The sequence below is a fragment of the Pseudoalteromonas shioyasakiensis genome, assembly GCF_001550135.1.
Classification (GTDB): domain Bacteria; phylum Pseudomonadota; class Gammaproteobacteria; order Enterobacterales; family Alteromonadaceae; genus Pseudoalteromonas; species Pseudoalteromonas shioyasakiensis.
Genome location: NZ_LRUE01000008.1, coordinates 1 through 57671 on the forward strand (window position 1 = coordinate 1; position 57671 = coordinate 57671).

The window sequence follows — 57671 nt, forward strand, 5'->3', positions numbered from 1 at the left end:
GAGGCTTAACCATACAACGCCAAACGCGTTTTATGACAGCGTAACGACAGAAGTTAAGAAACTAAAGTAGATTTTACGAAGCTGAAAGCTATAAGCTTTAAGCTGTAAGAAAATATCAGATTTCCAGATTTATGTAGGGTGAACCGCAACGCTTAACGCGAAATCAGTTCACCTTGCGCAAAGGACTCGTAAGCGCTACGCGCTTTGTCGAGAATCCTTTCCACGCCTTTTGCTTGGTGACAATAGCGTTTTGGACCCACCTGACCCCATGCCGAACTCAGTAGTGAAACGAAACAGCGCCGATGATAGTGTAGCAGCTGCTATGTGAAAGTAGGTCATCGCCAGGCTCCAAATAAGAGAAAGCCCGATTCGAAAGAGTCGGGCTTTTTTGCGTCTAGAGCTATCCATACAACGTGCCCTATTCATTCTTCAGGTAGGTTGGGTAGAGCGCAGCGAAACCCAACGAGTTAGCGAGTTGCTAGTTAGCAAGGGTAAAGTTGAACTGTGGTGTTGTTTAGTACAGAGTCACCCTCAGCAACAAACCCCGTAGGAGGCACTTCAGTGCCGAATCAGACCATAACAAACACATTCACGGCTAAATAGTTAGCGAGTTGTTAGTTAGCAAGGGTAAAGTTGAACTGTTGGTTTGTTTAGTACAGAGTCACCCTCAGCAACAAACTCCGTAGGGGGACTTCAGTGCCAAATAGACAAGAGACGTCAGATAATAGATGTTAGTTGATCTTCCGGGTTGTTATGTAACTGAGTCACCCTCAGCAACAACCCCCGTAGGAGGCACTTCAGTGCCGAATCTAGACCAAAAAATATATTCATGGCTAAAGCCATTCCTACAAGTACACTTTGCCTAGAACCTAGAACCTTCGTTAGAGGAAGACGCAGCACCAAACACCCACACCTCGCGGCTGATCGCTGACGGCTGAAAGCTGATAGCTCTGCCTTGGGTTTCGCTGCGCTCTACCCAACCTACGCCAGACCTTTCAACTTTCCCCTCACTAACTTTACTCTTTCTAACTCGCTAACTAGGGACTAAAAAAGCCCATACTCTTCGGTTTCTTCTGCTTCGTGGCGCATGAGGTGCTCTGGGCGGAAGATGGCACTTGGGTCTAATAATAAGCTGTGTTTATGCTTCATTTTGATTAGTCCGCGCATCATGTTTTTAGTTTGCGGATCAACATCAAAACCAACCGAGGTAAGTTGGTCTAACGGTTTGATGTCTTCTTTTTTTACGTTGATATTGTCTTCTACTTTGTCGACTAGAAGGCCTATATGAGGTGTTACGCCGTCTTTTGTGGTGAAGATGATGATTGGCTTGTAATCAAGAATGATCTGCTCACGTGCCGATTCAAACAATCTAATAAGCTGGTTGAATGTTTGGCGCTTTTTCTCTGCAAATAGGCTAATCACCTTGTCGTGAGGTTGGCTTTTTTGCAATTCTAATAACTCACCGGCCATAGCATGTAATTCACGGTGTGGCTTATCAAACTTGGCTAAGATACTTTGTAAGTCTTCGTTATCGGTTTCAAAGTTGTTATACCAACGACCGAATGCACATTTGTCTGGATCTGTGGCTTTTGTAAAAGGTGCACCTGTCACTAAGCTATTTTCTAAGGCATCTAGCCAATCTAAATGGTCTTTTTCTCTTTCGACTAAAAGGTCGGATAATTCGGCATTGGTCTCTTTGGTTGAGTGATTGTTTAATACAATTCCTAAATCAAAGATAGGCGTTGGGGTTTCCATATAATCTTTAACCCCAATGAAGCTTTTATTTTCATTTGGCAACGACGTTAAATTTCCTTCGTAACGCTCAGTTAGAAGAATATCGAGAATTTTTAGTGAAATGGTCTTTTGGCCAACTCGAAAATTAATCAGATCCATATTTCCCTCAAAGCCTTGTTAAGTCTCTATAGCATAGAACATTATTGTAATTTAGTCGTAGTTTAACCTAATTACTTTTAAAATATGAGCGGTAGATTTTTTTGTTATTTCCAGAAGTGTGAGTGTTAAATAGATCAGCGAAATCTGATGTGTCGGTAAAGAGGCGATTTAGCTCAGTCAGCAGACATTGATTGTTTAGAGGCGTTGGACATTTTTGGGCAGCGCTAACCAATGCAACGGCATTCAAATAACCTTCAAATATAATTCTATTCGCACTCGTGTGATAAGGCTCGATATCTTCAATAAACTGCTTACACCAAGGATTTTTACAGTTATTAGGGTCGGGAACCACTTCAGTGACCATAATGCTGGCTGGCTGTTTAACTCGCTGATATAAGTCATGACTCGATACGAAAGATACTGAAGTATAGTCTGGGTTGAAGCTTTGTTTGTTCGCTGCATTAACAAATTCAGCGAGAGGCTCGTAGGTGCCGACTAAACAAATTGCGGTTGCCTTACTTTCTTTTAGAAGCGCTAAAGCTTTTGAAATATCATCACTATTGCGCTTAAATCGCGTGACTTCTACAGGTTTAATACCATGTATTTTTAGGGCGTTAACGAGATTGCTCTCTACCATATAACCAAACTCATCGGCTTGGATCATTAAGCCAATTTTTTCATGCTTACGCTCCTTAACTAGGTAGTTAATTTGCTCTATGGCTTCATCTTGGTAGCTCGCACGAAGATTAAATACATTCGGCATTGAGCTGTTATGTAAAAAGTCAGCGCCTGTAAATGGCATGAGAAATGGAATACGGTGTCTATCTAGCAGGGGCTTAATTGCATGGGCTGTTGGTGTGCCCATAGAGCCAAAAATCGCATGGATCTTTTGATCAAATAAAAACTCGCGTGTATTCACTACGGTATTTTTTGGCTCGTAGCCATCATCAGCTAATATCAGATCGATATTTTGCCCATTAATACCGTTTTCTTTGTTGATTTTATTAAAGTAAATATTACTGCCAAGCGCCAGTTGTTCGCCTATTTGCTTAGCAGGTCCGGTGAGCGCAGTGGACATCCCGAGTTTAATGGTAGGCTGTGCGTGTTCAGCTAAAGCTATCTGAGGTAGCAGCAAGGTACAAATACATAAACACTTAATGGCTGTTATTTTGAAGTGATTTATAGTGAGCATACCAACCTTGCACTGCGGTTTTGAACTGTGAGTCTAAGTCTTTTTTACCTGTAAAACCGGCTTCTTCGATTAAGCTATTTACAGAGGTTTGCTGTAATACTAGTCGAATAAGGATGAATTTTGTATGTTCATCTAATAAATTTAGACTAATTGGTGTGCTCCAAATCATTTTCCATAGCAATGGCTGTACTTGGAAGAGGCTAATGTCACCGGTTAACAGTCGCTCAGCTCTTGTATTTAAGGCAGTAGAATAGTCAGTTTTTGGTAAGCCTTTGAATAGTTCTGCAATAAGCTGCCAAGGAAGTGAGCTAAAGTGACCAAGGAGTTGCAAAGACAGGTCTTGTTTAAATTCCTCTATTAAGAGTGCTGTGCTATCTGTGCTTTGCTTATCTAACGCTTTAATCACTAAAGCAGCATGTTCGGCCGTTGCTTTGTCATGACTAAATCCAAGCTTAACAATATTAAAGCCATTACTTTGCCAAAACTTAACTAACGCTGCATTTGCGCCAAAGCTGGCACCAAAATAACTGCAATTATTTATTTGGCTTTCGCAGTAGTTTAACAGGGCTGAGCCAATACCTTGTTGATGACATTCAGGTGCAACAGCTATTCTCACAACTCTCGCTGAGCGTTTACACAAGTCTTCTGTATTTCGGCTCAATTGAGTCAGAGTTTGCGCCATTAAATGACCATGAGGCCTGCGCTTTCCTTTTATTACTTGCTCTGCGATTTCTGGTGCTAAGCCACCCTCAATAGCGATTAAGCAAACGGCTTTTAATGCATTTTCTTGTTTGCAGATCGATAGCTGTAACTCTGGGGCATCAAGCAATTGGCGTAAGTCGTTTACCGTGGTTTGGTAATGAGCCAGCGCCAGTATCGCCATAATTTGGCTAAGTAGCTGCTCATCTTCAACGAGTTGATCCTTGCTTATGTTTTCAAATTGGTAAGACTTACCACTCTGCGTATCTAGGTACTTTGCATCGAGTAGTAATAGTTCGCGTAGGCTATTTTCGAGAGGGTCATGTTTAGCAAAACGAATTGGCTCATCCAAAGTAATAGTCTTTAGAGATTTATATTGGCTACGTAAGTAATGTAAAAAACGTAACGTGTAACCACGCCCATTCCCTTCATAACCAACCATAGTGCTCGCAAATACGATTCGTGGATAACTTTTTAGTATCTCTAATAGCATAGGAACCGGAATCGCCGCAGCTTCGTCGACAAATAACAGATCGCAATCAGGCTTTTCATGTAGCAGTATATCTGGCGCAATATAGCTAAGGTTAGCTAGTTCTTTACAGTTTTGCTCTTTGCTAACACCAAGCTCAGCGGCTAAATGTTTAAAGCTTGTTTGTACGGCTTTGGCTTGGGTGGCACAAATAAGGATTTTTTTATCTTGAAGACTTGCTGCTGCAAGTCCTAAAGCAGCTGACTTACCACGACCTCGGTCTGCACTGATCACAAAAGGGCGATTAGCGCGCCCTGTTGCGGTTTTAATAATTTGCTCAACACATGCTTGTTGTTGCTGATAATTTATCTCTGCAGTTGCTGACGATACTGATTGGTAAATAGGAAGCGAGTGCTCAGAAAAATAATGTGGCTGCAATTTTAGCTTGGCGAAAAAACGCTGATTAAAAAAGCTGTGTTTAATTTCTTCGCCATAAGAGGTAATACTTGTGAGTGCTGGGTCTTGCCACTTATCGTCATCGGGCAGCAATAATATCAGTACACCGCCTGCTTTTACGGTACCTGCAAGCGCGGCTAGTTTATCGGCATATAAGCCGCTAAAACCATCAAAAATTGCGTGATGAAACTCTTGGCCAAGAATTTGGTGAGCATGTTTTGGAAACTCACTATTTGCTAATAATGAGCTGCTACTGAAAACATAGCTATTTTTAAGCGCTAATTGGTTTGCAAACTGGTAGCACCAAGTTTGGCTGCCTTGCACAATGACAAGCTGGCGATGCTTTGCAATCACCAGATCATTACACAGTGCTGTTAAATACTCATTATAAGGCTTGAAGTCTTGCATACTGTGTTACAAGCCATTTGTTGCCTAGGTCGTCAAAGTTCACTTGAATACGTGACTGTGCGCCGCTGCCTTCGTAATTGAGTACGGTTCCTGCGCCGAACTTGGCGTGTAATACGCGTTGTCCTAAGTTAAAGCCGCTATCTTCAAATGCGGCATGTGTTACTGATGGACTAAAACGACCTGCCGCAGGCGGTCTTGAAACCTGTGTTTTAATACGGATTTCTTCGATACAGTCTTCAGGCATTTCACGTAAAAAGCGTGATGGGCTATGGTATTTTTCTTGTCCGTATAAACGGCGACTTTCTGCGTGGCTAATATATAGTTTTTCCATCGCGCGAGTCATACCAACATAGCAGAGGCGGCGTTCTTCTTCTAAACGACCAGACTCTTCATTACTTTGTTGTGATGGGAACATGCCTTCTTCAACACCAACCATAAATACCAGTGGGAATTCTAGGCCTTTTGCTGAGTGCAGAGTCATCATTTGTACCGCGTCTTCGTGCTCGTCAGCTTGACCTTCGCCAGACTCTAGTGAGGTATATGCCAAAAAGCCCTGTAGTGGTGAGCTGAACTCTTCATCTTCAGGGAGTTCATATTGACCACAGGCACTAATAAGCTCTTCTAAGTTTTCTACGCGGGCACGGCCTTTTTCACCTTTTTCAGCTTGATACATTGCCATTAACCCCGAGCTTTGAATGGCGTATTTCGCTTGCTCTTCTAAGGTGAGATCGCTGATTTTATCTTCGATATGCTCAACAAGTTCTAAGAATTTAGTGACGGCACTTGCTGCACGGCCAGATAGATGCTGCTGCTCTACAATAGCCTTTGCGGCATACCAAAGTGGCAATGATTCATTGCGCGCGCAATCACGGATATGGCTTAGCGTTTTATCACCAATGCCGCGGGCTGGGGTGTTAATAACGCGCTCGAAAGCAGCATCATCTTGACGGTTACCCACTAAACGTAAATACGACAGTGCATCTTTGATCTCTTGACGTTCGAAGAAGCGCATACCGCCGTAAATACGGTATTTTAAGCCTTCTTGTAGCATTGCTTCCTCGAGTACACGAGATTGCGCATTGTTACGGTATAAAATGGCGGCGTCTTGTAATGCATTACCTGCATTTAGCCAGCTACGTAATTTGCTGCTAACAAAGCGCGCTTCGTCTAATTCATTAAACGCAGCGTAAACAGAAATAGGCTCACCATCATTGCCGTCAGTCCACAGGCTTTTGCCCATGCGTTCAGCATTGTTTTTGATCAGCGCATTTGACGCTTTTAATATTGTTGCCGTTGAACGGTAGTTTTGTTCAAGGCGAATGGTTTCGGCTTCGAAGTCAGTTAAAAAGCGTTTGATATTCTCAATTTTTGCGCCACGCCAGCCATAGATACTTTGGTCATCATCGCCTACGATCATAATACTGTTGGTGTTACCTGCGAGTAATTTTAACCAAGCGTACTGGATTGTATTGGTATCCTGGAACTCGTCTACCAGCATGTGGGCAAAACGCTGTTGATAGTGACGTAAAAGAGTAGGGTGATTCTTAAGTACTTCGTAGCAGCGCAGCAGTATTTCTGCAAAGTCGACTAAACCTGCACGGTCACAAGCCTCTTGATATGCAGCATAGACTTTCAGCATCATTTGCTCATTAATATCGTAGGCTTGAATGTCTTTAGGACGTAGACCTTCATCTTTTTTCGCGCTGATATACCAACCAAATTGTTTTGCTGGCCACTTTTTATCATCGATGTTCATCGCTTTAAGTAAGCGTTTGATCATACGTTGTTGATCGTCAGAATCTAAGATTTGAAAGCTTTCAGGCAAGTTTGCTTCACGGTGATGGGCGCGTAAAATTCGGTGAGACAAGCCATGGAAAGTGCCAATCCACATACCACCAACAGGTGCTTTTAACGTTTCTTCTACACGAGTGCGCATTTCTTTCGCGGCTTTGTTAGTAAAGGTTACCGCAAAGATGCTGTATGCAGAAGCTTGCTCAACTTGCATGAGCCATGCGATGCGATGAACAAGTACTCGAGTTTTACCAGAACCTGCACCTGCAAGTACCAGCATATTTTGCAATGGGGCTGCGACTGCATCCCGTTGTTTGTCATTTAAGCCATCGAGTAATTCAGAAACGTCCATCGTTACGCCTTTTCAATCTATAATGGGTGGAGTATAACAGGTGTTTATGCAAGGCTAAATAAAATACTGTTTTTATAAACAGCTATTTTGGCAAGTTATTAAAATTGCAGTATAAAAATTGTGAATTTGACCGATTTTTAGCTAAAAGAACTAAAATCAAAATAACGCTACTTTTTAACACTTTGATTTGTAAGTCATAATAAGTTGGCATAAAGTGTGATTATAAAAAGTATAATCATTAAAAACTACAGAGGTTAGTATGGCAGAGCAAGGTTCTGGCGGTAATGTAATCGCAGCAATATGTAATATCTTTTTTCCCGGTTTAGGGCAATTGGTACAAGGTCGTTTAATGGCGGCTATTGCATTCTTTTTAGCATGGGTTATTAGTGGTGCACTAATTTATGTGGCAGTTGGTTTTATTTTACTGCCAATCGTATACCTATGGGCGATTATTGATGCTGCGCGCTTCAAATCGCGACTCTAGCTATTTTAAATAGCACAAATTCGAGCGCCACTTAGGCGCTCGAGTTGTTTTAAGGCGACTAAACTCGCCACGTTTAGCTGCAAACGGTATAATTAGTAGATAACGTATTAAGAGTACCCTCCATGGAATATCAATTTATCCGCGACCCTATTAGCGGTTTACGCATTAAAATTTCCTCTGAACACGCCATTGTAGGCCGTTGGCTAAACGAAGAAGTCGGAAAAGAAAAAATCGCGATGGTGCAAGCGTTGATCTCTGCTGTTAAGAGCAGTCATGAGTCTTTAACCTTACAAGGTCAAGAAATTGATTTGATCTTAAATAAAGACGAAGCGCTATTCGAAGCGCATGCATTACATCAAGACAACGAAGACTTAGTTGCCTACCAAGATGATGATTTAATGCTTGAAGAAGAAGGCTTATGCAGTGGCTGTGGCTTTGAAGATTTTGTTGATTTAATTGAATCTTGGCAAGAATTTACACAAAGCCGATAAGCAGAAGCATATCCTGCTTATCGGTAGCTAATTTATTGCTCGCTCACTGATTTAACAGCGGCTAGTAATAAATCTTCTGTTAAGCGTACTTTGTAATTTGGGTTGGCGTATTGAAAATGAACTAACCCATTTGTATCTATCACAAATACTGCGGGTACTGGCAGTGCTACTTTTGGCTCACCTTCTAACGAGACAAAGTTAACCCCAAGCTTATTACGGTAAATCTTTGCTGTTTTGTCATCTAAATAAAATGCTAAACCTAACGTTTGCGCCAAAGTAAGGCTGTCGTCAGAAAGCAATTGATAGCTAGGAGCTGTAATTTTTGTTTCAGCGAGTTTTTCAGGGCTATCTGGTGAAACGGCAATTAGTTGCGCGTCTAAGCTTGCTAATTCTTTCTCTATTTTTTGCACGCTGGCCAATTGTTTTGAACAATATGGGCACCAGCCACCACGATAAACAATCAGCACGGTAGTTTTTTCTTTAAAGCGCTCAGCTAGCGAGACGGTTTTACCGTATTGGTCTTTCAATTCAACATTTGGCACCGTTAAGCCAGGTAATAACGGACTAACTTGCTCTGCTGACTCCGCAATATTGGTCGCAGTTGCAGCGATAACTTGGCTTGATAGTACAAACAGTGCACTAATGAGTAGAGATTTAAACATGGGCTTCCTCGGTTATTTTTATCAACTGCAAAGATGACCTGATTGTTGCGGGATTTATTTCATCTTTACCTACATCAAACTCAAATTTAACTGTAGTATATAGGCAAATAAAAAATGCAAGTTGGGATAAAGAATGTCTGCTAATTTACAAAAACTCGTTGTTATGCTCGAGATGCAAAATGCGATGAATACCAAAGTTCATGAGCAATGGTTTAGCCAAGGTTTTGAATGGTATCGTGCAATTTGGGTTGAGTGTGCTGAAATGCTTGACCACTACGGTTGGAAGTGGTGGAAGAAACAAACCCCAGATACAGAACAAGTTATTTTAGAGTTAGTTGATATTTTCCATTTTGGTTTATCTTTACGCATTGATGGTGAAACCAGCTATGAGCAGTTAGCTGCGCAACTTGAAACTGAGTTAAGTGCACCAGTTCAAGCCGATGATTTTAAACAAACACTCGAATTATTAGCCGCATCAGCTGTTGCTGAAAAGAGTTTTAATGCAGCTGCATTTGCAGGTTGTATGGCGCAAATCGGTATGGATATCGATGATTTATACCGTGGCTACGTTGGTAAAAACACCTTGAACTTCTTCCGCCAAGATCATGGCTACAAAGACGGTAGCTATATCAAGGTGTGGAATGGCCAAGAAGATAACGAGCACTTAGTTGAAGTGGTAAAAAGCCTCGATACAGAGCATGCAGATTTTGCAAAACTTGTATACCAAGGCTTAGAGCAGCGTTACCCGAAGTAATCATTCAACGTGTATAAGCTCGCGAAAGTCGATGGTTGATAAAAAGCCATCGAACTGCTTATGCGGTTGCTGACTATCAGGGTTGGCAACCGCAAGTATATGACCAATACCAAACTCTTTTGCCGCATCTAGCACGGCAGGGCTGTCATCCACAAATAAAGTCCGTTCCTTATCAAACTGCCATTCTTGATGTACTTGTTGCCATAATGGTTGATGCTCTTTACTCACGCCATATTGATGAGTTGAGATCACACCATCTAAATAATTATCGATAGCAGTATGTTCAAACTTTAACATGGCACAATCTGGGTGCGCGTTAGTAAGCATGATCAATTGTTTGCCTGCTTTTCTCAGTTCAGTTAAGAATGGCGGAACATCTTCACGAATTCTGATTAAATGTTGAATGTCACGTTTCAGCGCCATAATTGGTAAATCAAGTTGTTGTTGCCAATAATCTAAGCAGTACCAATTAATTTGTCCGTGAACTTGTTGATAACGATGTAAAATGTCAGCTTTTGCTTCGTCTAAGCTGATTTTATGTTTACGCGCATATTGCTCGGGAATAACAGTTAGCCAAAAGTAATTATCGTAATGCAAATCGAGTAGGGTGCCATCCATATCTAACAACACAGTATCGATTTTTGACCAATTTAACATAGGCAATTCACTTTAAAAGATTTATGATGAGCATAACTGCCATGATAGCAAATTAATGCCAATGACACAGAAAAAGCATCCTACACCACCGCAAATTTTGTCTAATGAAGTTGTCGCTAAAAGTCGACTATTTACTGTTGAATCTCTCGAATTGAAGTTCTCAAATGATGAGCAAAGGCAATACGAAAGAATTCGTGGCGGTGGCAGAGGGGCAGTTATGATTGTGCCAGTAACGGCCGATAACGAACTGTTATTAGTGCGAGAATATTGTGCAGGCACCAATGATTATCAGTTGGGTTTTCCAAAGGGCTTAATTGACCCAGGCGAAACACCACAACAAGCTGCAGACCGTGAGCTTAAAGAAGAAGTTGGTTTTGGTGCTAAGCATTTCGCTGAACTTAAAAAAGTCAGCATGGCGCCGAGTTACTTTAATGCCACTATGCATATTTTATATGCTGAAGATCTCTACCCTGAAACCTTACCTGGTGATGAGCCTGAACCGCTTGTCGTTGTAAAATGGCCAATAACTGATTGGCAATCATTATTGCAACAAGAAGACTTTACTGAAGCACGAAGTGTCGCAGCTTTGCTATTATTAACAAAGTACTTAGAGTCGGGAGCGGGCAATGAATGATTTTTTAGAACCGTGTATTCGGTTAGCTGAGCAAGCAGGCGATGCCATTATGGCCATTTATCAGCAGGATGATATTGGTGCTGAGCAAAAGTCAGATCATACTCCGGTCACCAAGGCTGACTTAGCATCGAACGATGTATTAATGGCTGGTTTGAAGACCCTAGCCCCTGATATTCCAATTATGTCAGAAGAAACACCTATTCCGGCGCTGGCAGACAGAAAAGATTGGCACCGTTATTGGCTGCTTGATCCTATGGATGGTACCGGGGAGTTTATTCTCGAAAGCGGTGATTTTGCAGTTAATATCGCTTTAGTTGAAAATAATCGCCCAGTACTGGGTGTTATCCATTGGCCAGCGAAACAAGTGACTTATTTTGCTAGTTATCAAAATGGCGCATTTAAACGTGAAAATGGCCAAGATCAGCAAATTTCGGTAGCAACACCCGATAATTTAACCTTAGCTGTAAGCCGCAGACAAAAAATTGAAGCGGTCAGCCAGTATTTAAATACTCAGTTTGCGACGGTGGCATTAGGCTCATGTTCATTAAAGGCTTGTATCATCGCAGAGGGTAAAGCTGATTGTTTTTTACGTATCGGGCCAACGGGTGAGTGGGATACTGGGGCGTCACAAGTGATTGTAGAAGAAGCTGGTGGCTGTATTACCGATGCCGAATTCAACCCGTTAACTTACAATCAACGAGAAAGCACAGAAAACCCTGACTTTATTGTGATGGGTCACCCTGATTGGGAGTGGCAAAAAATGATTAGTCCCCATCAGCGTGCTTTTTAGCTTTGTTTTGGGTGCTTTTTGTTCGTTTGAGTTAAATTTGTCACTATAACCCTTGATTTCTAATCTTATTGCTATATGATAGCGCTCTCTCTGAAACAGGGCAGCAATAACATGCTTATGTTACTTAGAGATTACAGGCGCGGGATGGAGCAGCCTGGTAGCTCGTCGGGCTCATAACCCGAAGGTCGTCGGTTCAAATCCGGCTCCCGCAACCAACTTCTTAAATTAAGTGAGAAGTAAAATAAACTTAATAATTTCAGGCGCGGGATGGAGCAGCCTGGTAGCTCGTCGGGCTCATAACCCGAAGGTCGTCGGTTCAAATCCGGCTCCCGCAACCAATTTTTATAAAAATTGGTGCAATGTTGGAACTATAAAGGTCGTCGTCACGGCGTGAGGCATTCACTCTTCACCTTCACAGCTCCCGCAACCAATTCTCTGAATTGGCTGACTTCTTAAATTAAGCAAGAAGTAAAATAAACTTAATAATTTCAGGCGCGGGATGGAGCAGCCTGGTAGCTCGTCGGGCTCATAACCCGAAGGTCGTCGGTTCAAATCCGGCTCCCGCAACCAACTGAAATTATATAATAGGCACGCGAAAGCGTGTTTTTTTATGCCTGAAATTCAGGTTCAGAGCCCGAAGGTCGTCGGTTCGCCCTCAAAATTCACCCGTTAATTCTACGGGTAGGTTGGTTTGAGCGCAGCGAAACCCAACACAATCCATGCAAGCCTTTTCTTTAGTAAACCCAAACCACCATAAAGCACTCCCACGATTAGGCTTGACCTAGCACCTAGAACCTTTACCCTCGCTAACTCGCTAACTCGCTAACTCGCTAACTCGCTAACTCGCTAACTCGCTAACTCGCTAACTCGCTAACTCGCTAACTCGCACCTAAATCCAACCCCTTGATATCTATCTTGGTTATTCATCCCCAAATTGGGAAATGATTATGAATGTTAGCTGAACTGAACTACGCTTGATTAATAACTAATAATAAATGTGTAGATTTAGGGATGATCCGTTTTTTAATAGTGCTGTTAGCACTTCTGTTCTTACCTTCAGCTTTGTGTGCATTTCAAAACTACGATATTGATGATGGTCTATCGCAAAGTGTTGTGTTTGATATTGTTCAAGACCAGCAAGGTTTTATCTGGATTTCAACACAGGCAGGTTTAAACCGTTTTGATGGTAATGAGTTTACTGTATTCACTGCCTCTGATGAGACGAATAGTCTAGCGAATAACTATATTTACCCATTGGCAATAGACAACGAGTCAACGCTGTTTATAGGCACTCGAAATAGTGGTGTAAACCAACTCGCATTACATAATTATCAATTTTCTGAGCCGCTTTTAAAAGAGCGCCGCATTACCAGTTTATTGGTGGCGCAGCAGCAAGTTTATATTGGCACTTACGACGGCAGCCTGTTTCGTTACGATAAGCGAACAGAGCAACTTGAAACCTTAATAACAGGGTTAAAAAAGCCTATTTATGCGCTATCAAAAATCGCTGACATACTTTGGATAGGAACGCATGGAGCTGGGTTACTTCATTATGATCTTATTAATAAACAACAAATTAATACTGTTTTTTCTGGCTTTGCTGAGCCAGTAAACATTCATGCTAGTGTCTTTGCTATCAAACAGGCCGCCGATGGCAGTATTTGGTTGGCAAGTCAGGGCGGCGGCTTATATAAGATTACTCTAAGCACCAAAACAATAACTCAGTGGTTGACTTCTAATGATGATAATTCTGGGCTTAGTAATAATGAAATTCGTGATATTGAGTTTGATAGCCAAGGCCGAGTTTGGCTAGCAACGCGAGGCGGCGGAATTAATGTTTACGACCCTATTGATGCAAGCTTCACCGTTTTAGCGCATGACCCGTTTGATAAATATAGTCTTGCTCATGACCGGGTATATAGTATCTACCGAGACAGTAGCGACATTATGTGGTTTGGTACTGCACATGGGATCAGTAAGCTCGACCCAGCATCATTGCAATTTAGTAAGTTAAAAAAGCCAACGCCACTTTCAAGTAACGATGCGTGGGCGTTATTTGAAGACTCAAAGCAACGTATTTGGTATGGCAGCTGGGGTGGCGGTATCGATATTCTTGATCAGCAATTAAATCGTTTAGATCGCATAACCACCGAAAGTTCACCGTATTCAATCAGTAGCAATGCAATTAAAGCCATCGCCGAAGATGGTAATGGCGATATATGGATTGGCAGCTGGCAGCAAGGGATTGATGTTTTGCATACCGATGGCAGCATCAGTCACTTTCGGGCAGATGAAGGCGGGCATGGCTTAACTGAAAACAGTATATATGCCCTTTTAGTCGATGAGAAAAATAATGTTTGGGTCGGCACTAATGGAGGGGGGTTGTTTTGCTTTGATAGGCAGCGCGGCAAATTTATTAGTTTTGCGCAGCCTGTAGCGAATACACAACTTGTAATTCCAACGGCGCGGGTGACGAGTTTATACAAAAGCTCGCAAGCAGAACTGTGGATAGGCACAGATGGTGATGGGGCTTATCACTATAACGCTGCAACCGATACCCTCACTAATTATCGCAAAGGCGACTTGGCTTTATCTGATAATACAGTGCGAGCGTTTTTAAAAATTGATCAGCAAATGTGGCTCGCAACATCGAACGGCTTAAATATTATTGATTTGAGCAACCAGCAAGTTCATCAGCTTAATGTCGCTCAAGGCCTTCCTAATCAAGTCGTTTATGCGTTGCTAAAAGACAATGAAGATAGGGTCTGGCTAAGTACTAACAACGGCCTCGCTAAAATAGACCCTGCAACCATGAGCATAAAAAATTATAAAGCTCGACATGGCTTACAAGGTAATGAATTTAATGCCGGTGCTTATTTAAAAACCCGTGATGGCCGTTTGATGTTTGGTGGCACTCAAGGGGTTAGTGTCATTAATCCTGCTGACCTTGAAGTTAATACTATTGGCGGGCAATTAGCACTCACTAGTTTGCAGTTTGATGATGAGGATGTGGTAAATCAGGGAGTCAGCCGTTTAGGCAGCTTATACCAAATAGAAAAAAGCCGTTCAGTGACTATTCCTGCGGGAATTAAACGGGTTCATTTTCAGATTGGTTACCTACACTACTCTGAGCCACAGACTAACCAGTACTCCTATCAGTTAGCAGGCTTTGAACAGCAATGGCGAAAAGCTACAGGGTCGTTTTTATCTGTTGACTACACTAATCTTCCTGCTGGTAAATATCAGTTGAAAGTTAATGCTAGTAGTGAAAATGGGGCAAATGCGCTCACCCCATTACTGTTAAACATAACGGTTCTTGCGCCTTGGTGGCAAACAAGTGAGTTTTATTTGCTAGCAGCCATGCTGATGTTGGCGACGGTGTGGTTATTCACAGTGCTTTGGACTCGCCGTATACGCAAACAAAAATATTATCTGGAGCAAATTGTTAGCGAACGCACTGACGAAATCGCAGAGCAAAAAATGCTAATCGAACAGCAAGCTGACGCTCTGAGTGATTCACTCGAAAATAAAGTGCGTTTTTTCACACATGCATCCCATGAATTACGTACTCCTTTGAGTTTGTTAATTGCGCCGTTGCAAAAGCTCATAGCAGATGAGCGAAATACTGAAAAGCGTGAGCAACTGAATTTGGTATTGCGTAATAGTCGGCGTTTAGAAAACTTGGTCGATAAGCTACTAACCTTGACTCGCTATGATGAGCGCCATGAAGAGATTATTAAAGTTGTATCATTATCGGCAATAGCCAGAGAGGTCGCGGGGCAGTTTGCTGTATTAGGTGAAAAGCCTATCGACTTTAAGGTTGATATTGAAGAGGCTGTATTTATTGAAAGCACCCGAGAAGGGGTGATCACGATTCTTACTAATCTATTAAGCAATGCTTTTAAATATACTCAGCAAGGCCAAGTCAGCTTAATCGTAAGCGCATCAGGTGAGCTTGCCTACATAGAAGTGACAGACACAGGTAAAGGCATCGCAGATGCTGAAAAAGACAAGGTGTTTGATACTTTCTACAGAGTAAGTAGTCATGCAAATGTAGAAGGCAGTGGTGTAGGTTTAGCTATCGTTAAACGTCTGGTCGATAAATACAAAGGCAATATTGTGTTGGCAAGTCGTTTAGGAGAAGGAACTAACTTTAAACTCGCATTTAAAACAGCACAATTTGCAGAGCAAGTTCCTGTTGATAGTACAAGCCTAAAATCAAAAGTGAGTCATGACAAAGCGAGTGTATTAATTATTGAAGATAATGACGAGCTACGTCATTACCTAAAAACAGAGTTACAGCACCGCTATCAAGTATTATTAGCTGAAGATGGTCAGGTCGGTTTGCAAATAGCGCTGAGCCAAGTACCAGATTTAATTATTACTGATTTAATGATGCCAAAAGTCGATGGCTTTACTGTTTTAGATTCATTACATAATTCGCCCGTTACTTGTCATATTCCGGTGATTATTTTGACCGCCAAGGGAGACTATGAAACCCGAGTAAGTAGTTTGCAACAGCATGCGCTAGATGTGATCACTAAACCATTTGATAGAGAAGAGCTCTTTTTAAAGGTTGAGAATTGGATACATTGGGTCAATTTATATTCTCAACAGCAAACTATGGATGCACCTGATCATGTTGAGACAAAGCAACCGGTTGTGGTTGACCCTCGTGACAAACAGCTGCTTGAAAAGCTTGAGTTGTATGTTGCTGAGCATTACCAGCAACAAGGCTTCTCTATGGTGAATTGTGCGAAAGAATTAGCGCTTAGTGAGCGTCAATTACAACGTAAGTTAAAAGTTCTATTAAACATTACTCCCAGTGAGTATTTACGTAATTATCGACTGAGTAAAGCTGCTGAATTACTAAGGCAAGGGCGACAAATAAGCTTAGTAATAGACGATGTGGGCTTTTCGTCACGCTCGTATTTTTCTAAATTTTTCAAAGCAAAATATGGTATGACGGCGAAAGAATACCAATGCCATTATGTATAACTCGTTGTTTGTTATTGAAATGTCGTATTTGAGTACATTTTTGTCGGCATTCAGCATACTTATTTCTTGTAACTAATCTACCCTTGAACCTTAACGTAAAATGAACCGCTTTGATGGGATCTCGGGTGTTCATATTTGACGGGCAAACATGACTGAATTCAGATTATGGTTAAGGACGACACTGAGATCCCGCCTTTATTCATGTTCAAAATAGGTTTTGCTTCCCTTGAGTTATGGCAACTGTGCATGCAGTTGCCTCTTTTTAGGGGAATACAACACACAATGTAAGGATTAGCATGATGAGCCCCCCTAATTTTCATTCCATAAAGTATCTAAAGCAATTATTACTAGCGACAAGTCTTGTCGCTTTAACCGCTTGTGGTGGAGGCGGTGGAGGTGGTGATGACGATGATGATACCCCTCCCGTCGCTACAAACAAAAATCCCACGGTATCTATTAGTAGTGATAGCAGCGTAACAGAAGGTGGTGAATTAGTCCTACAAGCGACAGCAACAGACAGTGATGGCACAATTGCAAGTTACGCATGGCAGCAAACATCAGGTCCAGATCTAACACTTACCGGCAGCGATACAAGTACACTTACGATCACCGCGCCTGAGATCGAAGATGATGCAGATGTCGTTGTTTCACTGACAGTCACCGATGATGATGGTGCAACCGCCACAGCAACAGTAACGATTGAGCTTAAACGTAAAGTGCTCAGCGTAACGATCACCGGTATTGTAACCGATGAGCCGATTATCAACTCAAGTATTGTGGTGCAGATTGGTGATGAACAATTTGAGATTACCGCTGATGCACAAGGCCGCTATAGCGTAAACATTGAGGTTGATGACTCAGATGCTGATGAACTGGTTAAGCTGGTGGCGTTGGGTAATAACTCCATTGATCCGGGCGTTGAATTTGTATCCCAACTGAAGTCTATCGCAACGCTTGTTTCACAAGCAGGAGCCGATGGCACATTAAGCAAAGATGAAAACTTTGGCGTAAACATTACTAATGTCAGTACTGCAGAGTTTGCACTGTTAAGCCGCGACGGTACAAACATCGATTCTGAACAAGCATTAGATGAAGCTTTACTCGCTGTTGATGCTGACGAAAAACTGCTACTTGCAGCGTTAATCAAGATCATTGTAGATAATGATGACTACGAACTACCTGAGGGTGTCGATTCGACCCTTGATTTAATATCTAGCGCTGAACAAATTGATGACTTTATAAATACAGTTGAAAGCCAAGACCCAGGATTAATTGACTCTACAAAAGAAGAGATTAAAGATGATGATGAATTAGTTGATCAAACAATCAATAATCTGACCGGCAACTATTTATTAATGCAGCCACAATATTATCGAACTTCAGTTGGCCAGTTTGAGTTTAATAATGATGGTACCGGGTATGTCAGTTTACTGGATGTTGATACTGACTTTAGTTGGTCTCAACAAGAGCAAGACATCACAATTACTTTGGCTGAGCCAGCATTAATGAGTTGCTTTGTGGTTACTGATGGAAACGATGAACAGCTAGATGTTTGTGAGTACTTAGTTGAGTTAGACCTAACTATTCTTCTTGAAAACGATGCAAACAGAACGGTTGAGTTTTTCCGTAAAAGCGAAACACGCATAACCAGTTCAGATGTTGTATATAGAACTACAGAATCGAACTATAACGCCACCCTTATTGAACAACAGCAAACACTTGCTGTGACAGCTGATGAACTTATTGGTAATTGGGTTATTGATAACCTAAGCGAGTTTGGTGGATATAGTAGTGCAGTAAGTGTTGAGTTACTTTCTGGTGGAACAGGAACGCTCATTGATAACGATAACGCGCCTGTTAGTGTGACTTGGCAAGTTGATGGGAATCGACTGCTTATAAGCAATAATGCAGAAACTATTAGTTACGACATCGCTATTTGGCTCGTTAAAAATGTACAAGTGGGCTATCAATTTGCGGCATCACTCGAAGCTAAAGCGGACGATAGCTCGCGTACAGTCACAGGTTTAATGGTGAGAGATAATCAGCTTTCATTTACTAAGCCAGACCTATTGGGTAAATGGACTGTTTACCAAGGCTATAACTCACCTCAAACAGACCTCCACTATGATGTGTATGATGATGGTTTAATGAACTTTAACTTGAATCAAAACTTCCGTTCTTGGCAAGTAAGCAGTGAGGGAGTGTTCTTAAGATATAACTATTTTACGAGCAATGGTGTTCAGCCAATTTGTCCTGAAGGGGAAGTTTGCCAAGTATACAGTGAGTTCTCACAGCGATTATTAGCCACTAACAATGGTCAAAACTTTACCTATCGTAAATATCGCTTTTTTAACTATGATGGTTCGGAGCGTGTCGAAGATTATTCATCTCATCTACGTAACTTCTCTGTGTCAGATGAGTATGGGGTAACTAAATTCGCACCTTATTGGTTAGAAGAAAACGCAAGTTTTGATAATAATGGCTACCCAATTACAACTAACTACATTGAACTTTATTCACCAAGAGAGTTAGGTGTAGAAACCATTAAAATAGCGACTATTTATGATGAGATGACGGCTGAGTATAGCCATCAAATCACCTTCACTTACCTTGGAGTGGTCAATCAATACGACTACAGTTTAGCGTCAGGGAAATTACTATTTGATAGCATGAAGGCTGAAGTGAGTGACTTTGATCGAAACTTCTTAACTATTTGCGTGTATGAGCAAGCAGGTAGTTGTACTGAAGATGCTAAACAAGCGTGGTACTTTGATAAGGCAATGGCTGAAGAGCAAGTTGTTGTAGAGCGTCCAGCAACGGATCATCCATTAGATGGGGCTTGGCAGCTTGCTGATGAGCCTGATGTCGCGGTAATTATTCGTGATGGAAAATGGTTACAAATTCAAGGAATGGACGACCCTGATGATGATACCGCATTCCCTGGTTTTGAAATTGGTGACTTTACTTGGGATGAAACAACAGGCGCTTTTGATGTCACTATTACGGAAGATACCAATGGTAGTTTCGGTATAGATGATGCTGGCAGTATTGTTGCCAGTGTTGATGGAGATACGCTGACATTCGATATCGAAGGTGAGGGTATTATTACGCTAAGTAGAATCTACAGTGAATCAAACCCGCTAATAGGGGGTTATACATATGGCTCTTACGATGGAGATTTCTTCATTGCTGTATTTAAAGAGGATGGCACTTTCTTAGAGCTTGCTCATGATACTGAGTTTGATGAGTTAGGTATATCAGGTGGTTACTACACCTATGATGCAGAAACTCAAAAGGTAGTGGTTGATTTCTATGTAAAAACCTATGGTGACCCAATTGAATTTGCTGACCCTTACTTTATTGTGAAGCCACAAGGTAACTTTATACAGTTCAAAGACGGCGATGATTTTGGCCTCTTCGAACGCGTTACACGAGTTATTGATCAAGCAGCTTTCACTGAAGCAGATCTTATTGGCTCACATGTATTTACCTTTATGGCTGATGATGGCAGTGGTTTAGAAACCTCTAATGTTGTTATAAGTAATGATGGTACTGCAACATTTGAGTTAGATGGTGAAGTGCGCTCAGCAGAGTGGGTATTAGATCTTGGGTCGTTGATGATGTATAGCGAACCAACAGCTACGCAAAATTATGGCTATGGTGTGACTATGACACCCGTAATAACCATTGAAGGTGGTTTTAGTGTAGCAACGCTAGGTTTCGAAGTACCTGAAACCTACGATGATAATGATGATCCCGAGTTACACACTTTTGTATCGGGCAGTTTAATTAAGCAGTAATTTTCTGAGCCCAGTAGCAGCAATGCTACTGGGCTTTTTTGAGGAGTTAGTTTATGAAAGCGTTATATTTCTCAGTATTACTTCTTACCCTTAGTGGGTGCCAAACGATGGATGCAATGCAAGAAGACATTAGTGATTTAAGTAATAGCTTGTTTTCAAGTGAAGATATGAGCGAAGAATCACAAGATGCATTCTTAAAAGCACAAGAGGCATTTTATGAAGCCGACAATGTTCGTAAGAAACATGCGCAATTAAATGCTCAAGAACGAAGCTTATGGGTTGAGTTAGAAGATGATTACAACATCTTATTAGCTGCGCCAAGTAAAGCCACTGAGAAGGAATCTTATTTTTCAGACTCCACACTTGCAGACAGCGTTATGATGCAGAGTTTAAAATTTATTGAGCTGGTCGAAAAAGGCGAGTAATCGAAACTTCGCTTAAAAGATTGAAAAGTTTATGTTACAACGGCACTAACATTACTTTTTAGTTACAAACATGACTGAACTTTACCATTGGTTTGATTTATTCGGCGTAGCCGTGTTTGCAGTTTCTGGGACGCTACTGGCGTACAACAAGAAAATGGATGGCTTTGGGGTTGTTGTGTTAGCCACAGTCACTGCTATTGGCGGTGGGACTGTACGCGACGTTATTTTAGATGTTCCTGTATTTTGGCTACATGATCAAAGCTATTTCTGGGCTATTTTATTGTCTGTATTTGTCACCACTCGATTAATCAATAAGCAGCGTTCTATTTCACTTAATGCGCTGCAAGTGGCAGATGCTTTCGGTTTGGCATTTTTTGCGGTGATGGGCACACAAAAAGCCATGCTAGCAGGTATGCCAGATACCACCGCGATTATCATGGGTGTAATAACAGCCTGTTTTGGCGGTGTTATCCGTGATGTGCTGGCTGGAAATATGCCGATGCTATTAAAGGGCGAGCTCTATGCCATTGCTTGTATCGCTGGTGGCATTGTTTATACATTAAGTATTTCGCTGGGTTTAGTGACCGAAGTAGCTATGATATTAGCCATGCTAATGACCTTATCACTGCGTTTAGCTGCAATGAAATGGCAACTGACATTACACGTTTTTAAATATCCCGACTAAACTTAATTTAAGGATGAATGATAGGGACATCATGGATCGTGTCTTTAGCTAGAATATTTTCTCGTGCACAAGTGGGTGTGCAAGCTCCTGAAGTGATTGTAGAAGTACACTTAGGAAATGGCTTGCCAGCTTTTCATATCGTTGGCTTACCTGAAGCGTCAGTCAAAGAGTCAAAAGATAGAGTGCGTAGCGCACTCGAAAACTCTCAGTTTGGTTTTCCAGATCAACGAATAACCGTCAACCTTGCGCCTGCTGATTTACCTAAAGAAGGTGGCCGTTTTGACTTGGCTATTGCTGTGGGTATTTTAGTCGCCTCTGGGCAAATAAGCTGCCCTGATATTCATCGTTATGAGTTTTACGGAGAGTTGGCTTTAAATGGTGAGGTAAGAGGGGTCAATGCTATTTTACCTTCGGTGTTAGGAGCGAAAGAGCAGGGTCGCTGTTGTTTCTTACCCGCCGAAAACGACAATCTCGCAAGTCTTGTGTCGGGCGTTTCTCGAAAAGCCGTTTACTCCTTACAAGATGTTTGGAATGACTTATTAAATCAGCAACCCCTGCCACTTAATATTAGCTATCCTGAGCAGCAGTCGCAGCGTGACTCGCTACTCGATTTAAGTGATGTGAAAGGCCAACCTGGTGCCAAACGAGTACTCGAAATAGCAGCCGCTGGTGGCCATAATTTACTGTTTCTTGGCCCTCCAGGTACTGGCAAGTCAATGCTTGCCCAGCGTATGCCTACGATTATGCCAACCATGTCGGATGATGAAGCAATTAGCACTGCCGCGTTATATTCGATAATTGGTCAATCGGTTGATTTATCGAATTGGCGTGAGCGACCCTTCAGAAATCCACATCATACTTGCTCTGCTGTGGCTCTTGTTGGTGGCTCTTCGAATCCTAAACCGGGGGAAATTTCTCTTGCCCATAATGGCGTCTTGTTTTTAGACGAGTTGCCCGAATTTGAGAGAAAAGTGCTCGATTCACTGCGTGAACCAATGGAAACGGGCGTGGTGACTATATCGCGAGCGGCACGACAAATGGAATTTCCATCGCAATTCCAGCTGATCGCCGCATTAAACCCTAGCCCCACAGGAAGCCATACAGATAAGCGTGCAACGCCAGATCAAGTATTGCGGTATTTATCTCGAGTATCTGGACCATTTATCGATAGGATTGATTTACAAATTGAGCTGCCGAGACTCACCAGTAGCCAATTACAGAGCACGCAAGTAGAAGAAAGCAGTGAACAAGTAAGAGCCAGAGTTGAAAGAGCTTATGCAATTCAACTTAATCGGCAAGGCAAAGTGAATGCGCGCTTGAATAATAAAGAAATGAGCATTCATTGTGAGTTGGCAGCTGCTGAGCTGCAGTTTTTAGCAAAAGCCAGCGAAAAACTGGCTTTGTCACCACGCTCGTATCATCGTGTTATTAAAGTTGCACGCACAATTAGCGACTTGAAAGCACAGCCAGCAATTACCTTGAGTGAATTAAAAGAGGCGTTGAATTATCGCGCCTTTGAACGGTTAATTAGCCAATTAACGCAGTATTAGTAAGCTTGCTAAATAGAGAGCATGTAGCCTTTGCCGCGAACGGTAACGATACGTTTTTGGTCTTTTTCATCGCTTAATTTTTTACGTAAGCGGCCAATGAGCACATCAACGGTTCGATCGCTTGGGCTCCAATCTGGTTGACCTATTTCTTCGGAAATTTTTTCACGCGATGTCGCTTTACCCGCATTTGCAATAAGGCAAATAAGTACCTTGTGCTCTGCTTCGGTAAGACGAGACTCTTCACCATTAGGGGTCACTAATGTGCGGTTATCTGGGTGCAGTTTAAAGTCGGCATATTCAATAAACTCTTCACTCTCATCATCTTGCTGAGAGCCTTTTATGCGCTTAAAAAGAGCGCGCATTCTTAGTTCAAGTTCAAGTAAGTCAACCGGCTTGCAAATATAGTCATCGGCACCTTGTGCAAGACCAGCAATACGGTCAGCTTGCGAGTCACGACTAGACAGCACAATAACGCCAATATCAGTCAGTGCATTAAGTTCTTTGGCAAGCAAAAGTCCATCGCGTTTTGGTAACACAATGTCGATAACGGCTAGAGAAACTGCTTCTTTAGTTGAAGCACGCGATTGCACAATGCTTAATGCATCGGCCCCCGTTGAATCTACCTCAATATTAAACTCAGTTTCTTTGAAATGATTAAGAATGCGTTTAACGAGTAGTTCGTCGTCTTCAACCAATAAAACTTGAATAGTCATTCGCTTTAATTTCACACTTGATTTGTTGTTATGTTAGCACTGTATGGCAAAGGCTGAGAAGTGTATTGGCGAGGTTTGTAACTATTTCTTACAATTTAATGGCTTAGCTATAGTTGAAAAGGGTGAAAGCTGAGCACTCACACAGTACTCAGCCAAGTGATTAAACTACTTTTCAGGATAAAGGTATTGCCACCATTGTGGCTGATCTTTTAAGTTTTTATCGAAATAAGCCAACATGGTATTCCACCAGTCGAAGCGTTTATCACGAGCAAAAATTTGGTGATCTGCACCTTTGTACTCAATCAGGTCAACATCTTTACCTAATAACTTTAATGCCGTGTACATATTGTGGCTTTCACCAACCGGTACGTTGGTATCCGAATCACCATGAAGGAGTAATAACGGCGTTGTTACTTTGTCAGCATGAAACACCGGGCTGTGTTGGCTATAAAGTGTAGGATTGTTCCACGGGTAGCTATTTTTAGATGCCTCAGCTGAGTATAAGTAACCCCACCAACCTTGGCCCCAGTACGAGGTGATATTTGAAATCCCTGCATGGGCAATCGATGCACTGAACATATCTGTTTTAGTTGCGAGTAGCATGGTCATAAAGCCACCGTAAGAGGCCCCTAAATTACCTACACGCTTACTATCTACAAAGCTATATTTATCTAAAAAGGCTTTTGTGCCGTCGATGATGTCGTTGGCGGTGTATTCACCCCATGCGTTGACGTGTTTAGCCGAAAATTCTTGGCCAAAGCCGGTTGCGCCAGTAGGTTGTACAACGTAAACAACATAGCCATGCTCAGCCCATAGGTTAAATGGGTAGCGACCGGTAAAACCACGAGTTACTGGCGATGTACCGCCATAATAATAAACCAGCGCAGGATATTGCTTATTGCTATCTAAATCATGCGGTAAATAAACGCGACCCTTAATTTCAATGCCATCTTTATTAGTAAAGTTAAACTCTTCCAATGAGGCTACTTGCGTATTTTCATAGCCAATTGGCTTAGAGTCCCACATTACTTTAGCGCGGCTCTTACCTAAGCTTAGTTGTTTTAACTGCTGAGGTGTTGACGCTGTGGTGCCGGTAACCAAAATGCGCGGGGTGCGTTCGTGTGAATAGCTAACTTGCTCAACAACATCAAAGCCCGTATTCACTTTATTAAAACGCTTTTTGCTTAAGTCGAATTGATAAAGTTGTACAGTATCTTGCTCGGTAACTTTAATCAGTGCATCACCGTTTTTAAGCACGTTTAACTGGCCGATAGCCGGGTTAAACTCTTTACTTAAAGGGGTTACTTTTTTACCGTCACGGCTGAGTAAATAAAGTTGACCATCATAGTTATTAGCAAGCATCCCCTCAGGAAGGTTACGACCTAAGCCATTATTAAAATCTGGTCCGGCAGTGACATAAATTCCGTCGTCAGTATATTTAGCCTGATTAAATGTATTGTATTGACCAAGTACCGTAAGAGCCGATGTAGCTAGGTTTAGCTCAACAAGTTCTGTTGCTGGCTGTGGTGATAGCTGCATTGCTTGTGCTGAGCGGCTCATTAAGACGCGACCGCTTTTAGCGTCAAAATCTTCAAGTGAATGGCTAAGTGGGCCTTGGCTTAAGATTTTGCTAAGACCTGTTGGTATATCGAGTAAATATACTTGCGATGTAGTGCGAGCATAAGACCAACGGTCTTGCAGGCCTTGGTAATGCTTAGTGAGCTTGCCATTGTCTGTTGGAGACTTTGACCAACTAAAAATTAAGCTGTTGTTATCAAAAAACTGAAAGCTATTCGCACCAGAGAGGTTTTTAGCAATGACGCTAAGTTGCATGGTTTTTAGGTTTAAACGCTTAAGCTCGCCATTTAATAAATACACTAAACTTTTGCTATCTGGGCTCCAAGTAATGTTACTTGGTTGGGCTGACTCAAAGCGATAAAGTGTATTGTTTTTTGCGTCTTTAAGTTCAGTAACATATTGCGCTTGATTAGCGGTTGCATCTTCGTAATGACGTTGGCTAGTAATGAAGTAATCACCATTTGGTGCCATTGAAATATAACTGACTGTTGGCGCATCAAATAATTGCTTAGCAGACAAACCGTGTTGTTGTTTAGCGCTAAATTGCACAGTATCTAGTTCTGACTTAGCCGTAAAATCAAGTTCAACCTCATTCCAGTTGGCTACTTGCTCAGTGATGATAACAAACTGATGATCGCCTTGGCTTAAAGCTAGCTCATAGCTTTTATTTTTTTCTGTTTGCTTTTCACCATCAATAAATAGCTGTGCGTTCTCAATGCCTTTAAGTGTTAATGAGCCTTGGCTAAAACGTTCAGTTGAGGCGGTAAATTTGAGTGCCTGTAAACCACCAAGTGTTAGCGCACTCACTTTGTCGAATGATTGCCAGTCAAGCTCATTACCAAAAACGCGTATGCTATCGGTGCTTTTTTGCAAGCTAGGTAATAGGTTAGCAATAATGGCATCGCGATGATCCGTTTGATATGGCTTAAGTTGCATATCTGCGCCAAGAGGGCCAATAAATTGCACCGCTGATTTATCAATGGCAGCGGCCATCGCTGTATTACTTAACGCACATAACGCTAAGGCACTGAATGTTGTTTTTAGCTTGGCTGATTGGCTTAGCCAAGTAGTTGAAAGTGTCATAGTTTCGCCTGTTGAAGGTAATTTAAACCAATATAGCACGCTGCAAATTACCCAAAAAGTGCTCTGCGTTAGATTGCAGTCGGGTTTGAGCTTGTGGTTTTCAATTGCTATGGTGAGCAGGTTAACTTTTTAAGAGGGCTTACAGTGACATTGTTACTTGTTTATATGTTTGTTGCCATTGCGGTTTCGTTTTTGTGCTCAGTGATGGAGGCAGTACTGTTAAGTATTACACCAAGTTATGTTGCCATGCTCAGAAAACAGCAACCACAATTGGCAAAACGTGTTGGTAAGCTTAAAGACAATATAGACCAACCGTTGGCGGCAATACTTACGTTAAATACCATAGCGCACACTGCTGGTGCCGCTGGCGTTGGCGCACAAGCTGCGGTGGTGTTTTCAGATGCTGCGGTTGGCGTTGCCTCTGCAATTATGACGTTATTGGTACTGGTGCTTTCTGAAATTATTCCTAAAACATTAGGAGCTAATTATTGGCGAGGGTTAACACCCATTGTTAGTGTGAGCCTAATTTGGTTGGTGTTTATTCTAAAACCCTTTGTGTGGTTTGCAGACATTTTAACGCGCTTTTTAGGGCGTAATTATGATGAAGCCTACTATATTCGCCAAGAAATTGAAGCCATGGCTGATATTGGTACTGAGTCTGGAGCGCTTGGGCAAGATGAATCTGAAATCATTCGTAGCCTGCTGCACTTTCGTCATGCCAAACTCGATACCTTAATGACACCACGTACGGTGCTTTTTAAAGTACATAAAGACTTAACCGTAAACCAATACTTGGCGGAGCATGGTTCTTCATCGTTCTCTCGAGTATTGGTTTATGACAAAAATGGTGATGATATTATTGGTTTTGTGCATAAAAATGACATTATGCTGGCTTATCATCGCCTGGGTGAAGACTATAAAATTAGCAAGCTTGTTAAGCCTATTTACACCGTACCAGAAACCTTGCATGTGCCGACCTTACTCGAAACCTTACTATCTGAGCGCACGCATATTTGTTTGGTCGTGGATGAATACGGTGATGTACAAGGTATTGTCACCCTTGAAGACTTAATTGAAGCATTAATGGGGCTCGAGATTGTAGATGAACATGATCAATCAGCCAATATGCAAAAAGTCGCCAAACAGCGTTGGCGACAACGTTTAGCATCGAGTAATACCATCGTCAGTGACGATAAGCGTAAACCTTAGCGGCGATGTCCTGCTGCAGTTTTTACCATTTGCCGCCATGAAAGTGACCAATTTAAAAAGTCTTCTTTAGCTTTCGGGCGGCACAGCAAAAAGCCCTGCATTAAAATAAACTCTTTGTAGCGGTCGAGGTATTCAAGCTCTTCAACTCGCTCAATCCCTTCGGCCACAATAGCGAGATCTTCTTGTATCGCTATATTCACCAAGCTACTAACAATCACCTGGGAAAACTGATCGGTTTCAATATTACTGATCAGGGTGCGATCGATCTTAATTTCGGTAAACGGCAGCGTTTTTAGCTGCTGAACATTGGTAAAGCCAGTCCCAAAGTCATCAAGTGAAATACCAAAACCGCGCATTCGTAAACGGTTGAGTGTTTCGAGTTGTGCAGTGCTGCGAAGAGCATACTGTTCGGTAATTTCTAAAATCACTTCACTGGGTGTTAGATTGTTAAGGTGCAGTATTAAAGCCAGTTTATCTGGGCAGCTTAAGTCCTCGAGTTGCGAAGGGGATAAGTTAAACGCCAGTTTTAAGTTGGGATCAAACTGCTCTTTGATTTCTGCAAAATCGTTAGTGGCTTTTTCAAATAATTGAAAAGTAATAAGGTTTATTAAATCTAGGTCTTCAGCGATACAAATGAAGCGCTCCGGTAAGATAATTTCCTCTTCTTGGCTTGTGTTGATACGGGCAAGCACCTCAATACTTTCAACCCGATTATCGTGGCGATTTATCTTAGGTTGATAAAACGGAATAATTTCATTATGACTGATGGCATGTAGTAACAGCGACTCAGAAATAGGGGTTTTTGTACGCTCAACATGAATAGCAAAGTGCTCAAGCTTTTGCAGTAGTAAATACACTTGATTAAGTTGCACGGGTTTAGTGACGTTACCAATTAAGTGAGCGTTATGCTTACGAGCAAGGTCTGCGGCAAGGTCTATAACTTTAGGATCCATCTCAGAAATAATGGCAATTGCACCTTGGTACTTCATGGCACCTAAGTGGCGAATAAGCTCCATACCATCCATATCTGGCATATTGAGGTCGGTAAAAATAGCATCAAAGAATCGAGGTGCTTTTTTAATTTTTTCTAAAGCTTCTTCTGCACTTAGGCAGGTTGTGATGTGCGGAACCTCAAGCTCATTCAAAATGGCATGCATAACAATCAGGATGGCTTTTGAGTCATCCACTACGAGAATGTGTCTATTTGACTTCACCATATTCACTCCATGAACAAGAACGCTATAGTTAAAAGTAGTAGGTAAACGGTGTTTCGTCATGTTTTTTGCTTGTTTTGTGGTGCGAAAAATATACCTCCTTGTACCTAAAGGAAATTCGTAATTTTGTAAGGCCTCAGTATAATAGCCGCACTTTTTATTCGTATTTATAAGAACTATGGTCAGACTTCAGCTGAGCCTCGCAGACGAAACCTTTATTTTGCATTTAAACGGCTCACAGTTAATTCAGCTTTTTCATCAACAACAAGCAATCGCCTTCGATAACCCAGAGTCAGATCTTTATGAGTTTGATTTTCAGGGGCAGCGTATTGGTCTTGATACTAGTAAAGTGCACGAAAAAAGCTTAGCAATCTTTGTTAACCAGCAGCAGGTGAGCCAACTTGCTTTACCTGAGTTACAAGAAGCTGAACCAAAACGCGGCATTATTGGTTTGCTGGCACTGGGCTTTAAATTATTCAAAAGTGCAAAAGTCGTGAAAGCGGCTTTAGCGGGGGCTTCGGTGGCAGGCTATGCGTGGTTATTTTCCATTGAATTTGCCTTGATGCTAATTGCTTGCTTGGTGGTGCATGAATATGGTCATGTGCGTGCTATGAAATATTTTGGCATTAAAACTAAAGGTATTTACCTTATTCCCTTTGTCGGTGGTTTGGCTGTTTCTGATGATAAGATTACCACCAGATGGCAAGATGTGGTGATCTCACTCATGGGGCCCGCTTTTGGCTTAATTACCTCTGTGCTGGGAGTAGTGCTTTACTACGCCACTGAAATGGAAATATTCGCCGGGGTGGCGGTACTCAGTGCACTGTTAAACCTATTTAACTTGTTACCTATTCTGCCCCTAGATGGCGGCCATGTACTTAAAAGCATTAGTTTTTCGATGCGTTCATGGATAGGCCTTAGTGTGTGTTTATTAGGTGTGTTATTTGGCTTGTGGTTAAGTTACACCTTTGGCTTGATGCTACTGGTGTTTTTCTTATTTGTAGGGGCTCTTGAGATTATCTTTGAATGGCGCGGACGTCACTACTCACACCTCATCCCTCTCGATACTTATGGACAAGGTTTTTCAGCGGTAATGTACGCACTGGTTGTTGCAGGGCACGTTGCGGTGATGATGCACTTTGCTGACTCACAAAGCCCAATCCTAAGTTTGCCAATGAAGATATTAGCAAGTTAATTAACATTTAAGTACTAAGTTATATTCAGCTTAGTGCTTAAATTCACGTTAGTGCATATAAATCCTTATTTAAATGACTAAGCATTAAATTTAAATAAGGATACTATTTGAGAAAGTTCCGATTTATAGAAACTAGAATATTTAGCTAATCTTAAACCCAAGAGGAACATTAAAAGGACTTTGCCATGAGCTTGTTCAGAAGGGAGGCGACTGTGCAACAAAGTGAGCAGTTAGTATGTGTAATCACTTTAGCACAGACATTATCTATTAAATTAAATGGAGATTGTTTTGTTCATGAAGCAGTTTTTATTTAGTTTCTTTATCACTTACATCATAACCAGAGTTGCTTTTTTTAGTTTTGATTTTTCTATTTCAAAAAGTAGCAGCTTGGTAGATTATTTTATCGATATATCTGCGTTTATTTTAGTGTACCTTGTTGTTTCTAAGATCGTTTGTTTTGTATTAAAAAGAGATAAAAGAAGCGAGAGCAGTGATTCTAACTTTAAGTGATAGACTGTAGTTTTGGTAGAATGAAGCACTGATTCAGCGGTGATTTAAGACCGAATGAGAGTTTTGGTTACCTTTGGTTAACAAACCGTTTTGAAGAGGGGCTCTCGCTATGAGCTTTTGCCCCTCTCTAATAGGTGATGTTTATAAAGCTTTTAAGGGTAAAAACTCAGCATTAACGATATAAACACGCCGGTGATGATCAGCTGCACAAGGCAAAAGCCCATGATGTCTTTTGCTTTTAAGCCGGCAATAGCAAGTACGGGGAGTGCCCAGAACGGCTGAATAAGGTTAGTCCAAGCATCGCCCCATGCGACAGCCATAGCAACCCGTGGCATATCCGCGCCAAGTGTTTGTGCGGCTGGAATAACAATCGGCGCTTGCACTGCCCATTGGCCGCCGCCTGATGGCACAAATATATTCACAAACCCTGCACTTAAAAAACTCCAAAAAGGCAGTGTTTCGGCTGTTGCAATGGCAATAAATCCTTCAGAAATTTGTTGAGCAAGTCCCGTTTTTACCATAATCGCCATGATCCCCGCATAAAATGGAAATTGAATCACAATGCCAGCGCCACTAGGGATTGCTTGCTGTAAGCTGCTAAGTAAATTATGCGGTGTTTGATGCAGTAAAATTGCGCTAAATAAGAATATTGCGATCACGCTATTTAAGTTTAAGCCGCCTCCGTTAAGCACAAAATAATAGAATAAATAGGCAAGACCAAAGGCACCTACCCCCATACCAAGCAAACGACTATGCTCTATTACTTCGGCAGGGCGGGTAGGCATATCTGCTTGCTGCGATTCATCTTCAAGCTTTGCAGGGTCAACATAAACACTGTCTTTTTCGCTCGGCAACATATAGCGATTTACCAGCGGCATGATAATAAATAAGCCCACAACAATAGCGATATTAAATGCCGAAAAAATTGTGTTTTCGGTGCCTATTACCCCAATACTTTGCTCTGCAAAGTGGCCATCGGTTGCGATTGTTAGCGGCACTGAACCGGCTAAGCCGCCATGCCAAACAATAAAACCTGAATAGGCACTGGCCACTAACAAACGGTAATCAACGCGGGTATGTTTCGCAATTACTTTGGCGAATAAAGCGCCAATCACTAAACCAAAGCCCCAATTTAGCCAGCTTGCCAATAAAGACACGAGCGTAACGAGTATAATCGCTTTGGCAGGGCTGTTGGCAAGAGTCGCGAGTTTGTTGAGTATACTGCGCATCACTGGGGTACTCGCTAGCATGTAGCCCGTTAGCAACACTAGCAGCATTTGCATGGCAAATTGTAATAGGTTCCAAAATCCACCACCCCAAGCCGCGAGCACTTGCGTGGGCGTTGACGGCGTAAAGAGGCTCGCAACGATAAAGCTCAGCAAGGTGAGTAATATAACAAATACAAACGGGTCGGGTAGATAACGCTCTACTAGTTTAGTGAATGGTTTAGCAACGCGATTTAGCATAGTTTTTATTGTTGTCGTCGAATCGATAATGCCAATAAATCATGAATAACGATGGTTGGCAAATTGCGACGTCGTTGCTTTAGCTTATGCCTTTAAAAACTGATGCTAAATGCGCTTACTGTGAATCTTGCTCTAGCACGGCTTTTAAGCGGGCTTGAACTTCTTCTACTAATAGTATTGGCTGGAACTTTGATAAGAACGCATTACAGCCAACCTTCTCAACTAAAGCTTGGTTAAAGCTACCACTCAAAGAGGTATTAAGCACAATATGTAGGTTCTTCATGCGGCTGTCGTTACGAATTTCGTGTGTTAAACGGTAACCATCCATTGCTGGCATTTCAGCATCGGTGATCACCATGAGTAATTCTTTCTCTACATCTTTACCTTGATCAGCCCAGCCTTTTAGCATTTCGAGTGCTTCAAGCCCGTTACGAGCAGGTATGATTTCAATGCCAAGTTGCGACAAGGTATCGCTTACTTGCTTACGAGCAGTTGGCGAATCATCGGCGTGAAGAATTTTGCGGCCTGCAAATTCGTTCACGATGCTTTTATCAAGAATGTCTTCAGATATTTGGACTTCGTACTCAACGATTTCTGCGAGCACTTTTTCTACGTCGATAATTTCAACCAGCTGCTCTTGGCCATCGCGTTTTACTTTCGTTAAGGCTGTTAGGTAATGATTTTTACCAATTGCAGTTGGTGGCGGCATAATATCTGACCATGTCATATTGATGATTTGATCAACTTTACCAATTAAAAAGCCTTGCACGGTACGATTGTACTCGGTGATAACGAGGTTTGTATCTTCGATGTGTTTAGCTTCAGGCATGTTTATCGCTCTGCGCAAATCAATCACCGGAATTGATTCACCACGAATATTTACAACCCCAGAAACTTTAGGGTGGGCGTGGGGAATTTTGCTAATTTGCGGTAACTTCACCACTTCTTTAACTTTAAACACATTGAGAGCGAATAAGTGGCGACTGTGTAGGTAAAATAGTAAAAGCTCTAAGCGGTTTTCACCGACCAGTTGCGTACGCTTATCGACGGAAGCAAGAACACCTGACATATTTCACCCTAAACACCTAATACAGAGATAGTATAGTCTACTATCATTTTTCATCGACATGCATTAGTAATTTTCCATCAGTTGCCAAAATGCAAGCATTACAGTACCGTATCGATAATTTCCTCCACTATAAATCGCAAGGATCATGCATCATATATTTAATCGTTTAGTGGTACTTATTCGCAGTCACATTGATCAAGTAAGTTGGCAGGCTGTGGTATTTACTACGCTTTTGCATATGCTACTTATTTGGTGGCTGCTTATGCTTGCAGGAGAGCAAGCGCTCACACCACTTAGTACTTATTTTTATTATTATGTAGTAACTACATCTACAGTTGGTTATGGCGATTTTAGCGCAAGCACCGAGCTTGGCCGTTGGATTGTCGCATTGCTGCAAATACCTTTTGGTTTAGCATTATTTGGCGTTCTGTTAGGAAAGACAGGGCAAACAGTAACTTATTTAATTAGGCGCGCTATGACGGGTGATAAAAGCTTCGCACATATAAACAATCACATTATTATCTTTGGTTGGCACGATACACGTACTAAAAAGATGGTTGACTATATATTGGCCGATCATAAACGCTTAGATCGTCGTATTTTATTGGCGGTTACTGAACAAATGGAACATCCGTTTTTAGCAAATCCTATGGTTGATTTTGCTCGTCTAAGTAGCTTTACTGACTTAGATGAGTTGAAAAGAATTGCCATTGATCGCGCCGACAAAATTATCATTGATGGCCAAGATGATGACCAAACGTTTACAACAGCCCTGCGCATTAGCAAGTTGGTCAATGAACAGTGCCACATTAGCGCGCACTTTACTGATGAAACTAAAATCGAAATGCTACATGAGCATTGCCACAATGTAGAATGTAGCAGTGCTAAGTCAGCCGAGATCTTAGTGCGCTCAATGCAAGACCCTGGTTCAAGTCGTGTGCAAGAAGAGCTGTTATCGACACTACATGGGGATACTCAATTTAGTTTACCAATTCCAAAAGGCGTGCAAGCAATGGAGTTTGGCAAGCTGTTTCATCACTTTAAATATAGTCATGATGCTATATTACTGGGTGTCGCACATAATTTGAGTGCAAAAAATATGGACTTAAACCCGCCACTTGATTATGTAGTAAGTGAGGGAGATATTTTGCATTATATAGCTGCGGAGCGTGTTTTGAGCGACGAAGTTGATTGGTCAGCGTTGGTATAGTACCAATCCGCAATAATACTTTTAATTAAGCGAATTGGTATTTATGAACGAAGTTGTGTTTTTAATTATTGTACTCAGTGCCTACATTTTACCTGTGGTCATTGTGCTCAATAGTAAACGCACTCAAGGCCACGAAAAGAATGCTTGGTTAATAGGTATCATCTTCTTTTCGTGGTTAGCTTTGGTAATGTACTTAACAATCATCCCTAAACACGGGCGGGTCAAAAAGCATCGCAAAGTAAAACCTAAGGGTTAACTGACCTAAAGCTGACAGCAGCTGTGTCACTTCAACTGTTTTAGTTTATGATCTATCACAGGATCATCGGGTGAGAGTTGCTGAGCCACTTCTAAGACCTTAATTGCATCGTTTGGGTGCTCATCTTGATGTTTGATTGCAACATCAATCAGCGGTTGCACATCAATCGCATCTTTTTGCTCTTGCATGTGCTCGGCTTTTTCTTCAGCTAAAATTGTATGCGCGGTGCTTAGTAAGGCTAAACGATGTGGCGAACTCTTGTTTGCCTTGTTTAGACGACGATAATAATCTTCTTTAAAGCGCAGCGTTTTGGTTTGCTGGCGGAATTGGGCTATATCAACTTGCTGGTGGCTAATAAAATCAACAGCAACATCTTTATAAAAGCCAAACTTATTTAAATATGTTGCATGAACACTATGGCCCATACCAAACACGCGTAAGTGGGTTAGTTGTGGGTAACGTTTAGCATGAGCTCGGTCGATGCGATTCGTTGGGTCGTAAATAATATAACCCTTTGCATGGCCTAAATCTAAATCGTGGTAGTCACCGTTCCAATCAAATTTTTGCGCGATGTCGGTACTTGAACGGTCATCCCATGGCGCTTTTTCTTTGTTTTTTGTGCTAACTGGGTGAAAGAGTAAAACCTTGTCTAGCTTTAATAGATTGGCAAAGGCGCCAACGGCAAAGCCTCCTCGACTCAATCCATAACCTAACCGCTCTTTGAACCCGCCAATCAGTGGTGCTAGCTGTTCAATAAAAAACAACAGATTACGGTGCCTAAACCAGTTGCTAATGCCTAAATGTTGAAAGGCGATGATATTCACATCTTGCTTTTTCGCGAGCTTATAAGCCCAAGGCGAAAAATCATCATTGATATCATGTTCTTGATAATTTGTTCCAGCAGGAGAGAAGGTAATTAGCAGGGGCTTATTGGCATCAATGATATGGTATTTCACATAAACATCACCGAGCAAATCACCACCAGTCATAGGAACACGGCTTTGTTGCTCATCGCGTGGGAGATTGGTCCATTCCTCTAACCAATACAATAATTTCATACATCCCCCACGTTACCTCTAAAATAAAGGGGCAAAATTATAGCAAAAATAGCAGCTAATTAAAAATGGCCGCTACTTTATATGCTTAGCCCTCGCTCATTGCGATGATCTGTTGCCAGTCATGTTCGGTGACAGGCATTACTGACAATCGGCCGCCTTTTTTAAGAGCGATTTCGGTAATTGACTCATTGGCTTTAATCGCCTGCAGGCTAACTAGCTTTTTAAGGTGTAATTGGTATTGCACATCGACTACAAACCAGCGCGGGTTATCAGCAGTTGCTTTGGCATCGTAGTAATCGCTATTTAAATCAAACTGTGTTGGGTCGGCATAAGCTTCGCGAGTCACCGTAGCGATACCTGCAACACCCACCTGTTTACAACTTGAATGATAAATCATTACCAAGTCACCTTGCTTGATACCATCGCGCAGAAAGTTGCGGGCTTGATAATTACGCACGCCATCCCACATAGAGGTTTGCTCAGGTGCGTTTTTTAGATCATCAATTGAAAATGCATCGGGTTCGGTTTTAAAAAGCCAATAAGCCATAATGAGGTGCTCTTACAAAGATTTACTTCCAATTAGTCTATAGTATCATTAAACGCTTGTCGGGATTGAGGATAAATAAATGAGCCAAGTATTAGATGACCTACTGTCATTAATGTCGTTAGAAGAGATTGAGCAAGGCTTGTATCGCGGGCAAAGCCAAGATTTAGGATTTAGAGCTGTATTCGGTGGCCAAGTAATGGGCCAAGCTCTATCTGCCGCAAAAGAAACATTACCACAAGGGCGTATTGTTCACTCTTTACACTCTTACTTTTTGCGCCCGGGTGATGCTGCAAAGCCGATTGTCTATGATGTAGAAAATATCCGTGATGGTAAAAGTTTTAGTACTCGCCGTGTAAAAGCAATTCAATATGGTAAGCCGATTTTTTACATGACTGCTTCTTTCCAAGGTGAAGAAGAGGGCTTATCACACCAAGCGCAGATGCCTGATGTACCACAGCCTGAAGAATTAAAGTCATCGCTTGAATTTTACCAAGCAAATGCAGAGCTTATTCCTGAACCAATTCGAAATAAGTTCATCCGAGAAGTACCAATTGAAATGCGTCCTGTGACCTTTCATAACCCATTCAAACCACAAGTGATGGAGCCAGTTAAGCATATTTGGTTTAAAGCTAATGGTGAGATGCCTGACGATCAGCGCATTCATAATTACTTACTTGCGTATGCATCTGACTTTGAGTTTTTACCAACTGCATTACAGCCGCACGGCGTATCGTTTATGCAGCCGAATATGCAGGTTGCAACGATTGACCATGCAATGTGGTTTCACCGCCCGTTTAGACTAGACGATTGGATTTTATATTCGATTGATAGCCCAAGTGCGAGCTCTGGTCGTGGTTTGGTGCGAGGTCAGTTCTTTGACCGTCAAGGCAATTTGGTTGCCTCAACGATCCAAGAAGGGGTTATGCGTCAGCGTTAATCTTTTACGTGCTGAGCTTGGCTTTGCACTATATCGTCAATTGACTGCCAGACCCGTGCTGGCAGCAATGCTTTAAGATATAAATACACTTCACACAGCTCATTGCTACCCGTTAAGCCTTGCTCTGTTTCGGTAATTAGCTTTTGCTCTCGCAAGCTTGAAATAAAACCAATAAGTACTTTTTTGTCGAAGAACTCAGGGGTTTTAATGCCGTGCAAGGTACCTAAGCGCTCAGCTAACACTTGGCTTTCATGTTCAAGTTCTTCACGCTCAATACCACTGCTAGTTTGAATAAAGCCAACCACGATAGCGTAGCGTTGCAGTGTTAAGCTTAGGGCGCGACCGAGCATTTCGAGTTTCGCTAAGCAATCGTTGCTGTTAGTGATCTTGATATTATCGCCATCAATTTCAATCAGGTCTTGATCAACGAAACTAGCGAGAACACGCGTAATGTAGTTTTCATCTAACTCATGCAAGAACCACTCTTTGGCAAACAGTGGGTAAAAACGTGCAATCAAGGCTTGGCAATCAGCCATGGTAGTTTGATGTGCTTTGAATAAATGCAGCGCCAATAAGCTCGGTACTGCAAATAAGTGCAACACGTTATTACGGTAGTAGTTGAATAGTGTTTTTTCTTTATCGTTAATCGCGATAATTTCGCCAAACTCATCACTGATCACATCAAACTTATTAAGTTTAAGTGCATGCTCTAGCAGCTGCTCGGCGCTTTCGTCTGGTGTGGTCACCTTTTCGCTGTAGCTTGCGCTTCGCTGTAAATGTAAATAAAACTCAAGCTGAGCAATCAGCTTAGGTTTACTTAACGCGTGTTTATCATTTACCAGTAATATCATCGCAAGTAGATTCACTGCATTGAGTGCAGCGGCGCTATTAATATTAACCATTACCTTATCAGCGAGGTTAGCGACTTGTGGTCCAAGCCATTGTGGTTTCTGAACATCAGTTGGGTGAATCGACTCTCGCCAATCAGGTTGTTGATCATTGAGATATTGGTTTATCGATATAGGGTCGCCAAAGTTTAAATAACCACGACCATAGTTTTTAAGGTTTTTAATTGCCTTAAAGATACCTAATACCGACTCACCTTTTTTATCGTTACCGGCAAGCTCTTTTAAGTAAGTATTAATTTCCATTACGTGCTCATAACCAATGTATACAGGCACAATTGAAATAGGGCGGTCTATGCCACGTAACATAGCTTGTAATGTCATGGCGAGCATACCTGTTTTTGGCGGTAACAAGCGACCAGTACGGCTACGACCACCTTCAGTGTAAAACTTTACTGAATAGCCTTTAATAAATAACTGGCTCAGGTACTCTTTAAATACTGACGAATACAGTTTATTGCCCGCGAATGAGCGGCGAATAAAGAAAGCACCACTGCGACGGAAAATCCCCCCTGCTGGGAAGAAGTTTAAGTTGATACCCGCAGCGATATGTGGCGGAACTAAGCCTAAATGGTAAATAGAATAGGTCAGCAATAAGTAATCCATGTGCGAGCGGTGACATGGCATATAGATAATCTCGTGGCCTTTATCTGTAAGCTCATGCACCTGCTCAGAAAACTTAATATCAATCCCGTTATAAAGCTTATTCCACAGCCAAGTTAAAATACGGTCTGCAACACGAATGGTGGCATCGCTATAATTGGCGGCAATCTCATCAAGTAGCTTCAGCGCATTTTGGCGAGCTTGCTCTTGGCTGATGTTTTTTTCTTTCGCTTCTATTTGAATTGCTTTTTTTATTGTTGGTGAGGCAAGAAGCGAATTAAATAGCTGCTCACGTGATGGCATTTTCGGGCCTGTCGCTGCCAATTTTTGACGACGAAAGTGCACGCGGGCTACACGTAAAAGCTTATGTGGTAGTTCATCAACCTCAGCTTTTTCATTGACCAATAACGATAAATCGAGCGGCTGACTAAAGCGAATAAAGTTATCGCGCCCAGAAAATAGCAACACAAAGAATTTACGAAACCAGCTGGGTGTTAATGAATGAGACACCAAAGTACCTAAACCTGGCTTTTCTTTGCCCGGATTACGACCCCATAAAATCGTCACCGGGATCACTTGGACGTTTTTCTCACCTGATTGCATCAGGTGGTCAATAATTTGTTTGCCTTGCTGCAGGGCATTGCTTGGTTTGCTTTTGTTACCAAATAGCGGTGGTGGGTTTTGAATACCGATAAAGCGATCAAGTTCTGCATTACCTAATAACTGCTCTTCGGTCGGGTTAGGTAAGCCGTATTTTTTACATACCCTTGCCAGTGCCGCTAAATCAGAGCGTGCATTTAGCCTAACAATATAAAAAGTAGGGTTGGCTGGGTTTAGGTTGTATTGTTCAATCGGATTTTCTGGCAGCACCTTACTTTTTACAAACAAGCGGTTCATACCGGCAGAAATGAAATTTAAACAACGATTAATGATACGCATCAACTCACCAAAGTTATTAGTAGATATTAAATAGACCGAGTCTGGTCAAAAATAAGCGGCATAGAATAACAATTATTAACTGGACTGACCATTTAAAAGCGATTTTCTAGCCTCTTTACTCGCACAAGTATAATTTAAAGACGCTAATGTTATTGATAAAGTTCGAAAGTTAAACAAAATTTAATTTAGACCTTTGAGATTTTCAAAATAGTTGTTGCATTTATCACCAATCTATCTATAATACGCAGGCTTTCAAAATTCCCTCGGGAACTTGGAAGGAAAGATTAAGCTTGGATTTCAAGCTAATAAACAGGAATTCCGATTTGGAATTCATCGTAGATATAAGAAAGCAGCCGACATCTTAGTTATTAAGATTGTTTCGGTCGTTTTTTTATGCTCTTTTTAAATGCTCTTTATATTGAGGTTTAAGAATGTCAAATCAACGCATTCGTATTCGCCTAAAAGCTTTTGACCACCGTTTGATTGACCAATCAACGGCGGAAATCGTGGAAACTGCGAAACGCACTGGCGCACAAGTACGTGGTCCAATCCCACTACCTACACGCTTTGAACGTTTTACTGTACTAACTTCACCGCACGTTAACAAAGACGCGCGTGATCAGTACGAAATCCGCACCCATAAACGTCTGATCGACATCGTAGAACCAACTGACAAGACTGTTGACGCTCTAATGCGTTTAGATCTTGCTGCTGGTGTTGATGTTCAAATCAGCCTGGGTTAATCGGAAGATTAGAGAGGTTTTAGGAAAATGGCATTAGGTCTAGTCGGTCGTAAAGTGGGTATGACACGTATCTTCACTGAAGATGGTGTATCTATCCCTGTGACAGTTATCGAAGCGACACCTAACCGCATTGCTCAGATCAAATCTGAAGCAACTGACGGTTATAACGCGCTTCAAGTAACCGCAGGCACTAAAAAAGCAAGCCGTGTAAACAAAGCAGCAGCGGGTCACTTCGCTAAAGCTGGTGTTGAAGCGGGTCGCGGTCTGTGGGAATTCCGCCTAAATGGTGGTGAAGGCGATTTTGAAGTAGGCGCTGAGCTTACTGTTGAATTATTCAACGAAATCAACAAAGTTGACGTAACCGGTACTTCTAAAGGTAAAGGTTTCCAAGGTGGTGTTAAGCGCTGGAACTTCAGCATGCAAGACGCTACTCACGGTAACTCTCTATCTCACCGTGCTCCTGGTTCAATCGGTCAAAACCAATCACCTGGTAAGGTGTTTAAAGGTAAGAAAATGGCCGGTCACATGGGTGCTGAGCGTGTAACGACTCAAAACTTAGAACTAGTTCGCGTTGACGCTGAGCGTAACCTGCTTTTAGTTAAAGGTGCAGTACCTGGCGCTATCGGCGGTGACGTTATCGTTAAACCAGCTGTTAAAGCATAAGTCCTGGAGATTTAGTGATGGAATTAGCAATTAAAGACGCTTCTGGCGCTCTTGAAGTTTCTGAAGCTACTTTTGGACGTGAGTTTAACGAAGCATTAGTACACCAAGTAGTTGTTGCTTACGCAGCAGGTGCTCGTCAAGGTACTCGTGCTCAGAAGACACGTTCTGAAGTAAGCGGTGGTGGTAAAAAACCATGGTCTCAAAAAGGTACTGGCCGTGCACGTGCTGGTACAATTCGTAGCCCAATTTGGCGTTCAGGTGGCGTTAGCTTCGCAGCTAAACCACAAGATCACAGCCAAAAAGTAAACCGTAAAATGTACCGCGGTGCGATCAAAAGCATCTTATCTGAATTAGTTCGTCAAGAGCGTTTAATCGTTGTTGAACAGTTTGGTCTTGAAGCACCAAAAACTAAAGAACTAGTTTCTAAGCTTAAAGAACTTGAGCTTAAAGATGTTCTAATCGTGACTGAAGAAGTAGATGAGAATCTTTTCTTATCGGCACGTAACCTATACAAGGTTGACACGCGTGATGTAGCTGGTATCGATCCTGTAAGCCTAATCGCTTTCGATAAGGTACTTATTACAGCTGCTGCTGTTAAGCAACTTGAGGAGGCGCTAGCATGATCCGTGAAGAACGTCTTTTAAAAGTGATCCTTGCTCCACACATCTCTGAGAAAAGCACTATCGCTGCTGAAGAGAACAACACGATTGTTTTCAAAGTAGCTTCTGATGCAACTAAAGCTGAAATCAAAGCTGCAGCAGAAAAGCTTTTTGAAGTAGAAGTAACTGGTGTTCGCACACTAAACGTTAAGGGTAAAACAAAACGTACTGGCATGCGTTTCGGTCGTCGTTCAGACTGGAAGAAAGCTTACGTTACTCTTAAAGAAGGTAGCGAGCTAGACTTTGTCGGCGGCGCCGAGTAATAAGGGGAGTTAGAATTATGGCACTTCAAAAGTGTAAACCAACTTCTGCGGGTCGTCGTCACCTGGTTAAAGTGGTTAACCCAGATCTACATAAGGGTAAACCTTACGCACCACTACTAGAGAAAAACTCTAAGTCTGGTGGTCGTAATAACAAAGGTCGTATCACGGTTCGTCACATCGGTGGTGGTCATAAGCATCATTACCGTGTAATCGACTTTAAACGCACTAAAGATGGCATTCCAGCTGTTGTTGAGCGTCTAGAGTATGATCCAAACCGTAGCGCAAACATCGCTCTTGTATTATATGCAGACGGTGAGCGTCGTTACATTATTGCACCTAAAGGCTTAAAAGCTGGTGATTCAATCCAATCTGGTATTGATGCACCAATCAAAGCTGGTAACACGTTACCAATGCGTAACATGCCTGTAGGTTCGACTGTTCACAACGTAGAATTAAAACCAGGTAAAGGCGCGCAAATCGCACGTTCTGCTGGTGCATACGTTCAAATCCTTGCTCGTGAAGGTCAATACGTAACTCTACGTCTTCGTTCTGGCGAAGTTCGTAAAGTTCCAGCTGACTGTCGCGCAACACTTGGTGAAGTAGGCAATGCTGAGCATATGCTTCGTTCACTAGGTAAAGCTGGTGCAAATCGCTGGCGTGGTATCCGTCCGACAGTTCGTGGTGTTGCCATGAACCCGGTAGATCACCCGCACGGTGGTGGTGAAGGTCGTACATCTGGTGGTCGTCATCCTGTGTCTCCATGGGGTAAGCCGACTAAAGGTGCTAAGACACGTAAGAACAAGCGTACTGATAAGTTTATCGTACGTCGTCGTACTAAATAATAGTTGAGGAATAGCCATGCCACGTTCTCTCAAGAAAGGTCCTTTTATTGACCTACACTTGCTGAAGAAGGTAGAGAAAGCGTTGGAAAGCGGTGACAAGAAGCCAATTAAAACTTGGAGCCGTCGTTCAATGATCATACCTAACATGATCGGATTGACCATCGCTGTCCATAATGGTCGTCAGCACGTTCCTGTGTTCATCACAGACGAAATGATCGGTCACAAACTAGGTGAATTTGCACCAACTCGTACTTACCGCGGTCACGCTGCGGATAAGAAAGCGAAGAAACGTTAAGAGGGGAATGATAAATGCAAGCATTAGCTAAACATAAATTCGCCTCTGGTTCGGCGCAAAAAGCACGTCTAGTTGCAGATCAGATCCGCGGACTTCCGGTTGATCGCGCTCTAGAAATCCTGGCGTACAGCCCTAAAAAAGCGGCTGTATTAGTTAAAAAAGTACTTGAGTCTGCTATTGCTAACGCAGAGCATAACGAAGGTGCTGACATTGATGAGCTTCGTGTAACTACGATCTTTGTGGACGATGGTCCAACAATGAAGCGTATTATGCCACGTGCTAAAGGACGCGCAGACCGCATCCTTAAGCGTACAAGCCACATCACTGTTGTGGTTTCAGATAGCTAGGAGTATAAGTAATGGGACAAAAAGTTCATCCTACTGGTATTCGCCTAGGTATCTCTAAACCTTGGGTTTCTACCTGGTACGCGAATTCAAAAGATTTCTCTGATCAGCTTTTTGGCGATCACAAAGTACGTACTTTCCTTACTAAGGAATTAAAAGCGGCTTCTGTGTCTAAAATCGTTATCGAGCGTCCAGCTAAATCTATCCGTGTAACAATTCACACAGCTCGTCCTGGTGTTGTTATCGGTAAAAAAGGCGAAGACGTTGAAAAACTACGTCAAGCAGTAACTAAGATTGCAGGTGTTCCGGCTCAGATTAATATCGCTGAAGTTCGTAAGCCTGAACTTGATGCACAACTAGTAGCTGACGGTATTGCGTCACAGCTAGAGCGTCGTGTTATGTTCCGTCGCGCTATGAAGCGTTCGGTACAAAATGCAATGCGCATTGGTGCAAAGGGTATCAAAGTTGAAGTTAGCGGTCGTCTTGGCGGTGCTGAGATCGCACGTTCAGAATGGTATCGTGAAGGTCGTGTACCTCTACATACTCTTCGTGCTGATATCGACTACGCAACTTCTGAAGCCTTAACCACTTATGGTATCATTGGTGTTAAAGTTTGGATCTTCAAAGGCGAAGTTATTGGTGGTTTACCACTAGTACAAGAGCAAGAGAAGCCAGCTAAACGCGCGCCAAAGAAAGCCAAAAAAAGTGCTAAGTAGAGGTAGCGAGTAATGTTACAGCCAAAACGTACAAAATTCCGTAAAATGCACAAAGGCCGCAACCGCGGTTTAGCGCAAAACGGTAACAAAGTAAGCTTCGGTACTTTCGGTTTGAAAGCTACTGGCCGTGGCCGTATGACTGCTCGTCAAATCGAAGCAGCTCGTCGTGCTATGACACGTCACGTAAAGCGTCAAGGTAAAATCTGGATTCGTGTATTCCCAGATAAGCCAATTACGAACAAACCATTAGAAGTTCGTATGGGTAAAGGTAAAGGTTCTGTTGAATATTGGGTTGCTGAAATTCAACCTGGTAAAGTACTTTACGAAATGGAAGGTGTTTCTGAAGAGCTTGCTCGTGAAGCATTTAACCTTGCAGCGCGTAAATTACCATTCACAACAACTTTCGTAACTCGGACGGTGATGTAATGAAAGCTAGCGAACTAAAAGACAAAAGCGTAGAAGAGCTAAATGCTGAACTTCTAGGACTTCTTCGTGAGCAGTTCAACCTGCGCATGCAAGCAAGCACTGGTCAGTTAGCTCAGACACACACGCTAAGAACAGTACGTCGCGATATCGCGCGTGTAAAAACAGTTATTAACCAGAAGGCAGGTCAATAATGAGCGATAAAATCCGTACTCTTCAAGGCCGTGTAATCAGCGACAAGATGGATAAATCTTTCACTGTTGCTATCGCACGTTACGTGAAGCATCCAGTATATGGAAAATTCATCAAACGTACGACTAAACTACACGTACATGACGAAAACAACACAGCTCAAACTGGTGACGTAGTTACTATTTCTGAGTGTGCTCCTATTTCTAAGACTAAGTCTTGGACTTTAGTAGACGTTGTTGAGCGTCCAAAGAAAGCTTAATTTTTAATTAAGTTTCCTTACTAAAAAGCCCCGGCATCTGCTGGGGCTTTTTGTTTTTAAAAATAGCTGGAAGCTTTCAGCTGTCAGACGTCAGATTAGATCGAGAAGGGGCTTTCATTTCAGTGTAAGAAAACAAAAATCATAGTTGCTATAGGTTAAACGGGATTTAGTTTGTCCTAGCACCTAGCACCTAGCACCTAGCACCTAGCACCTAGCACCTAGCACCTAGCACCTTCAATCATTTCCCCAGCGCTTTATCTATTTCTTCTCTTAACCGTGGGCCTTTTAGGTTTTCAGCCATGATTTCGGCAACTTTTGCATTACTGCTATTTTCAAGAGTGGTAATGCGTTCTGCTAAATCACTGGCATAACTATTGTTGCCGTCTCTTGTTGCACGGAAAAATTGGCCAATGAGGGCTGTGGCAGAAATATTGCGAACATAATCATTATCGTCAGTTTGTAACAGTTTTTGAAAGTGCTCAGCGAGCTTAGGCGATACGTTATTTTGGCGAGATAAATTCTCTAATGTACTGACACGAATTTTAGGATCATTAGTGTATTCGCTAATGCTTATCATGGCATCGATTACTGCATTTGCTTGGCTGTCGTCCAAGTCGCGTCTGAGCATGCCTAGGGTCATTTTTAGTTGCCCGTAGGCTGCTAAGCGCTCATTTTCGGACTTACTCAAATTGAGTAAGGTGGCAAGAGCTTCATTTATTGAGCTGTCGGCATATTGTGGGTCTGCTTTGATGCGTTCGCGGTAGTCATCAGGTAAATTACTTAGCCAGCCAAGCGCTGGATTTCTTTTCTCAATTTCGACTCGTCGCTCTTTTTCTTGCTGTTCCATTGCTTGTTTAACTAATGAGGCAAGTCGCTCAGGATCAATTGTTGGCGCTTGATTTTCAAGCTCGTGAATGCGTGTTTCGAGATCTAAAATATAGCCATGTAAGGCAACTAGATTTTCTCTGTCTTGCTCTGGAATGGTTAACTTTTTTAAGTTAGGTTTTGCTTGCTGAATAACTACAGGCTTGTCAGTCGAGTTTACTTTTGTATAGCTATAAATTGATAAGCCAAGTGCAATGCTTGCAAATGCCAGCGCAGTATTCCCTTGCCAAGTTGACATATCACATCATCCAAGTTGCTTTGTAATATCAGCAGATTAAAACAAGCTATTTGTATTATCAAATACTTATGATGATAAAAATAAAAAGCGCAGCTAGTTAGCTGCGCTTTTAAATAGAGTTTGTGTCGATTAATGGGCTTTTGCGTATGCTTCAGCTTGTTGCCATACACGTAGCATATTGCCACTTAAAATCTTTTTGATGTCTTTATCACTATAACCACGGTCCATTAGACCTTGCACAAGGTTAGGATAGCTAGAAACATCTTTTAAGCCAGTAGGTAGAGAGTCGCCTACACCATCGTAATCTGAGCCAATACCCACATAATCGATACCAATTAGCTCAACTACATGGTCAATGTGATCAAGTACTTGTTCTAAGCTTGCAAATGGAAACGGGTTTTTAGCGCGATAAGCTGCATCAAAATCTTTGCTTAGCTTAGTACCGTCTTTTTTCTTTTCAGCCTTTGCTGATTTAAGTTGATCGTACCAAGAGCCAGCCTTTGCTGTAACAAAGCTTGAACCGAAGTTAATTTGAATAACACCCCCATTCTTTTTAAGTGCTAACAGCATGTCGTCATTCATATTACGCTCAAAGCCTGGGGTGTATTTACGCAGTGATGAGTGTGAAGCAATCACGGGTACCTTTGAAATTTCCATCACTTGATAAAACGCATCATCAGAAATATGTGATACATCAACCAGCATACCTATGTTGTTCATTTCTTTTACCAGCTCTTTACCGAATGGGCTCAGGCCTTTCCACTTACGACGGATGTCATAAGATGAATCAGAAATGTGGTTGCTCTGTGAGTGAGCTAGCGTGATGTAACGTACGCCACGCTCATAAAAATGCTTAAGGTTTTTAATGTCGCCTTCGATAGGTGAGCCGTTTTCCATGCCCATAGCAATCGACATTTTGCCTTGTTTAAATTGCTCTTTAATATCGGCAGTTGAGTCTGCAATAGCGAATTTACTTGGTGCGCGTTGCACAATCGCTTCCATAGAATCGATTAGCTGATTTGCTAATTGATAGCTTTTACCTTTGCCTTCAAATTCTAGGTTTGCAGGAATGTAAATTGACATGAAAGGAGCGTTCAAACCACCTTGCACAGCACGCGGATAATCAAAGTCACCGTCGCTTGTAGCTTTGGTTACGTCAGCCCACTTGTTATGAATACGGTAAGGCACATCGATATGGGTATCGATTAAAATAGTGTCTTTTGCCAGTTTAATGGCTTTATCTGATGCAGTAACCTGATCTGCATTTACTTGACCAATTAAGGCCAAAGAAACTGCGGCAACCAGTGAGCTTAGTTTTTTCATTTTTTAATGGCTCTTTAAGTTAAAAAGCCATTGTGAAGGGTTACAGTGTAACTTACAAGTTTAGTCGTTGAACGACGCTTGGTACTCTGGGTCAGCTTGTAGAGCAATGAATTCAGCTTTGGATATAATCGTAACTGACTCATGTAACTCAGAAAAAAACACCATGGCTTCACCATTTTTAAGCTGTTGATGAACCTGCGCTACTTTGCTTTCAATGCTAAATTCTTGTTCGCCGTAATCAGTGCCTTCACGTAAAACATAACTTTCGATTAAATTATACAGAGTCTCTTTATCGAGGCGTTCGTGGGGAATGATCATAACTGCTCTTTTTTAACTAATTGTTGAAAATACTCAGGAACAATTCGTTCAAGCCAATATTCGGGCTTAAAAGGGTTTTTACCGCTAATAAATCCGACATGGCCCCCTTGTTCTGAGATGCGCAGCGTAACATGTTCACTCACATCTAAGCTATCTGGCACGGCTTTTATTGATAACATCGGGTCATCTTTTGCGTGCACAATCAGCGTAGGTGTTGCAATGCTTTTTAAAAATGGTTTTGCACTCGCTTGCTGATAGTAATCTTCAGCACCGGCAAAGCCATGCAATGGTGCCGTGAGCATATTATCGAATTGCCATAAGTCATCAATCGCCATGAGCTTTTCTGGCGTTAGGCTAATTTGCTGTTTGATTTGTGGCAGCTTTCTTTGCATCGACTTTTTCATACGGTCGAGCAAATACTTTTGATAAATCTTGCCTAAGCTTTTGCGAATTACTTCACAAGATGATGACAAGTCAAATGGCGCAGACACAACGGCTGCGCCAGTTAAGTTTGATTTAGTACCTTGCTCACCTAAATACTTTGCCAGTACATTACCACCTAACGAAAAGCCCACGGCAAATAACGGACGTTTTGGAAACTTGCTCTTCAGGTGGTTGATGAAAAAGCGCAGGTCTTCTGTTTCACCGCTGTGATAAGCACGTGCTAAACGGTTAACTTCGCGCGAGCAGTTTCGAAAATGCATTAATACAACAGCAAAGCCTTGTTGTTTAAGTTTTTTCATCATGCCTTTAGCATAAAAGCTATTTATGTTGCCTTCTAAACCGTGCAATACAATAGCGAGGGGTGCTTGCTCGTTATGAGGTGTTGCCCAAGCTAGTTCTAAAAAGTCGCCATCTGGAGTATCGATTGTCGATAAGTCGTAGCGGGTATTATGAAAAGGGCGAAAAAAGCGCGGCATTATGGTTTGTAAATGGCGATTGCGCATCCACCACGCAGGCTTAAACTCAGGTAACATAGCTGACACTTTCGAAACAAAATAAGCGCCTATTGTAGCAAGTTTTTGCTTTTTGAGAACCGCTACAAGATTTTAGCTAGCTGCAAATAAAAAGCCCCTAAACAATAAATTGGATAGGGGCTTTGTGCGTCGTGCTTAATTCTTACTTAGGAACTTCTGCGTCGTGTATTTTCTTAATAAAGAAACCAACATAGAAAAGGCATAAAACGATAACAACTGCCAAAATGCCGAATGACATAAATAAAACTGGGTCGCTAAAAAAATCTCTGAAGAATACGTTCATGGTTGTGCCTCCTAATGTCTATGAGTTAATCATAGGCTGGCTTGAGGGCGGCTGATATGATCCAGATCAAGCTATTTTCCTGATGCTAAATAAGGCGATTCAATAGTTGATTTGGATCAAGTTTGTTAGGGGAGTTCGGAGCTTTCAGGCATGGGAGAGGGAGAATTTCTAGGCATATGACAAATGTCGCTTGCTTGAGGCTAATAGGGATTAGTCTCGCTAGGAGCTAGGAGCTCCTATGCTAACTCACTTCTAACATGCTTTAAGTAGGCTTGTAGGCTTTCTTGCCATAGGACTAATGCGTCGGTTAGTGATTCCTTTAAAGGCTTGTTGTCGAGCAGTTTACGCTCGATTTTCTTAAGCTCTAAACCATAGCGGTTAAAGCCTAGTTGTAAAGCCGTGCTGGCTTGGCGGTGCAGTAGCTTGATGCACTGCTCTTTATCGTCCTCGACGAGCTGTTGGCAGCGGATTAGTTTGTTTCTGGCTGACAATACAAACTCGTTGTAAATCGATGACACTTCATCTTCACTGAATGAGCTGACAAGAGTCGCTGCGGCTGTTTCATCATAGAGTGTATCGCGCAGCTCAACAGCAATGCTTGCTGCTTGATTACTTTGTGAATCACTAAGTGCTTGGCGTAGTTTTTGTTGCTTAATTGGTTTGCCAACAATGTCTTTGATGCCAAGTGCTAAGTATTCTTTTATTTCATCAGGGCTAAGACTCGCGGTGAACGCTAACACCGGGGTTCGCTGGTTTAAATGGTCGATATTTTTTAGCTTTTTCAGCACTTCTTGGCCTGTTAAATCAGGCAAATTCATATCGAGTAATACCACATCAAAGTGATGTTTTTGCATTAGTTCAATGGCACTAGTACCATCTTTTGCAAGCTTAATCTTGTGCTCGTCATCGGCCATAAATTCAATGGCAATTTTTTGGTTTAAGTCGAGGTCTTCAACTAATAACACGTCTAGACCAGTAACATAATCTTTTGATTGGTGACGCTGCTCAACAAGACTAAGCTCACCAATGGCAAGCGGAATATCAAAGCTGAAAGTACTACCTTTATTAAGTTCACTCTCGATATTGAGCTTGCTGCCTAGCTTTTCCAATAAGCGGCTGGTGATTGCTAAGCCAAGGCCTGTACCACCTTTTTCTTTACCTGCGCTGCTTTGAACATAAGGTTCTGTTAGGTATGCAATTTCTTCATCTTCAATACCAGGGCCTGAGTCAATAACACTAATGCGAACAAGGTGATCTAATTGCCCTTCATTGAGCAGTTTTACTTGGATTTTTACTGCTCCATGGTCGGTAAACTTAATCGCATTACCTACTAAGTTAATAATAACTTGTCTGAGTTTTTGTTGGTCGCAGTAATAACATGCTTGATCGGGCAAGTTATATATAAGTTCAAACTTTAAATGTTTTTGCTCTGCTAAAGGGCTGAGTAAAAGGCACAGGTTATTGAGCCAGGTTTTAAACTCGACGTCTTCTTCGTAGAGCGCTTCATCACGCTGATCAAGGCTGGCGTAATCGAGTACTTTATCGACCAGTAAGTTTAGCGACTCAGCTGAGTTAATTATTGCTTCACAATAAGGTTTGTCACGTGGGTCACTCGACTGATTCATGATTAGCTGTGCACTACCCAAAATGCCATTTAACGGCGTACGTATTTCATGGCTGATAGTTGATAGGAATAAACCACGAATTTCTAAGTCTTTATGAGCTTTTTCAGCTAACTGATTGAGGTTTTGTTCGCGGCGTTCATTACATAATAGTGCCATACCAGTTGCATAAAACATCGGCGCAATAACACCATTAATAAATAAAGTGATACTAAACCAATCCGCTGACAATAAGCTTGCTGTTGTGACATCTCCCATCATTAAGGTTCGGCCTGTAAATATAGCCAGAATAATGCTGAGAATTAAAATGTAGACAATACTGCCATTAGGGTAACTTTTACGGCCATTTCGAATAAATAATGCCAGTAAAAACAAGGCTTCAACTATATGCTGAAGATCAGAAACCAAAATTCGACTACGTAACTCTGCGCTATCAGTGGCAAGGTAAATCATGGTAATCGCGAGCGCCACCGTTATCGCAACAAAGGTTTTAAAGCCAACGCATTTGGCATTTAAAAATTGGCAAATCGCAAGTACATGAATAATGGAAGCACTAAAGAGTAGGGTGTTTGCGATAGCAACACTGGCAATATTATTGATATGACCATGCAATGCAAAACTCATTACCGATGCAAACATCACTAGAGGGTAGAAAATATAGAGTAAGGTGCCCGGAGTATTATTATTGGTTCGCCATGTAAGGTAATTAAGAAGAGTCATCACTGCCATCATGGCAGCACTGGCGTAATATAAAGTGGCTGAGTCGAGCATTGTATTTCCGGTGTTTTGCAATCAGTTTGAGCATAAAGTCAATTACAGTGTTTAGCAACCAGAAACAAAAACAGACGCGGCTGCGTCTGTTTTAACTTGTAGGATGTTTAGTTTAGCGAATTTCGTCTGGAATATTCTGCTGTGCCCAAGACAATAGCTCGATACGGTTACGACATTTAGTTTTTCTAAATGCACTATATAAGTGAGTTTTAACTGTATGTGGGCTGATGCTTAAGTCTTCAGCAATTTCTTTATTTTTCGAACCTTTACTCATTAGTGAGATAATTGCTTTTTCACGTTTAGTAAGTTTAACCGGTTCGATGTCACCATCTGTCAATTTGTGGAGTGCGTCTTTATTGAACTGCAACATACGATTTAGTGCATTACACATGATGTCGCGGCGATACCATAGTTGATCTTCAAGTAATAAACGAATGCCTTTCATTAACACATCAGCATTATCTGTTGTGTAAAACACACCACGAATACCACTTAATAGAGCACGGTTTGCAAGTTCAGGGTTTTCATCTAGGTTAAACAGCACGATATCGCATTTTAATCGTAAATTAACTAGCTGCTCTTTTAACTTGCCCCACGGATCTGTGCTTGACGTTTCAATAAATAACAAGCGTGTTCCTTCTGGTACTTCAGAGATATCAGTACCAGATGTCACTGCTAGTCCTTGTGTTTTTAACAATGGCTCTAATACGTTAATGCCAATAGTGTTAATTGGCTCTGGATCTAATAATAAAAAGGCTGAACTACTCATATATATACACTCTTGAATAAAGTTGACAGTTAAATCCTATCACGCAATCCACCCCTTTCGTATTAGAAATTTCTGAGAGTTGTGCAGGAAAAGTACAGTTTGTGTCTGTTTTGTGTCAAAAATTACAGTTAGTTAACTAATCGCAATATGTTAACTAACTGATATATATTTATTATAGCTAAAAATAATATGTTTGTGCTACTTTTTACATTTGTTTACATGTTAAAGTATTAGATTGCTGTTTTTTTCTTGTCCTGATATGGAGGCCAGCCCATTTCTTTACCTGCTAACATGTGTAGGTGTATATGGTACACAGTTTGTCCGCCGTGGTCATTACAGTTCATTACGACGCGAAATCCGTCTTCACTAAAGCCAAATTGTTTAGCGAGTTTTGCAGCAACTACATATAAGTGACCGACTAAAGCGGCGTTTTCTTCCGTAACATCATTAATCGTCGCTATTGGCGTTTTTGGGATGATCAGCACATGAAAAGGGGCTTGTGGGTTAATATCTTTAAAAGCTAAAGATAGATCGTCCTCATAAACAATATCAGCTGGGATCTCTCGGTTAATAATCTTTGTAAAAATAGTCTCTTGGCTCATACTTAGCTCTCTTATAAATGTGGTTAAATGACCGCCCACTAATGACAAACTTTATTTGCAGTGTCAAACTGAAACTGCCGCAAGTTGAACAACCAAGGAGTGAACATGCGTAAGTTAGTATTACTGAGTAGTGCGTTAATGCTATTTAATAGTTTCAGCAGTGTAGCTGAGACTATTCACTTTCCCGAAGAGTTTGTACCCTTACAAGTTGGAGAGCGCCTAATTGAACAGTCGTTTTTCAGTCGTGTTGACGATGTTGAGCTTGCCCCTGGTACTTACCAAGTGAAGATGAAATATACCGATCTTTACGAGCAAGGTTATGATGACCATCAAGTTGTTGAGTCAGAGCCATTTTGGGTTGAGCTTACGGTAGAGAGTGGCAAAGACTATGACCTAGTGTTTAATCGTGCCAGTAATGCTGTTGCGGCAGAAGTGTTTGCTGAATCACCGCAAGTGAGCTTAAAAGCCAAGGGCAGTGAACTTGCTGTGCCGCTATCGATAGTGAGCTATCGTGCAGCTAGCGCGCCTGTACAAGCTGTAGCCAGTGCCCCAGTTGCTGCTACAAGTACAAGCAACAAGCCTGTGACAGCAGTCCCTGTCACATTGCCTGCAAAAGTACCCGGCGGACAAGCGGGTTTGAAAAATACGCCAAGTGCGGCTGCGATGCTTGAGTTTTGGTGGCAACAAGCAAGCCCTGAAGAGCGCCGTGCGTTCTTACAAAAAGTAAGTAACTAATAAAATAATTAAAAAAGGCGCTGATTGCAGCGCCTTTTTTGTGTTTGATGACTTACTTTGCAAATAAGTCGTCAACAGTACCTTGTGCAAGTGGGTGGTAACCCGGACGTGCTTTTAAGTACACATCATGCGCCCAGTCTTTTTTACCGTTTTTAATAAGTGCTTTATAGAGTGGCACAATTAATTTACGACGACCGATGCCTGATAGGTGTTCATCAAGCGCAGGGTAAATTGGTTGATAACCATTACCTACCGCTAGCATAAACCATGCGAAAGCACGCTCTGCATTAGTTGACTGTGTTAGGTTGAATTGATTATCAAGTTCAGTCATTTTTTCGATGCTTAAATCGCGAGGTAGGTTATTCAAAAAGTGTAGCCACTCGTGAACTGACCAATCCGCTGTTGGTAACTGGGCTGCACTGATCTCACCGTTTAACCATGTTTTGGTTACAGCATCAACTTTATCGAAGGCATCAGACGTTGGGTTAGGAGCATCGCTTGGTAAACCAGGCTCAAAGATCCACTCATTAACTTTATCCATGCTCACAACGCCTGGGTATTTGTCGATCAAGTTAGCTTTTAAGTAAGTAACAAATTGCGCTGTTGTAAGAGACTTAAACGCAAATTGGTCAAAGTAACCCTTTACGAATGGGTCAAACTTATCACGGCCAAATTTGTTTTCTAGATAGATTAAGAAAAGCTGACCTTTAGTGTAAGGCACTGAGCTAAATGCATCATCAGGATCGCGGCCATTAAGTTTTAAATTAAGACGCGTATCTGGTGCTGGTAGAGTTTTAAGTAATGCACGTAAGCCGGCTGCATCAAGCGCTTGTTCCATAACTGCACGGTCACGACCAAACACTTCTTCCATAATGCGGTTTTCAACGTAAGACGTGAAACCTTCATTTAGCCATAAATCTTCCCAAGTCGCATTAGTCACTAAGTTACCAGACCAAGAGTGAGCAAGCTCGTGAGCAATTAGGTTTACTAAGCTTTTATCGCCAGCAACAACCGTTGGTGTGATGAATGATAAACGTGGGTTTTCCATGCCACCAAATGGGAAGCTTGGCGGTAGCATTAATAAGTCATAACGACCCCATGCGTATTCGCCGTACATCGCGTTAGTTTTATCGATCATCGCTTGCGTGTCGTTAAACTCAGCAACTGATGCATCTAAAATTGTTGGCTCAGCAAAGATACCCGTTTGCTTAGACATAGCTTTAAATTCTAAATTACCAGCACCAATTGCGATTAAGTATGGCGAAATTGGTTGTGGCATATTAAAGAGATAATCGCCGTCCTTATAAAGTGCATCTTTGTTATCAGCACTCATTACCGCACGAATGTCTTTAGGAGTGTGAATACGTGCCGAGTAGGTTACGCGCATTGCTGGCGTATCTTGTACTGGGATCCAACTACGAGCATGAATTGCTTGTGATTGGCTGTACATAAATGGGTGTGATTTACTGGCTGTTTGCTCTGGCGTTAACCACTGTAAACCTGAAGCTTCTGGGCGGCTGTTGTAGTAAATACGTGCTTTAACCGCTTGGCTTTTAAATTTAATTGTTAATTTTGAGCCCTTCACGTCATCACGTGCAGCAAGGGTGAAGTCAGCTTTGTGCCAGCTGCCATTTTGATCTTGATACATTACTTTGTCGATATCTAAATCGCGTGTATCAAGTACCAGTGTTTTGCTTGTTGCGTTATGCCAATCTAGCGTGTGCTCAACAAAACCTTCTAGTTGTTTGTCATCAAAATCAACATCTAAATCTAGTAGTAGGTGAGTGGTTGTTACGTCATCTAAGTTTGCGTAAGTGTGCTGGCTGATTGCATCTGCAGTTGCTTGAGAGCAAGCACCGGCCATAGCAAGACTTAAAAGTAATGGTTTAAACTTCATAATAACCCTGGAACGGAAATGAAAAAGAGCCCGTTTTATAACATGATTAGTGCAGTGGGTTGAGTGATTTTTACAATCTAATGCGTATTTTGCGACGATAGGTTACACTAATGCGATTAGTTACCGGTAACCTTTGAGGCGTTTTGTGGCCCAGTCCCTGCAATCTTTTCATACCTTTTCTTTGCCAAGCCAATGCCAGCATTTTTATCAAATTGATGAAATGAATCAGCTTTTAAGCACAGACTTTTCTGGGCCATTTTGTATTTTAGGTGAAGGCAGTAATACGGTGTTTTTATCTGACTACCAAGGTTCTGTGATCCACATGAATACGAAGGGCATAGATATAGAGCAGCAAAGCGATGGCTTTTTATTGCACATTGCAGCCGGAGAAAACTGGCACCAATTAGTTGCTATGACTATTGCTAATGATATGCCTGGGCTTGAAAACCTTGCTTTAATACCTGGGACTGTTGGTGCTGCACCAGTGCAAAATATAGGTGCTTACGGTGTAGAGCTTGAAAAGTTTGTGAGTTATGTCGAATACTTTGATATTGCCACCAAAACCATAAAGCGCTTAACTAAAGGCGAATGCCAATTTGGCTATCGTGACTCTATCTTCAAGCATGCACTGAAAAATCAAGCGGTGATCACCCAAGTAGGGTTGCTGTTACCTAAGAAATGGCAGCCAGTACTGAGTTATGGACCATTGCAAGAGCTTTCAGAACCCTCTCCACAGCAGGTATTTGAGCAAATCATCACAACAAGAAACAGCAAACTACCAAACCCCAGTGAACTTGCAAATGCAGGCAGTTTTTTCAAAAACCCAGTGATCAGGAATGAGCAACTTGCGTTACTTTTAAAAAGCTACCCAGAGCTACCTCATTACTTTGTGGATGCTGAGCATCATAAAGTTGCGGCGGGGTGGTTGATTGAGCAAGCAGGGTTAAAAGGCTTTAAGGTCGCCGGTATTGAAGTGCATCAGCAGCAAGCTTTAGTGCTAGTAAACCACGGTAATAGTACAGGTGATGACTTAATTGCCATGGTAAAGCATGTACAACAACAGGTTTGGCATAAATATCAGATTGCTTTACAGCACGAAGTACGCCTGATCAATGCCGATAATGAGTGTCATATTGAATCGGGAGCTTCATCATGAAAGCGCCAGATGGAAATAAGCTCGCTATTTTACAAGCTCTAAATACCGGTGGTTTTATTTCTGGTCAGCAATTGGGCGAGCAGCTCGGTATTAGCCGTGCAGCAGTGGGTAAACATATTCACTCTTTGCAGGAGATGGGGCTCGATATATTTAAGGTTACGGGTAAAGGGTATTGCCTAAATAATAGTGCAGGCTTAATGAACAAAGAAAAGATCGGTCTGCATTATAATGAGTTAGGTGGCAGCACCGCTAATGTTGAAGTGCAGCCTATTATTGACTCAACCAACAGTGAGTTAATGCGCCGTTTGCAAACAGAAGTATCTCTGCCATCTGGAAGCGTATTAGTTGCAGAAATGCAGCAAGCGGGAAGAGGGCGCCGTGGGCGCGTTTGGCAATCTCCATTTGGCGCAAACTTATACTTTAGTTACTTTTGGCGTTTGGATGATGGTTTGCAAGCTGCTATGGGGGTCTCTATTGCTGTTGGGCTTGCTGTTTACGATACGCTTAAAGCCTTATATCAATTAGATGTAGAGCTTAAGTGGCCAAATGATATCTACTTGAACCGTGAAAAATTAGCGGGCGTATTAGTTGAACTTGACGGCCAACCACAAGGTCCTTGTCAGCTTGTAATAGGTATAGGTATCAATTTACATATGCCAGAAAGTGTTAGCCAACACATAGATCAAGCATGGACTGACTTAAGTCAGCATGTGCAGGGGTTAGATAAAAACAAGCTGGTGGCCTATTTATGCTTTTATTTAGAAAAACGTTTAGCTCAGTATCAGCAATCGGGTTTAAACGATATGTATCTACAGTGGAATCAATTAAATGCATTTGCAGGTGAGTGTGTTGAGCTAAACACGGGGCATCGTAGCTGGCGTGGTATTTGCGAAGGAATTGATAACCAAGGTGGCGTGCGTATTCGCCAAGACGGCGAAGTGAAAAGTTATTATGGTGGTGAAATTTCATTACGTAAGGCTGAGCTATGAAACTATTAGTGGATGTTGGCAATAC

53 protein-coding genes, 3 tRNA genes and 1 rRNA gene (1 of these 57 running past the window's edge) are annotated in these 57671 nt (G+C 41.9%); 34 read left to right on the forward strand and 23 right to left on the reverse strand.

Annotated features, from left to right (window positions below; translation table 11 throughout):
- Nucleotides 1–232 precede the first annotated feature (232 nt).
- A 5S ribosomal RNA gene (gene rrf, locus PASHI_RS04025) occupies nt 233–347 on the forward strand.
- A gap of 697 nt (nt 348–1044) precedes the next feature.
- Here rrf and PASHI_RS04030 read toward each other — a convergent pair.
- The 4 genes from PASHI_RS04030 to uvrD form a co-directional block, all read right to left on the reverse strand.
- Nucleotides 1045–1893: a CZB domain-containing protein gene (locus PASHI_RS04030; protein ID WP_055199374.1), complete on the reverse strand. Its 849-nt coding sequence runs from the start codon at nt 1891–1893 to the stop codon at nt 1045–1047.
- A gap of 67 nt (nt 1894–1960) precedes the next feature.
- Complete coding sequence (locus PASHI_RS04035) at nt 1961–3085, reverse strand: ABC transporter substrate-binding protein (protein WP_156426455.1); 1125 nt, start codon at nt 3083–3085, stop codon at nt 1961–1963.
- Entirely contained in the window at nt 3048–5117 is a 2070-nt protein-coding gene (locus tag PASHI_RS04040; RefSeq protein ID WP_062564674.1) for a GNAT family N-acetyltransferase, read from the reverse strand. Before PASHI_RS04040 ends, PASHI_RS04035 begins: the two co-directional genes overlap by 38 nt.
- A complete protein-coding gene (gene uvrD / locus PASHI_RS04045) occupies nt 5095–7260 on the reverse strand; it encodes a DNA helicase II (RefSeq protein ID WP_062564675.1) in 2166 nt (721 codons plus the stop codon). Before uvrD ends, PASHI_RS04040 begins: the two co-directional genes overlap by 23 nt.
- 259 nt (nt 7261–7519) lie before the next feature.
- On the opposite strand from uvrD, the gene PASHI_RS04050 reads away from it, so the two are divergent.
- Together PASHI_RS04050 and PASHI_RS04055 are read left to right on the forward strand one after the other, a co-directional pair.
- Nucleotides 7520–7744, forward strand: a complete 225-nt coding sequence (locus tag PASHI_RS04050) for a hypothetical protein (protein ID WP_054554878.1) — start codon at nt 7520–7522, stop codon at nt 7742–7744.
- 122 nt (nt 7745–7866) lie between these two features.
- Complete coding sequence (locus PASHI_RS04055; RefSeq protein WP_062564676.1) at nt 7867–8235, forward strand: YacL family protein; 369 nt, start codon at nt 7867–7869, stop codon at nt 8233–8235.
- A 32-nt stretch (nt 8236–8267) separates the two neighbouring features.
- Here the strand turns inward: PASHI_RS04055 and PASHI_RS04060 are convergent, their stop codons facing one another.
- Nucleotides 8268–8897: a peroxiredoxin-like family protein gene (locus PASHI_RS04060; RefSeq protein ID WP_062564677.1), complete on the reverse strand. Its 630-nt coding sequence runs from the start codon at nt 8895–8897 to the stop codon at nt 8268–8270.
- Nucleotides 8898–9030: 133 nt separating this feature from the next.
- On the opposite strand from PASHI_RS04060, the gene PASHI_RS04065 reads away from it, so the two are divergent.
- Nucleotides 9031–9651 (forward strand): dUTP diphosphatase, encoded by a 621-nt coding sequence (locus tag PASHI_RS04065; protein ID WP_062564678.1) that lies wholly within the window; start codon nt 9031–9033, stop codon nt 9649–9651.
- On the opposite strand, the gene yrfG is transcribed toward PASHI_RS04065, so the two are convergent.
- Complete coding sequence (gene yrfG / locus PASHI_RS04070; RefSeq protein WP_062564679.1) at nt 9652–10308, reverse strand: GMP/IMP nucleotidase; 657 nt, start codon at nt 10306–10308, stop codon at nt 9652–9654. It abuts the gene before it with no gap.
- Between the two features lie 61 nt (nt 10309–10369).
- Between yrfG and nudE the strand changes: the two genes are divergently transcribed.
- From nudE to PASHI_RS04120, 10 genes are all read left to right on the forward strand, one after another.
- Nucleotides 10370–10942 carry an ADP compounds hydrolase NudE gene (gene nudE / locus PASHI_RS04075; protein WP_171037179.1) on the forward strand — a complete coding sequence of 191 codons (573 nt, stop codon included), beginning with the start codon at nt 10370–10372 and terminating at the stop codon, nt 10940–10942.
- Nucleotides 10935–11732: a 3'(2'),5'-bisphosphate nucleotidase CysQ gene (cysQ, locus tag PASHI_RS04080; RefSeq protein ID WP_054563939.1), complete on the forward strand. Its 798-nt coding sequence runs from the start codon at nt 10935–10937 to the stop codon at nt 11730–11732. Before nudE ends, cysQ begins: the two co-directional genes overlap by 8 nt.
- Before the next feature lie 138 nt (nt 11733–11870).
- Nucleotides 11871–11947: transfer RNA gene (locus PASHI_RS04085), tRNA-Met, on the forward strand.
- Nucleotides 11948–11993: 46 nt separating this feature from the next.
- Nucleotides 11994–12070: transfer RNA gene (locus PASHI_RS04090), tRNA-Met, on the forward strand.
- Nucleotides 12071–12225: 155 nt separating this feature from the next.
- Nucleotides 12226–12302 (forward strand) — tRNA-Met (locus PASHI_RS04095).
- 441 nt (nt 12303–12743) lie between these two features.
- Nucleotides 12744–16730 carry a hybrid sensor histidine kinase/response regulator transcription factor gene (locus PASHI_RS04100; RefSeq protein WP_062564680.1) on the forward strand — a complete coding sequence of 1329 codons (3987 nt, stop codon included), beginning with the start codon at nt 12744–12746 and terminating at the stop codon, nt 16728–16730.
- 296 nt (nt 16731–17026) lie between these two features.
- Nucleotides 17027–20530 carry a COG1470 family protein gene (locus PASHI_RS04105; protein WP_156426456.1) on the forward strand — a complete coding sequence of 1168 codons (3504 nt, stop codon included), beginning with the start codon at nt 17027–17029 and terminating at the stop codon, nt 20528–20530.
- Nucleotides 20531–20583: 53 nt separating this feature from the next.
- The gene (locus PASHI_RS04110) at nt 20584–20955 is read left to right on the forward strand and encodes a hypothetical protein (RefSeq protein WP_062564682.1); all 372 of its coding nucleotides are present in this window, start codon (nt 20584–20586) and stop codon (nt 20953–20955) included.
- Between the two features lie 70 nt (nt 20956–21025).
- Complete coding sequence (locus PASHI_RS04115) at nt 21026–21640, forward strand: trimeric intracellular cation channel family protein (protein ID WP_054563935.1); 615 nt, start codon at nt 21026–21028, stop codon at nt 21638–21640.
- A 38-nt stretch (nt 21641–21678) separates the two neighbouring features.
- Nucleotides 21679–23190: a YifB family Mg chelatase-like AAA ATPase gene (locus PASHI_RS04120; RefSeq protein WP_062564683.1), complete on the forward strand. Its 1512-nt coding sequence runs from the start codon at nt 21679–21681 to the stop codon at nt 23188–23190.
- Between the two features lie 8 nt (nt 23191–23198).
- On the opposite strand, the gene PASHI_RS04125 is transcribed toward PASHI_RS04120, so the two are convergent.
- Entirely contained in the window at nt 23199–23903 is a 705-nt protein-coding gene (locus PASHI_RS04125; RefSeq protein WP_062564684.1) for a response regulator transcription factor, read from the reverse strand.
- A gap of 165 nt (nt 23904–24068) precedes the next feature.
- Entirely contained in the window at nt 24069–26564 is a 2496-nt protein-coding gene (locus PASHI_RS04130) for an alpha/beta hydrolase family protein (RefSeq protein ID WP_062564685.1), read from the reverse strand.
- Between the two features lie 144 nt (nt 26565–26708).
- On the opposite strand from PASHI_RS04130, the gene PASHI_RS04135 reads away from it, so the two are divergent.
- Nucleotides 26709–27773: a hemolysin family protein gene (locus PASHI_RS04135; protein ID WP_054563948.1), complete on the forward strand. Its 1065-nt coding sequence runs from the start codon at nt 26709–26711 to the stop codon at nt 27771–27773.
- On the opposite strand, the gene PASHI_RS04140 is transcribed toward PASHI_RS04135, so the two are convergent.
- Nucleotides 27770–28990, reverse strand: coding sequence for an EAL domain-containing response regulator (locus tag PASHI_RS04140; protein ID WP_062564686.1), 1221 nt, complete (start codon nt 28988–28990; stop codon nt 27770–27772). The two genes, PASHI_RS04135 and PASHI_RS04140, sit on opposite strands and share 4 nt — an antisense overlap.
- Nucleotides 28991–29165: 175 nt before the next feature.
- Here PASHI_RS04140 and PASHI_RS04145 point away from each other — a divergent pair, with 175 nt between their 5' ends.
- Entirely contained in the window at nt 29166–30182 is a 1017-nt protein-coding gene (locus PASHI_RS04145; protein ID WP_062564687.1) for a metalloprotease, read from the forward strand.
- Nucleotides 30183–30844: 662 nt separating this feature from the next.
- Here PASHI_RS04145 and PASHI_RS04155 read toward each other — a convergent pair.
- Both PASHI_RS04155 and PASHI_RS04160 read right to left on the reverse strand, forming a co-directional pair.
- Entirely contained in the window at nt 30845–32158 is a 1314-nt protein-coding gene (locus PASHI_RS04155; RefSeq protein ID WP_062564689.1) for a short-chain fatty acid transporter, read from the reverse strand.
- Nucleotides 32159–32273: 115 nt separating this feature from the next.
- Nucleotides 32274–33227: a chemotaxis protein CheV gene (locus PASHI_RS04160; RefSeq protein WP_062564690.1), complete on the reverse strand. Its 954-nt coding sequence runs from the start codon at nt 33225–33227 to the stop codon at nt 32274–32276.
- Nucleotides 33228–33372: 145 nt separating this feature from the next.
- On the opposite strand from PASHI_RS04160, the gene PASHI_RS04165 reads away from it, so the two are divergent.
- Both PASHI_RS04165 and PASHI_RS22050 read left to right on the forward strand, forming a co-directional pair.
- The gene (locus tag PASHI_RS04165) at nt 33373–34437 is read left to right on the forward strand and encodes a potassium channel family protein (RefSeq protein WP_054563927.1); all 1065 of its coding nucleotides are present in this window, start codon (nt 33373–33375) and stop codon (nt 34435–34437) included.
- Between the two features lie 43 nt (nt 34438–34480).
- The gene (locus PASHI_RS22050; protein WP_054563926.1) at nt 34481–34693 is read left to right on the forward strand and encodes a hypothetical protein; all 213 of its coding nucleotides are present in this window, start codon (nt 34481–34483) and stop codon (nt 34691–34693) included.
- A gap of 26 nt (nt 34694–34719) precedes the next feature.
- On the opposite strand, the gene PASHI_RS04175 is transcribed toward PASHI_RS22050, so the two are convergent.
- Together PASHI_RS04175 and PASHI_RS04180 are read right to left on the reverse strand one after the other, a co-directional pair.
- A complete protein-coding gene (locus PASHI_RS04175; RefSeq protein ID WP_055199361.1) occupies nt 34720–35751 on the reverse strand; it encodes a hypothetical protein in 1032 nt (343 codons plus the stop codon).
- A gap of 85 nt (nt 35752–35836) precedes the next feature.
- On the reverse strand, nt 35837–36298 hold the full coding sequence (locus tag PASHI_RS04180; protein WP_062564691.1) for an EVE domain-containing protein: 462 nt from the start codon (nt 36296–36298) through the stop codon (nt 35837–35839).
- 79 nt (nt 36299–36377) lie between these two features.
- Between PASHI_RS04180 and tesB the strand changes: the two genes are divergently transcribed.
- The gene (gene tesB / locus PASHI_RS04185; RefSeq protein WP_054552365.1) at nt 36378–37235 is read left to right on the forward strand and encodes an acyl-CoA thioesterase II; all 858 of its coding nucleotides are present in this window, start codon (nt 36378–36380) and stop codon (nt 37233–37235) included.
- Here the strand turns inward: tesB and plsB are convergent.
- Entirely contained in the window at nt 37232–39682 is a 2451-nt protein-coding gene (plsB, locus tag PASHI_RS04190; protein WP_062564692.1) for a glycerol-3-phosphate 1-O-acyltransferase PlsB, read from the reverse strand. The two genes, tesB and plsB, sit on opposite strands and share 4 nt — an antisense overlap.
- Before the next feature lie 431 nt (nt 39683–40113).
- Here plsB and rpsJ point away from each other — a divergent pair, with 431 nt between their 5' ends.
- Genes rpsJ through rpsQ form a run of 11 tightly spaced genes read left to right on the forward strand, consistent with a single transcriptional unit; the run spans nt 40114 to nt 45081 of the window.
- Entirely contained in the window at nt 40114–40425 is a 312-nt protein-coding gene (rpsJ, locus tag PASHI_RS04195; RefSeq protein ID WP_002957900.1) for a 30S ribosomal protein S10, read from the forward strand.
- Between the two features lie 27 nt (nt 40426–40452).
- The gene (gene rplC / locus PASHI_RS04200; protein ID WP_036974218.1) at nt 40453–41088 is read left to right on the forward strand and encodes a 50S ribosomal protein L3; all 636 of its coding nucleotides are present in this window, start codon (nt 40453–40455) and stop codon (nt 41086–41088) included.
- Nucleotides 41089–41105: 17 nt separating this feature from the next.
- The gene (gene rplD, locus PASHI_RS04205) at nt 41106–41711 is read left to right on the forward strand and encodes a 50S ribosomal protein L4 (protein WP_054552367.1); all 606 of its coding nucleotides are present in this window, start codon (nt 41106–41108) and stop codon (nt 41709–41711) included.
- The gene (gene rplW, locus PASHI_RS04210) at nt 41708–42010 is read left to right on the forward strand and encodes a 50S ribosomal protein L23 (RefSeq protein ID WP_054552368.1); all 303 of its coding nucleotides are present in this window, start codon (nt 41708–41710) and stop codon (nt 42008–42010) included. The genes rplD and rplW overlap by 4 nt, the downstream gene beginning before the upstream one ends.
- 17 nt (nt 42011–42027) lie before the next feature.
- On the forward strand, nt 42028–42852 hold the full coding sequence (rplB, locus tag PASHI_RS04215; RefSeq protein ID WP_054552369.1) for a 50S ribosomal protein L2: 825 nt from the start codon (nt 42028–42030) through the stop codon (nt 42850–42852).
- 16 nt (nt 42853–42868) lie between these two features.
- Nucleotides 42869–43147 (forward strand): 30S ribosomal protein S19, encoded by a 279-nt coding sequence (gene rpsS / locus PASHI_RS04220; protein WP_010376377.1) that lies wholly within the window; start codon nt 42869–42871, stop codon nt 43145–43147.
- 14 nt (nt 43148–43161) lie between these two features.
- A complete protein-coding gene (gene rplV, locus PASHI_RS04225; RefSeq protein WP_004588690.1) occupies nt 43162–43494 on the forward strand; it encodes a 50S ribosomal protein L22 in 333 nt (110 codons plus the stop codon).
- Between the two features lie 11 nt (nt 43495–43505).
- Nucleotides 43506–44207: a 30S ribosomal protein S3 gene (gene rpsC / locus PASHI_RS04230; protein ID WP_054552370.1), complete on the forward strand. Its 702-nt coding sequence runs from the start codon at nt 43506–43508 to the stop codon at nt 44205–44207.
- Between the two features lie 12 nt (nt 44208–44219).
- Nucleotides 44220–44633: a 50S ribosomal protein L16 gene (gene rplP / locus PASHI_RS04235; RefSeq protein WP_036974208.1), complete on the forward strand. Its 414-nt coding sequence runs from the start codon at nt 44220–44222 to the stop codon at nt 44631–44633.
- Nucleotides 44633–44824 (forward strand): 50S ribosomal protein L29, encoded by a 192-nt coding sequence (gene rpmC, locus PASHI_RS04240; protein ID WP_054552371.1) that lies wholly within the window; start codon nt 44633–44635, stop codon nt 44822–44824. Before rplP ends, rpmC begins: the two co-directional genes overlap by 1 nt.
- Entirely contained in the window at nt 44824–45081 is a 258-nt protein-coding gene (rpsQ, locus tag PASHI_RS04245; protein ID WP_054552372.1) for a 30S ribosomal protein S17, read from the forward strand. The genes rpmC and rpsQ overlap by 1 nt, the downstream gene beginning before the upstream one ends.
- A 238-nt stretch (nt 45082–45319) precedes the next feature.
- Here the strand turns inward: rpsQ and PASHI_RS04250 are convergent, their stop codons facing one another.
- From PASHI_RS04250 to PASHI_RS04280, 8 genes are all read right to left on the reverse strand, one after another.
- The gene (locus PASHI_RS04250) at nt 45320–46204 is read right to left on the reverse strand and encodes a hypothetical protein (protein ID WP_062564693.1); all 885 of its coding nucleotides are present in this window, start codon (nt 46202–46204) and stop codon (nt 45320–45322) included.
- Between the two features lie 129 nt (nt 46205–46333).
- The gene (locus PASHI_RS04255; protein ID WP_062564694.1) at nt 46334–47527 is read right to left on the reverse strand and encodes a dipeptidase; all 1194 of its coding nucleotides are present in this window, start codon (nt 47525–47527) and stop codon (nt 46334–46336) included.
- A 60-nt stretch (nt 47528–47587) separates the two neighbouring features.
- Complete coding sequence (locus PASHI_RS04260; protein WP_054554495.1) at nt 47588–47845, reverse strand: YheU family protein; 258 nt, start codon at nt 47843–47845, stop codon at nt 47588–47590.
- Nucleotides 47842–48822 (reverse strand): hydrolase, encoded by a 981-nt coding sequence (locus PASHI_RS04265; protein ID WP_062564695.1) that lies wholly within the window; start codon nt 48820–48822, stop codon nt 47842–47844. Before PASHI_RS04265 ends, PASHI_RS04260 begins: the two co-directional genes overlap by 4 nt.
- Before the next feature lie 142 nt (nt 48823–48964).
- Nucleotides 48965–49105: a DUF3149 domain-containing protein gene (locus PASHI_RS21975; protein ID WP_119852677.1), complete on the reverse strand. Its 141-nt coding sequence runs from the start codon at nt 49103–49105 to the stop codon at nt 48965–48967.
- A 236-nt stretch (nt 49106–49341) separates the two neighbouring features.
- A complete protein-coding gene (locus PASHI_RS04270) occupies nt 49342–51498 on the reverse strand; it encodes an ATP-binding protein (RefSeq protein WP_062564696.1) in 2157 nt (718 codons plus the stop codon).
- Between the two features lie 112 nt (nt 51499–51610).
- On the reverse strand, nt 51611–52267 hold the full coding sequence (locus PASHI_RS04275) for a helix-turn-helix transcriptional regulator (RefSeq protein WP_054563917.1): 657 nt from the start codon (nt 52265–52267) through the stop codon (nt 51611–51613).
- A 230-nt stretch (nt 52268–52497) separates the two neighbouring features.
- Nucleotides 52498–52869: a histidine triad nucleotide-binding protein gene (locus PASHI_RS04280; RefSeq protein WP_062564697.1), complete on the reverse strand. Its 372-nt coding sequence runs from the start codon at nt 52867–52869 to the stop codon at nt 52498–52500.
- 105 nt (nt 52870–52974) lie between these two features.
- Here PASHI_RS04280 and PASHI_RS04285 point away from each other — a divergent pair, with 105 nt between their 5' ends.
- Nucleotides 52975–53604 (forward strand): DUF2057 domain-containing protein, encoded by a 630-nt coding sequence (locus PASHI_RS04285; RefSeq protein WP_062564698.1) that lies wholly within the window; start codon nt 52975–52977, stop codon nt 53602–53604.
- Between the two features lie 52 nt (nt 53605–53656).
- Here PASHI_RS04285 and PASHI_RS04290 read toward each other — a convergent pair whose 3' ends face one another.
- Nucleotides 53657–55501, reverse strand: a complete 1845-nt coding sequence (locus tag PASHI_RS04290) for a M1 family metallopeptidase (RefSeq protein WP_062564699.1) — start codon at nt 55499–55501, stop codon at nt 53657–53659.
- Between the two features lie 145 nt (nt 55502–55646).
- Here PASHI_RS04290 and murB point away from each other — a divergent pair, with 145 nt between their 5' ends.
- The 3 genes in view from murB to PASHI_RS04305 are tightly spaced (each overlapping or abutting the next) and all read left to right on the forward strand, a layout consistent with a single transcriptional unit that may run on beyond the window.
- Nucleotides 55647–56657, forward strand: coding sequence for a UDP-N-acetylmuramate dehydrogenase (gene murB / locus PASHI_RS04295; RefSeq protein ID WP_062564700.1), 1011 nt, complete (start codon nt 55647–55649; stop codon nt 56655–56657).
- On the forward strand, nt 56654–57646 hold the full coding sequence (gene birA / locus PASHI_RS04300) for a bifunctional biotin--[acetyl-CoA-carboxylase] ligase/biotin operon repressor BirA (protein WP_062564701.1): 993 nt from the start codon (nt 56654–56656) through the stop codon (nt 57644–57646). Before murB ends, birA begins: the two co-directional genes overlap by 4 nt.
- A protein-coding gene (locus tag PASHI_RS04305; protein ID WP_062564702.1) for a type III pantothenate kinase crosses the window boundary here: on the forward strand, nt 57643–57671 show its 5' end (the start). 670 nt of this gene lie beyond the right edge of the window; only the first 29 of its 699 coding nucleotides appear in the window; it begins with the start codon at nt 57643–57645; its stop codon lies off the right edge, out of view. Before birA ends, PASHI_RS04305 begins: the two co-directional genes overlap by 4 nt.

Excerpts from the sequence above, each read along its gene's own strand:
- rpmC (WP_054552371.1), top strand. The coding sequence starts at position 44,633 with ATGAAAGCTAGCGAACTAAAAGACAAAAGCGTAGAAGAGCTAAATGCT.
- PASHI_RS21975 (WP_119852677.1), bottom strand. The coding sequence starts at position 49,105 with ATGAACGTATTCTTCAGAGATTTTTTTAGCGACCCAGTTTTATTTATG.
- PASHI_RS04255 (WP_062564694.1), bottom strand. The coding sequence starts at position 47,527 with ATGAAAAAACTAAGCTCACTGGTTGCCGCAGTTTCTTTGGCCTTAATT.
- PASHI_RS04175 (WP_055199361.1), bottom strand. The coding sequence starts at position 35,751 with ATGAAATTATTGTATTGGTTAGAGGAATGGACCAATCTCCCACGCGAT.
- tesB (WP_054552365.1), top strand. The coding sequence starts at position 36,378 with ATGAGCCAAGTATTAGATGACCTACTGTCATTAATGTCGTTAGAAGAG.
- PASHI_RS04125 (WP_062564684.1), bottom strand. The coding sequence starts at position 23,903 with ATGACTATTCAAGTTTTATTGGTTGAAGACGACGAACTACTCGTTAAA.
- PASHI_RS22050 (WP_054563926.1), top strand. The coding sequence starts at position 34,481 with ATGAACGAAGTTGTGTTTTTAATTATTGTACTCAGTGCCTACATTTTA.
- rpsS (WP_010376377.1), top strand. The coding sequence starts at position 42,869 with ATGCCACGTTCTCTCAAGAAAGGTCCTTTTATTGACCTACACTTGCTG.
- PASHI_RS04115 (WP_054563935.1), top strand. The coding sequence starts at position 21,026 with ATGACTGAACTTTACCATTGGTTTGATTTATTCGGCGTAGCCGTGTTT.
- rpsC (WP_054552370.1), top strand. The coding sequence starts at position 43,506 with ATGGGACAAAAAGTTCATCCTACTGGTATTCGCCTAGGTATCTCTAAA.
- PASHI_RS04060 (WP_062564677.1), bottom strand. The coding sequence starts at position 8,897 with ATGTTTAAATCTCTACTCATTAGTGCACTGTTTGTACTATCAAGCCAA.
- PASHI_RS04065 (WP_062564678.1), top strand. The coding sequence starts at position 9,031 with ATGTCTGCTAATTTACAAAAACTCGTTGTTATGCTCGAGATGCAAAAT.
- PASHI_RS04110 (WP_062564682.1), top strand. The coding sequence starts at position 20,584 with ATGAAAGCGTTATATTTCTCAGTATTACTTCTTACCCTTAGTGGGTGC.
- PASHI_RS04280 (WP_062564697.1), bottom strand. The coding sequence starts at position 52,869 with ATGAGCCAAGAGACTATTTTTACAAAGATTATTAACCGAGAGATCCCA.
- rplV (WP_004588690.1), top strand. The coding sequence starts at position 43,162 with ATGCAAGCATTAGCTAAACATAAATTCGCCTCTGGTTCGGCGCAAAAA.
- rpsQ (WP_054552372.1), top strand. The coding sequence starts at position 44,824 with ATGAGCGATAAAATCCGTACTCTTCAAGGCCGTGTAATCAGCGACAAG.
- rpsJ (WP_002957900.1), top strand. The coding sequence starts at position 40,114 with ATGTCAAATCAACGCATTCGTATTCGCCTAAAAGCTTTTGACCACCGT.
- PASHI_RS04250 (WP_062564693.1), bottom strand. The coding sequence starts at position 46,204 with ATGTCAACTTGGCAAGGGAATACTGCGCTGGCATTTGCAAGCATTGCA.
- PASHI_RS04155 (WP_062564689.1), bottom strand. The coding sequence starts at position 32,158 with ATGCTAAATCGCGTTGCTAAACCATTCACTAAACTAGTAGAGCGTTAT.
- PASHI_RS04055 (WP_062564676.1), top strand. The coding sequence starts at position 7,867 with ATGGAATATCAATTTATCCGCGACCCTATTAGCGGTTTACGCATTAAA.
- PASHI_RS04140 (WP_062564686.1), bottom strand. The coding sequence starts at position 28,990 with ATGGTGAAGTCAAATAGACACATTCTCGTAGTGGATGACTCAAAAGCC.
- PASHI_RS04130 (WP_062564685.1), bottom strand. The coding sequence starts at position 26,564 with ATGACACTTTCAACTACTTGGCTAAGCCAATCAGCCAAGCTAAAAACA.
- PASHI_RS04180 (WP_062564691.1), bottom strand. The coding sequence starts at position 36,298 with ATGGCTTATTGGCTTTTTAAAACCGAACCCGATGCATTTTCAATTGAT.
- rplP (WP_036974208.1), top strand. The coding sequence starts at position 44,220 with ATGTTACAGCCAAAACGTACAAAATTCCGTAAAATGCACAAAGGCCGC.
- PASHI_RS04105 (WP_156426456.1), top strand. The coding sequence starts at position 17,027 with ATGATGAGCCCCCCTAATTTTCATTCCATAAAGTATCTAAAGCAATTA.
- uvrD (WP_062564675.1), bottom strand. The coding sequence starts at position 7,260 with ATGGACGTTTCTGAATTACTCGATGGCTTAAATGACAAACAACGGGAT.
- rplW (WP_054552368.1), top strand. The coding sequence starts at position 41,708 with ATGATCCGTGAAGAACGTCTTTTAAAAGTGATCCTTGCTCCACACATC.
- cysQ (WP_054563939.1), top strand. The coding sequence starts at position 10,935 with ATGAATGATTTTTTAGAACCGTGTATTCGGTTAGCTGAGCAAGCAGGC.
- rplC (WP_036974218.1), top strand. The coding sequence starts at position 40,453 with ATGGCATTAGGTCTAGTCGGTCGTAAAGTGGGTATGACACGTATCTTC.
- PASHI_RS04290 (WP_062564699.1), bottom strand. The coding sequence starts at position 55,501 with ATGAAGTTTAAACCATTACTTTTAAGTCTTGCTATGGCCGGTGCTTGC.
- PASHI_RS04100 (WP_062564680.1), top strand. The coding sequence starts at position 12,744 with ATGATCCGTTTTTTAATAGTGCTGTTAGCACTTCTGTTCTTACCTTCA.
- yrfG (WP_062564679.1), bottom strand. The coding sequence starts at position 10,308 with ATGTTAAATTGGTCAAAAATCGATACTGTGTTGTTAGATATGGATGGC.
- PASHI_RS04030 (WP_055199374.1), bottom strand. The coding sequence starts at position 1,893 with ATGGATCTGATTAATTTTCGAGTTGGCCAAAAGACCATTTCACTAAAA.
- PASHI_RS04040 (WP_062564674.1), bottom strand. The coding sequence starts at position 5,117 with ATGCAAGACTTCAAGCCTTATAATGAGTATTTAACAGCACTGTGTAAT.
- rplB (WP_054552369.1), top strand. The coding sequence starts at position 42,028 with ATGGCACTTCAAAAGTGTAAACCAACTTCTGCGGGTCGTCGTCACCTG.
- PASHI_RS04165 (WP_054563927.1), top strand. The coding sequence starts at position 33,373 with ATGCATCATATATTTAATCGTTTAGTGGTACTTATTCGCAGTCACATT.
- PASHI_RS04265 (WP_062564695.1), bottom strand. The coding sequence starts at position 48,822 with ATGTTACCTGAGTTTAAGCCTGCGTGGTGGATGCGCAATCGCCATTTA.
- rplD (WP_054552367.1), top strand. The coding sequence starts at position 41,106 with ATGGAATTAGCAATTAAAGACGCTTCTGGCGCTCTTGAAGTTTCTGAA.
- PASHI_RS04270 (WP_062564696.1), bottom strand. The coding sequence starts at position 51,498 with ATGCTCGACTCAGCCACTTTATATTACGCCAGTGCTGCCATGATGGCA.
- PASHI_RS04285 (WP_062564698.1), top strand. The coding sequence starts at position 52,975 with ATGCGTAAGTTAGTATTACTGAGTAGTGCGTTAATGCTATTTAATAGT.
- PASHI_RS04260 (WP_054554495.1), bottom strand. The coding sequence starts at position 47,845 with ATGATCATTCCCCACGAACGCCTCGATAAAGAGACTCTGTATAATTTA.
- PASHI_RS04275 (WP_054563917.1), bottom strand. The coding sequence starts at position 52,267 with ATGAGTAGTTCAGCCTTTTTATTATTAGATCCAGAGCCAATTAACACT.
- PASHI_RS04035 (WP_156426455.1), bottom strand. The coding sequence starts at position 3,085 with ATGCTCACTATAAATCACTTCAAAATAACAGCCATTAAGTGTTTATGT.
- PASHI_RS04050 (WP_054554878.1), top strand. The coding sequence starts at position 7,520 with ATGGCAGAGCAAGGTTCTGGCGGTAATGTAATCGCAGCAATATGTAAT.
- PASHI_RS04145 (WP_062564687.1), top strand. The coding sequence starts at position 29,166 with ATGGTCAGACTTCAGCTGAGCCTCGCAGACGAAACCTTTATTTTGCAT.
- birA (WP_062564701.1), top strand. The coding sequence starts at position 56,654 with ATGAAAGCGCCAGATGGAAATAAGCTCGCTATTTTACAAGCTCTAAAT.
- PASHI_RS04160 (WP_062564690.1), bottom strand. The coding sequence starts at position 33,227 with ATGTCAGGTGTTCTTGCTTCCGTCGATAAGCGTACGCAACTGGTCGGT.
- plsB (WP_062564692.1), bottom strand. The coding sequence starts at position 39,682 with ATGCGTATCATTAATCGTTGTTTAAATTTCATTTCTGCCGGTATGAAC.
- nudE (WP_171037179.1), top strand. The coding sequence starts at position 10,370 with ATGACACAGAAAAAGCATCCTACACCACCGCAAATTTTGTCTAATGAA.